Below are 57,671 nucleotides of genomic sequence, written 5' to 3' on the forward strand. Positions count from 1 at the left end.
AAACAGCGTTATGGTGCAACCAAAATACGTCAAATGATGTTAAAAGAAGGTATTTCAGTATCACTTAAACATGTCCAGAAATTAATGAAACAATTAAGTTTAAAATCAATTGTTGTCAAGAAATACAAACCTCAATTGTCTAATAAAAAAATTGTTTCAAAAGAAAATATTTTAAATCAAAACTTTTCTACTAAAAATATCTGTGAAAAGTGGGTAGCTGATATCACTTACATTCCAACAAAGAAAAATGGTTGGTGTTATCTATCTTCGATTATGGATTTACACACGAAGAAAATTATCAGCTATACTTTTTCAGAACATAAGACAGTAGATTGTGTTCTAAAGACTTTAAATCAAGCTAAACAGCGTTATGACATTCCAGAAGGAATGATTCTACATACTGATTTAGGTAGCCAATATACCTCTTTAGAATATGAAGAATGGTTAGCAACAAATAAAATAAGACATTCCTATAGTCGTAAAGGAATGCCTTATGATAATGCAGGGATTGAATCGTTTCATGCGTCATTAAAGAAAGAAGAAGTTTACACAACAAGCTATTTAGATTTTGAAGAAGCCAATCAAGCCTTATTTAGTTATATTGAGGGATTTTATAACCGTAATCGAATCCATAGTTCGATTAACTATTTAACACCACATGAATTTGAAACACAAGAGAAGTTTAGAATGGCTTAACTGTCTCTACAAAAATGTGTCTAAGATATTGACCTAGATCCAAATTTATAATATAGTTACAAGTTAAAGAAAGTGTAGTACGTTCTCTTTATTTTGTTATCAATCTTCGATACACTATCACAGTGAAACGCTTTGAGAAATGATGAAACATACAAAATAATGAAAGAAATAGCTGATATTATAGGTGTTTCCAAAACTATTTTGTTTAGATTTTTTTAAACTAGCTCCTTTCATGAAACGTTTAAGAAATGCAACGCTAATATGTATGATGAAATGACTACAAAAGCTATTTAAAATAAATGAAAAAGTACCTGTTAAACATCGATTTTTATTGATAATTTTGATTCTAAATATACATTTAAAATGGGAAATACTGAAAAAAGATTTCTTTTGATTTAAAATAATTATTTTTGACCAAATATAACTGCCATCATGTCTACCAGTCAGTTAAATAACTATTAGTTCAAGATACATACAGTAATGCTATCTTTTTTAGGAGGGAACTTAATGATTATACAAAATTATGAGGATAAGTACTTAAACGAAATTATTATAATGATAAAAGAATGTATCATGAACATTAATATAAAAGATTATTCAGAAAAACAAGTATTAGCATGGTCTAATATTGACCTAAATGATTTTAAAAATTCTATACCTGAGAATGCACAAATAGTTTTAACAGAAACAAACAAAATAATTGGTTATGGTGATATGACTAACACGGGTTACTTAGATAGACTGTTCGTCAATAAAGATTGGCAAAATAAAGGAATAGCAAAATTAATATTAAAAGAACTAGAATTGAAATGTTCTTCAACAACCTTTTCAACGTACTCATCTATAACTGCAAAACCATTTTTCAAATCTCAGGGCTATAATGTCATCAAAGAGAATCAAGCATTTCTGAGAGGTGAAACTTTTTTAAATTATTTTATGGAAAAATATAACTAGTGATTATACTAAGTTAACCTAATATTTTTTTCTTTCTTTGTAAAATTGAGTTTTATGTTAACTGAATAATTATTAAAGGTTCTCAGAATATTTCTGAGAGCCTCTTTAACTTAATTTAATATCTAATTATGTAAAGCAAGGAGTTAAATAACTATTCTTTGATAAAACTAACTTTTCCTTTAGCATTTTTACCAGTAACAGAAATTACATATTTTCCGTCCTTTGGAACTTCAAAGGTAAACCTATCTTTATCTTTATTGTAGTTCTTTTTAAATAAGATCTCCTCATTTTTATTTAAAAATTCTACAGTTAGCTCTCCAGATTTATTATCAATATCACTTATTATTTTTTCTGATTTTTTAAAAGTTAATTCTTGAGAGTCTTTCGTATTTAAAATATCGTATGACATTATAAATTGGTCGTCATTACCAGTTCTACTACCATTAAATTCTCTCCTTAAAGTGCATGAAGATAAAACTACTAACAAACTAATTATCCCAAGTATCTTAATTATCTTTGCGTTCATTTTTAAAACTCCTTTTTATTCTATTATACCACTATTATCTAACTTAGAATAATTATGTAATTATGTAAACCAAGCCACTAAATAACATTAAATAATATTTTTAATACCTCTTTTTCGTTTGACCAGTGCAGATAATGTGAGCCTTTTAAAGCAAAAATATCTTTCACATTTTTAAATTGTGAATTATTATATTCTTCTTCCCTTGCATCAGTACAAAGCAAGGTAATATTTGCTAATAAACTATCCGATAATATTTTTGCTGATTCATCAATAGTCTCAACAGTATTTTTCGATTCTGATAGTATCGATTCGTTACCAAATCCGTTAAACAAAATTTGACTGTTTAAAGTCCGCTCTTCTAATGTGTTATTGGGGTTAGTACTTTCTAAAAAATCTGTTGGAATGACATCACCCTTCACAATCATTGTTTTAATATTTTTAACTTGTTCTATGAAGTTCTCATCTTCATTAAGAACAGCATCTTTTATATCGATATGAGGAGGTTCTATTAAAAAAATTGATTTGATATCTAGTTTTTTTTGAGATAAGAACAAACTATAGATAGCGCCCATACTGTGACCAAATAAAACTATGTTTTTTAATTTTAAATAATTAATAATATCTAAGTAATTCTGTATGATATTAGATATATTTCTATTCATATCTTGTTCAATACTTTCTCCATATCCAATAGTATCAATAGCTAAATAACCATATTGATGATTCAGTTTATCTATTATATTTTTAAAATTAAAATAGGTAGAATCTCCTCCAAAAGATGGTAGAAATACAATAGTTTTTTGATTTTCTTTAGCTTTTTTATAAAAGTAATGAATAGATCCTAATTCTGTTTTATATACGCTCATAATCTCAACTCCTTTTTGAAATTATATCATTTGATATAGCTGCCAATATTACCATTAGGTTAACATAATGGCAGATTATAATGAGTGAAATAGTAACAGTTGAAAGATTCTATAGAATGAATTATATTAATCATAGAATATAAAATCACATTTCGGTTGGTAGTCCGAAAACATTGTAAGTAACCTTCCCTCCCTGGGTCGTCCTTTATTCTAATTTTTAAATAAAGGGAGGAATAAATATGTCTTTGACTATTTATTTTAACGGACAATATTGGTGTGGCTTAATTGAGTATTCAGATGAAAAAAATAATTGGGTCGTTCGAGAGCATATTTTTGGACCAGAACCAAAAGTAGAGGATATTTTTAATTTTATTAATTATATTCTTCCTAGCATGTTAAATGAAGAGTGGTTGGCTCAAAATAAAACTATGCAAGAGAAACAAGAACGAAAAAAGATTAACCCCAAAAGACTTCAGAGAATGATCAATAAAGAAAAGAAGCAAAAAATTCTATCTTCTAAGTCGCAAGAAGCTATAAGACTTCAACATGAAGAAAAGAAAAAAGTAGCTAAAAAGAAAAGAAAAGAACGTAAAGAATTGTACCTAAAAGAGCAATTTGAAAGAAAACAAGCTAAAAAGCGTGAAAAACACAAAGGTCACTAAGAATATTGTAAAAGCTCTTCAATTTATTTTGAAGGGTTTTTTAGTTTACATAACTGGTGATTATGCCAAGTTGTTTTTTAGTAGTATAATTAGCTAAAAGGAGCGATTATTATGAGTCCAATAACAATTATTGATCTAGGAATAGCTGTTCTATGTTTTATAGGTGCAATAACATTCCACTTGTTAAAAGAAAAGGGAACAATTTTAGTTAGTGGATTTGATAGTATTGCTGAAAAAGATAAAAAAGATTATGACCAAAAAAAGATTAGTTTAGATATGAGAAATTCATTATTAACCTGGGGACTGGTCTTATTATTAGGCTCTATTCTTTCTCAATTCATTCATGAGTATTTTGGAGTAGGAGCTATGTTAATATTTTTTATTTTAGTAATTAATTCAATTGGTTCTTTTGATAAATACAAAAAATAGTTATTTAACGTCTTAGTTAACATAATTACTTATTAATCTAAGTTAGAAAGTTTGACATTAATTATGGATATCTTTAAGATTTGCTTTGTAAGATTAGACAAAAAACAAAGGATTGGTGAAATAAAATGAATACATATTTTAAATGGGATACACACAAAAAATAATCAAATAAGTAATAGGAAGGAGAGGATATAAAGAATTAAGATAAATAAAGGAGAATATTATTATGTTAAATAAAAAAAAAGCAACTAAAAATGATTACAAATTAGTTTTAGATATTTGGGAAAAATCGGCAAAAAAAACTCACCATTTTCTATCGGATGAGGACTTTAATTTTTATAAAAAAATTATTCCAGAACATTTAGATTACGTTAATCTATATCTGTGGGAAGACAATGATGAAATTATCGGATTTAGTGGAATAAGTGAAGATGAATTAGTCATGCTTTTTCTTGATCCCGATTTCATTGGAAAACGATATGGCAGTAAAATATTAATCGAGTTAATGGAAATGGAAAATATAAATAAAATTGATGTTAATACTCAAAACGAATATGCAAAAAACTTTTATTTAAATCATGGTTTTGAAATAGAAAGTGAAGATGAGGTAGACGGATTTGGTAAGCCATATCCTATAACACATCTAATAAAAACAATCAAAACAGATATTTTTTAAAATTAGAGCAATTTAAAAGTCATCAGAATTGATTCTGATGACTTTTACTTATTATCAAGATATATAAATCGATTAAATAGCTGATGTAGCTCTAGGTTCACATAATGGCAGTTATACTAAGTAAATTAACTAAAGTACCAAGTTAGAATTAAAGTAATTAAAATAAAAATACTGATAACCATGCATATGATACCAATATAAGGAGCAACATCTTTAGCTTCTTTAGGATACTTATTAGATGTATTACCAGCAACAAGCCTTAGCCATTTCCCTTGTCTTAATTTAAAACCCATTATAAAAATAAAAACATCAGATATAGCTACTAAAATCAAAGTGAATAACCACATTCTGATTCCTCCTTTTTACTAAGTATTTTAGTTAAATTAATTATACCATGTGAACATCAAATTTAAGTTGGTTAACATATACCATGATTATATTAAGTAACAACATCTATTGGTTTATTTTAGCATGTACATGGATCGCTTCTTCTTGAATCTTCTTGAACTCATTCTCTGTTTTAATTTGTTCCAAGGTTTTCTGGCGTGTATTGTCATTTAAGTAATTTTTAATTAAATCATAGAATGAGATAGATTTTTCTTTTGTATTTTGATTAAGGTGCTCTTTCCATTGTTGTTTATTTAATTTATCTAAAGAATTAGCTAAAACATTTCCAGTGTTATACAAAGAAAAATCAACAAGGAATTCAGTACCAAAGTCACCATTTCCCATAGCTTGAAACACCTCATAAAATGTAGGTTTCCCACCGTTTTCAAATTCTAGTATGTCGTATTTTTTATTAATTCTTTTTCCTGATTCCCGACCAACATAAGAAGCTGTGCTCTCAATGGTTTCTTTTTTTGCCTCCTCTATCAAATAGTCAGGATTCGTTTTTTGTCTTTCTTCATAGACCGTTATATATTCTTGTAATAAAGACAATACCTCTTCATTTTTTAGGTTAGACTGATTTAACTTATCTAATAATTTATAGGATAAGCCAAGGAGCGATAGGTCATCCACTGTTAAATCAATTTGATTAGGCTGGCCATCTTGCCAACAGTTTTGTGCGTAAAAATGAAATGCTTCATGCATAGTAAAGATAATAAATTGATTACCTGGAGGCATAGCTGTAAAATTATCTTGAGTATATTTAATAAAGAAAACTGGTTTATTTTGATCAATATTTTTTCTACTACCCGTTGTAGAAAAATTCCCTATGGCTAAATTAAGTGGGATGACTTGAGGATAGGTACTTGCATATCTACTCACAGGCACAGCAATATTTTGGTTACTTTGAGTTAACTCTTTTGAACCAATGGAGCTAGTTTTCTTAAAGTTAAAAGCATAGAATCGGTTCAACCATTTAGATTGATTAATCGTTATTATAGGGTAGTCTGTGACGTTGAAATTAGGCCATATCTCTCCCTTGTCTATTAGTGACTGGTTAAAAGTTGTCATATCAGTAATCATTTGCCTGTCTGTTTTGTTTAAACTCGACACAGAGGTTTTAATGAATTTGTTGCCAACTATCGGACCAATAAAAATAATAAATATAAGACTTAATATAAAAAAACTTATTTTAGTTTTTTTTTTCAATATCTCCACCCTTTCAAGAATTTTTTAATCACGATTTATTTTTTCTGATGTTGAATCCGGAATATCTGTTAAACTAACTTCGTCAGACCTAATTATTCCTTTATTTTGATTAACTTTTAATTTAAGATAAGCGTCTTTTCTTAATGGTTTATTCCTTGCTTCAATCATTGTGAAGTCCTTTTTTCGCTATTTTTATTATAACCTACTTGTTTATAAGTATACTCTGTTAATCCCGTACCGCCACCTTCAGTTATATGTTGTTCAGATATTGGTTCAGAAGTGATTTTTGTATAATACATAACACCATATAAATTATCATAATAAATCTTTCCTATAAATGCCATTCCAATAATTGATATGATTCCCCAAATAACCCAATTTAAGATTTTCATTTACTAATTTCATCCTTTTTTTATTTAATATTTAACAATTTTAGAGTACTAAAAAAGTAGTCGAGAGTAAAACGGCTGTAGAATGATAAGCAAATAGGGTTGGTGTTGGATTGATAATATAAATTTTTTTAAAGAGAGAATAAAAAGTGATTTAACTCTTTGCTTTACATAATTACTTATTATAAAAAGCTGCAGACTTACCACGGAGCAAACACGCCAGAATTGCGAAAGTAGATTGGTCTACACAAAATGAAAAAGGTTATAGTACCTAGTAAGAAATAATCGAATGTGAATCGATAAAAAAGTGACAAATAAAGCGTAATACGCACTTTTCTCCATACATCAAAAATGTGATGGTAATTGCTTAACATCTTAGGTCAATCCATACTTACATCCCACATCACTAATGTGGGTGTTATCGCTTAAAATATTTTCACAAGAAGTTGCTGTTGCATCATAAAAAAATGCTAGCTTTTTTTTATGAAGTTGATTAATTTTATCTTGAAATTTTTAAATTCTTCAGGCGATAAGTCAGAGTCATAAGGTGTCTTTTCTTCATTTTTTGTGCCGTAAAATCAGTTTGATGTGTGCCAATTTTTACCCCTAATACTTTATCTTTTGCGACCCATTTTTCTTCTTGCGAAAGCTCATTATTGTGTTCAATATTAAATATTTTTCCCTAAATCATCTTGTTCTCATTTTGAAAAATAATTTGCATTTTTTTCCCTACTCTTATAGAAAAAAATTTAACTGTGGCAACGTTTATCGTGTACTTTAAGAGTATTATCTTTATATTAAGATAAAAAAATGAAGGAAGCTACGCTAATATAGCTAAGACTAGACTTTTCACAATAATAAAAAAGCATCTCCTGTCAAATTTATCTATACTTGAATTTGACAACAGACACTTCTTCTTCATTAGGTCTTATGGCTTAAAGATATTGCGATAATCATTCTTTTTATTTTTTTCCTGTAAATTCCGCCTCCAGCCGATAAATTGGTTGACCTTTTTTAGAAAATTTTTCTTCATACTCCGTCAGCACATTACCTTCATATGACGATTCATGTAAGTCCAACCATACTTGTTTTAATACCATGCCGTATTGTGATAGGCTCGCTAAAGAATACTCGAACAGACCGCGATTATCCGTTTTAAAGTGCAGTTCAGCCCCAGGTCTTGCGATTGTTTCATACGTTGCTAAAAAAGTCTTATATGTTAAGCGACGCTTAATATGACGTTTTTTCGGCCATGGGTCCGAGAAATTCAGATAAATCTGATCCACTTCGCCTTCCGCAAAATAATCAGATAAGTCAGCCCCGTTTACTAATAACAGCTGCAAATTAGGTAATTTTTCTTCTATTTGTTTTTCTAATATAGAGATAATCGCGTTTGTCTGCAATTCAATACCAATATAATTAATATCAGGATTCGCTTTTGCCATCCCCACAACAAACTGACCTTTTCCACTACCGACTTCGATGTGAATCGGTTGTTTTTTTGCAAAGCGTTCTTCCCAGCAACCTTTCCAGTCACTGGCATCTGTTAAAATATACTGTGGGTGATCTGCAATTGTCTGCTCTGCTCCCGGTTTGTTTCGTAATCTCATTTATTTTCCTCCTAAAAAAAGTTCCTTGACTAGTTAATCAAAGAACTCTAAACTAATTCTATTTTCCTCAGAAGCTCTAGATACTCTTCCATTGCTTCTAAATCTTCACTTAAATAACTGCGTTTAATCTGCAACAGTAAATTAATTGCTGCGTACCATTTAACTCGCTCTAACAAATTATCATTAGGGTTTTCTCCATAGCGTTCTAGCCATTTCGACCATTCTTCACGTGGCAGATAACAACCCAGAATTGATCCGAAATCAAGCGCCGGGTCAGCCAGAATTGAATAATCCCAGTCCACTAAAAACACAGTACCATCAATAGATTGTACCCAATTCTTATGCATGACATCGCCATGACACGCTACATGAAACTGCGGATCATAAGTTGGTAAATGATCCTCCAAGTAGCGAAATACTTCAAGTAAGAAAGAATCATTTTTTAATTCTATTGGCAAATCATTCACGTAATCACGTAAAAAATCAAAAGCAGATTTTTCGTGACCACCCATTCGTTTCAACATTGAACGTAGCGATTCCGATTGGTGCAAATGATTTAATATTCGAATAACTTCAGTACTTTCAACCATATCAATTGTCGATAATTGCTGACCATCAAGCCATTCTTGTGCGGTCACAATATCTCCATTACCCATACGCTTTGTCCAAAGCAATTTAGGTGTAAGCCCTTCTCTGGATAAAGCCGCCAGAAAAGGTGTCGAATTTCTTTTTAAAAATACTTTTTCTCCATCCTTGATACCCTTATAAGCCTTACCGGTATCCCCTTTTAGCGGTTGGAGATTCCAGTTTTTATCAAATTTAAATATCACAATCTTTTCTCCCCAATAAACTTAATCAAACTTCCGCATAAAAGACAGTTACCAACATTTTTCAAAATCAGACAATCAGTATATCATATAATTCAATTTGTTTCTGTTAAAATGACATTTTCTGTATTTTTTTTAATCTGTGCGGGATATAGGACTTATATAAAAGAAGCCATTCTATTGCCAATGCTGCAATTATCATCAAGGCATCCAGCTTATTTGATAATGTTATCAAACTAATAACGGCAAAAATCAAACTAACAAAACCTAAAATTTTAGCAATCAATTGTTCAACTGCGTTGGTCTTCAGCTTTGCTGATACTGGATAGAGTTGAGCTAACAGCATATAGTCAAACTCTCCAACAATCGGTACCAATTGAAACCCAATCAAATAAAGGAACAGCACGGAAATCAATGCACTAATCCACAACTCTGAACTAAATGCCATAATCAAACCACCCACAACCATCAAACGAATGACCAACCCGCTATACTCTGTTCCTCGAAGGAAAACTCTCGCGTAAAGATATCTATAAACATTCGCTTGTGTTTTCGGAATTCGATTCAACCATTTATCCAAATAAGCACGTCGTTTAACTTCGCTTGTCAAACCAGGTACATCAGTAAATAAGTTAATGAAAGTATACATTTGTTTCATTCGTTTTTTTTCAATTTGACAGCCTTTTTCCCACATTAATGTGCCGCTTTTGATTGCCTGTTTTGTCATATTATCGTTAATTAGCAAATAAATAAGTGCTAATACCAATCCGATAACCGGTTGTACAAATAAACTTAGAAGAATGCAACAAACTGTCACAGCCAACCAAAGCAGTCGTCTCACTGTCCATTGCTGGTCGTCTTGTTGGTACAAAAATTGCAATTTCAATTGTAAATCAATTCGTTTTAAAGTAATCAGCATAACTAGGTACATCAAAAATTGAACACTACCGGCTAATTCTACAACTACAAGCAACGGCATTGTTATTCCAACCAAAACAATTAACACAATGCTTGGAAAGACCATTGAATAATTAATAGCCTTCTTTAAATATTCTTTCATTTGTCTTTCTTTCGGCAGTAAAAACACTTGATCTGCTTCTTGCAGAAGGGTTGCCAGATGGCCTAAAAGCAGAGTCAGCAGCCAGATTAGTGCAACCACGACTTTGATAAACATTGATTGATCAACTGTTAATGTTTTAATCATATCAGAATAATACAATCCACAGCCGCCCACTGCAAACATCAGAATTAAAATAAAATGATCATTAAAAATATACTTCATGTATTTCATCATTTTAGTTTGATGCCGTTTCAAGCGCAATTGATAAAACTCAGTCATTGTTATGCCTCCTCTTCTTTAGTCAATGATATGTAAATATCATCCAACGAAGAATCAGGCAAATGGAACTCTTCACGTAATTCAGGCATCGACCCGTCAGCTCGTACTTCTCCATTATGCAGCACAACAAAACGATCACAATATTTTTCTGCCGTTGCTAATATATGCGTAGACATTAATATGGCTGCACCATCTTTTTTCATTTCTTCCATTAGTTCCAGTAAAGCATTAATAGCCAGTGGATCTAACCCTAAAAAAGGTTCATCTATAATATACAGACTAGGACGTGTGAGAAACGCACATAATACCATCACTTTTTGTTTCATACCTTTAGAAAAATGCACCGGAAACCAGTCCAGTTTATTTTCTAAGCGAAAAGTTTTCAATAGTTTTTCTGCTCGCTTAAAAGCTTCATCTATTGGAATATCATAAGCCATTGCAGTTACTTCGATATGTTCACGCAAAGTTAACTCTTCATACAGTACCGGCGACTCGGGAATATAACCGATTTTTTTGCGATAATTTTCTGGAGCTGCTTTTAGCGTCTCATCGTCAATTGTAATCGTTCCTTTTTGAGCAGTCAGTAAACCGATAATATGTTTAATCGTTGTACTTTTCCCTGCTCCGTTCAAACCGATTAGTCCCACCATTTCCCCCGATGACACATCGAATGAAATATCTTTTAAAACAGGGATATGACCATAGCCCCCTGTCACATGTTTTATTCTTAAACTCATTAACAATTCCTCCATTAATAATACAGTAAGTATACCATATTTTTTATTGAAATCTCCTTAGATAAAGGATGATATTTTCTCCAATTGATGACATATTTATGGTAAGGTATTTATGAAGCATATCTATTTATTATTAGGAGGAAACCCACATGACAGATTGTATTTTTTGTAAAATCATTGATCGTGAAGTTCCAAGCTATACTGTTTATGAAGACGATGCAGTTTATGCCTTTTTAGATATTACTCAGACTACAAAAGGACATACCTTAGTCATTCCGAAAAAACATATCGCAGATATTTTTGAATACGATGAAGATTTGGCTCAAATAGTTTTTTCACGCATTCCAAAAATTGCCCGTGCTCTAGAAAAAAACTTTCCCGATATGGAGGGTTTAAATATTGTCAATAACAATAAAGAAATTGCTTACCAGACAGTCTTTCATTCGCATATTCATCTAATCCCTAGATACGGCGCAGATGATGATTTTAGTATGACGTTTAAAAACAACGGAGAGTTATACTCTGCTGATGATATGGCAGCAATCGCTGAATCTATAAGAAAGAATGTGAGCAACTGATGACTGCATCATTTTCTACTCATAAATTTATTAAAGGATTACTCACAGGTGCAGCAATCGGCGGCGGCATTGGTCTGCTGTGCGCACCCAGAAAAGGGGCTGACCTTCGTGAAGAATTAACGTCATCTGTTGAAAATAGTGTTGATCTCGTTTTAACAACTAAAAATGATGCTCAAGCAGTCAAAGAAGACATTACTAAGGTTAAAGACTCTCTTAACACTCTATTACCACCATTAATTGAAAATACCGAGAAAAGCATTAATCGCTTTAATTTTAAAATAGATCCACGTATTACCGAAATCAAACAACAACTTGGCAAAATCAATCAAGAAATTGACAGCTTTAAACAGAAATTAACATAAAGGTACTATTCGTAGGTTCTAAAACGTGATTATTTTATGAAATTTTATTGAAATTAGCCTTATTAACATTTTTTTTACATTAATAGTATGTTATAGTTGTAAACGTGATTAATAATAAATGAACAATTATCAAAAAATTGAATAGGAGTGTCCGAACTACATGAAAACATCAATTAAATTGACTGCTGCTGCAGTACTAGGTTTAGTAACTTTGGCCGGCTGTTCTAGCGGAAACAAAGAAATCGTCTCAATGAAAGGCGGTAAAATTACTCAAGAAGATTTTTACAACGAATTAATTAAAGGCGATCAGTCTAAGCAAGTCTTAACTGGTATGATTTTCAATAAAATTGCTTTAGAAAATTACGGAAAAGATATCAAACAAGATGAAATCGATAAAGAATATTCTACTGCTGAAAAACAATACGGCGGTAAAAAAGCATTTGAAGATGCATTAAAACAATACGGTATGGATTCTAAACAATTTAAAGAAAATATCAAATCAAACTTAGCACAAAAGAAAATGATGGAATCTCACATCAAAATTACTGATAAAGATTTAGAAGAAGCATGGAAAACATATCATCCAGATGTTGATGCTCAAATCATCATGGTCGATAAAAAAGAAACAGCAGATAGTATTGCTAAAGAATTAAAAGATGGTGGAGACTTCACTAAAATTGCTAAAGAAAAATCTTTAGATACAACAACTAAGGCAAGTGGAGGTAAAGTAACATTTAATTCAACTGCAGTAACAAAACCAGCTAACGTAGCTGTACCTCAAGAAGTAAAAGAAGCCGCATATAAATTAAACGACGGCAACACTTCTGAAGTTATCACAGCTGCTAACCAAATGACAGGGGCTGAAGCATTCTACATTGTTAAAATGGATAAGAATCAGAAAAAAGGTAATGACTACAAACCGTTTGAAAAACAATTAAAAGAAGTTGTTGAGCAAACTAAATTATCTGATCCTGCTTTCCAACAAAAAGTCTTAGGTGATGAACTAAACAAAGCCAATGTTAAAATTAAAGACAATGAATTCAAAGACATCTTAACCCCTTATTTACCAAATAAAGATCAAGATAAAAAAGATAATTCAAAATCTGATTCAAAAGATAAAACTGAAGAATCTAAAACTGATTCTACCGATAAAAAATAAAAACAAGCACACCCTAGCTAGTCTAGAGTGTGCTTATTTTTTATGGTAATTCTGGAAAAAGCAACTTGAGTATCGACTGTGTTAAGCGCCGGCTTTCACCCGCATAAGGATAGATGTGCATATGCATCATCGGATTAAAATTAGCCTCAATAATCCCATAATCTTTTACATTATCAAGTGGTTTAGTAATATCAGGAATAATAACATCTATTCCACTGACAATTGCTCCAAGAGTAGTCACAGCAGCCTCTGCCATTCTTTTATAACTGTCATCTACTTGATTGGTCACATCAATTGAGTCGCCACCAGTACTAACGTTTGAATTGTCACGTAAATAAATAACCTCTGCCATTCTTGGAACACTGTCAAATGTTAATCCTTGCTCTTTAAGAGCCAGCTCTTCCAAATCACCCAACATTATCTTTTCTAAAGGTGATCGATGATTTTCACCACGTAAAGGGTCTTGATTTTTTAACTCAACCAACTCTCTAATAGTTTGTCGACCGTCTCCAACAACATTGGCTGGAACTCTCAGCAAGACAGCTAATGTTTGCCCATCTACTACAAAGAAACGATACTCTGTTCCCTCGATAAATTCTTCGACCAATACATCACTATCTTCAGCAAAAGCCAATTCTAAAGCTTGATAATATCTTTCTTGCGACATACCTTCTTTAAAAATAGAAATACCTAAACCGAAATTTGTTGATTTAGGCTTTACTACAACAGCCTTATCAATAAATTGTTCATACGCTTCGGCGGCTTTTTCGAAAGAACTAAAATTTTGTCCCTGCGGCACACGATAACCCGCCTGATTTAGAATCTTCTTTGTCACTACTTTATTTTCCATCATCAATGGGACAACGTAACTATCTTTACTTGTCATGTTTCCATTTTTAACATATTCGACATGACCTTTAAACGATAATTTTAAAAACTGGTCTTGTTCATCTAATACTTCTAATTTAATTCCTTTTTGTAAAACATCAAAAATCATTATCTGTGTAGATAGTTCCATATGCCGATAACCAGCAAGCTGATATGGTCGACGTGTTGCCTCTTGATAGAAATCTTCAGCTAACGTTGTCGCAAAATCATGCTGCGATAAATGACATTCGTCAAGATAAGCAACCATTCGACCTGCTAAAGTCAATTCAGGTTTTGCTAACTGTTCAGCTGCTGCTGCAATCATGTCTATCGATTCATTGGGCATTTGTAGCTTTTCAGCCATATCAGCCATTTGACTTAATAGCCATTCACCTTCATCTAAAAACCTTGTTTGTTCCAATGGATGCTCTAAGGACACCATATCATTATATTCTGTTCCCAAATCGACCATCTCATCTGACACAGAGTCTTCAGGAAGCCACAGCATCAACATCACAAATAAGTGAATAAAGTCCATTGTCCATGTCGTGATACCATACTCAGCCCATGGATCTAAATCGATATTTCGCAACTCAATGTACCTAATACCAGTCTCTAACATTTTTCCCAACGGTTCAGAACCGCGTAATCTAACAGGTGAATAAAATTCTTTCGCTTCAATCAATTCACCATGATCAACTAATTTTTCAATATCAGCGACATATGATTCCAGTGATTGATAAGACACATGAATTTCTGGACGATTTGTATATCCATATTGACTATTGCGAATGCTTCTCACCGGCTGCTTAGGGGCATCCTCAATAAAATACATATCTTCTGCATAAGGTGATGCTCCAATTAAGTAGGTTAATAACCAGCGATACCGTAAATATTGACGAGCAATTTTTAAATAAATTTGTGTTGAAAATTTTTCAAATGTTTCATGCTCTGTTTGCTGATTATATAAACAATGAATCAACTCTTTCGGTAATTCAAAATTATAATGAATCCCACTGACCATTTGTTTTCTTTTGCCATACACTTTAGCTAAATAACGACGATAATTAACGTCTCCTTGCGATGCTAATTTTGCAATGATAATATCTCTATCTTGCTGAGGCAATGCTGGGGGCATACTTAACGGCCATAGACGTTCTGACTCTACCATCGAACGAATTCCCACATCATGTAAGGCACCTAAAAATTGAATGACTTCCTCAGAACTTTCAAAGACAGGTGTAATCAACTCCATTTGTGTCTCACTAAAATCTGTTTGTATATAAGGATGATAATCTCTGCTACCTAATGATTTAGGATGATCTGTTTTAGCCAAACTACCATCAGGTGTCACTCGTTGGCTTTCTTTTTCCAAACCAATGCGCATCTTTTTGAATAATGGTCTTATTTTTTCTTGAATTAACTGTTCTTGTAAGTCTCTCATTTATCATATATTCCTTTGCATTAAAGTCAAATTCTCATGTGGTCATTATAACATTCACATCTATTATTCTCTATTTATCTGTTTTTAAGTCTTTATTTTATTCAGTCATCAATCGTTTATAAACGTTTATAAATTCACTAACTAAGTCAAGATATGCTGAAGCAGTTACTAAATGATCTTCGCTATGAACAGAAAGTAAGGTATTCATTAGAATATCTTCAGAATTACTCACCATATTATCTGTTGCTAATAAGTCAGCTTGAATTAATTTAGCTGATTGAATTTTTTCTTGTGCTAGAAACATATTATGAGCTGCCGACTTAAACTCTGCTGCTTTAGCGGATTGCAAGGCAGACCCTGCATATTGTTTAGCTTGACTTATTTGTTTAATTAAATCTGTTGTTATCATTAACCATTCTTGTTTCATTAATTTCCAACCTCCGTCATTACTTTTTATAAATTCGTTTATAAAAGAGGATTGCATCGATAATAATAAAAAAATCAAAGCTAATACTGCAAAAAATCCATCATAATATATAGATTAGTCGCATATTTTAAGCATGGGACATAGGAAAAAAAACAGCGAAATTACAACAACCTTACCATCTGCCAGTTTCCATGTCCCATATTGCAATCATTTTTCCTTATGCTCATCCTGTAATTAGCATCATTGTATATTAATAACAGCTTGTTTAGCACTTCATTACTAGAAAAAAAGCAGTATCGAAAAAGCTGTCTTTTCGATACTGCTTATTATTATTCTGCTACTGGTTTACGTAAGAATCCTAACATGACCGCACTGATAACAGCGCCTAATAAGATAAATAGCAAGTACATAAATGGATGACTGACTAAAGCAATAACAAAGATACCACCATGTGGAGCCATTAATTTAATACCCATACCACCGACTAATCCACCTGTTACTATTGCTCCAACAACAAAACTTGGAATCATGCGTAGTGGATCAGAAGCAGCAAATGGAATCGCACCTTCTGTAATAAATGAGAATCCCATAATTAAGTTGGTAACACCTGCTTGTTTTTCTTTTTCTGTAAATTTATTTTTGAAAATAAAACTAGCAATCGCAATTGCTAATGGTGGTACCATACCACCGGCCATAACTGACGCCATAACGACACTACCGCCTGTTGCAACTGTTGCTGCAAGTGTTCCTGTACCAAAGACATAAGCTGCTTTGTTGATTGGTCCGCCTAAATCAATACACATCATAGCTGCTAATAACGCACCTAATAATGCCGCATTTGCACCGGATAATGACATTAAGAAATTATTTAAACCAGTATTGATAGCACCCATCGGAATGTTGACTAACAACATTAAGAATCCAGTAATAACCAACCCAAACACTGGAAAGAATAGAATCGTTTTAATACCGTCGAGAGATTTAGGTAATTTAGCAAATACTTTTTTCAATAGTAAGATGACATAGCCTGCTAAGAAACCACCGACTAAAGCACCTAAAAAACCTGAAGAAACAGGATTTTCTAAGTTACCAATTGACACACCTGAAGCCGCTAACGCACCCGCTGCAAACCCAACAATTAAACCTGGTCGATCAGCAATACTTGATGCAATGTATCCTGCTAACACGGGCAGCATAAAGTTAAAAGCTGTCCCGCCGATTGTTTTAAAGTAAGCTGCTGCCGGATGATATGAACCTAAATTAGCTAATTCAGATTGCGGAACACCCATCGTTTGGTCAATTAAGAAAGCAATGGCAATGGCAATCCCGCCGCCGATAACGAACGGAAGCATGTGGCTGACACCATTCATTAAATGTTTATAAATTTGTGAACCAACACTTCCTTTACTTGACTCGCCGTCTTCAGCTTCTGAATCATCACCTGTACTGTGATAAATCGGTGCTTTTCCACTTGTTGCTAAATTAATTAATTCTTCCGTTTTCTTAATGCCATCACTAACTGGACGGTTAACTAAATGTTTGCCATCAAAACGTGCCATCTCAACATTTTTATCTGCTGCAACAATAACCCCAACAGCTTGAGAGATATCTTCTGGTGTTAAACGATGTTTAACTCCTTCTGATCCGTTTGTTTCAACTTTGATATCTACGCCCATTTCAGCTGCTTTATTCTTCAAGGCATCCTCTGCCATGTAAGTATGTGCAATTCCTGTTGGGCAAGCAGTAACTGCAACTATATAAGGTTTATCAGATACAATAGCGTCATCTGCTTGTTCTTTCGCTTTAGCTTCTTCGGCTGCTTCTTTCGCTTCGTATTCTTTTTCAGCATTATCAAATAATTCCAAAACTTGCTGCGGTTCAGTCACACCTTTTAACGTATCAATTAACTTTGGATTCAACAATAAACGCGATAAACTAGCTAAAGCCTGTAAATGTGTATCGTTGGCACCTTCTGGAGCGGCAATCATAAAGAAAAGATAAGTCGGCTGACCATCAAGTGATTCATAGTCAACACCCTTAGCACTTTTAGCAAATAGAACAGTTGCCTGTTTAACTGCTTTATTTTTTGAGTGAGGCATCGCAATACCATCACCCAAACCAGTTGATGTTTGTGCCTCACGAGCTAAAATACCCTCTTCGAACATTTCTTTATTATCAATACGGCCGGCTTCATATAATTTGCTGACCATTTCATCTATTGCTGCTTTTTTTTCAGTTGCCTGTAAATCAAGAATCATGCAATCTGTTGATAGCAAGTCGATAATTTTCATAACTTTTTTCCTCCCGAGTCTTTAATTTATTTTATTAATAACAACCTTGTCGACTAATTCTAAAATATAATCCCCTGTTGCCAAATCATCACTGAATGCTGTTGCGCTACCCGCTGCGACACCATATTTAAAAGCATCTACACTATTTCTGGTTTTAGCGTATTCATTAACAAATCCCGCTACCATTGAATCTCCGGCACCAACCGAATTTTTTAGCTGTCCTTTTAAAACAGGGGCTTGATACACTGCATCTTGGGTCACTAATAGAGCTCCATCACCACCCATAGAGATTAAAACATTTTTTGAACCCATTTCGATTAATTTTCTGCCATAAGGAATCATATCAGCTACTGAATTAAATGTAACATTAAATAAGTCCGCTAACTCATGATGATTTGGTTTAATAAACTCTGGACCATATGGCAAGATATCAAATAATGAATCACTGCTGATATCAACTACAAAAGGTACATCATTTTTCTTAATTTCTTTGATCAGCTCAACGTACACATCAGCCGGCAAACCTTTTGGAATACTACCTGAAAAAACAACTAAATCATTTTTAGTCACCTTAGCCAATTGTGATTTCAATTGTGTCAATGCTTCAGATGAAATAACTGGACCTTGACCGTTAATCTCTGTTTCAACATCACTTTTCAGTTTAATATTAATTCTTGTATCACCAGGGACATCAATAAAATCTGTCCGTAATTCTTCCTTGGCCAAAGAATCTGAAATAAATTGTCCAGTAAATCCTCCGACATATCCTAGATTAACGGAGTCGGTTTTTAAATTTTTCAAAATACGTGAAACATTTATTCCCTTGCCTCCAGGAAATTTAAATTCCTCTGTCGTTTTGTTTAATTGATCTGTTTTAAACTCAGGTACACGAATCACATAATCAATTGCTGGGTTTAATGTCACTGTATAAATCATTTAATGAACCTCCTTAATGGTTGTTAATTCTAATAGTTTTTGTTTTAATTCTTTTGGTACAGTCGTGGTAATAATACTGGCTGTATCAATATCTGCTATCTTCGAAAAGTTAACTTTATTAAACTTTGTCGAGTCTGCTAACACGTATGCTCGCTGCGCTTGGGAAATAACAACGTTTTTCACCTTCGCTTCATATGTATCGGCCGTCGTATAGCCATAATCAACATGAATACCATTTGTTCCCATGAAGGCCTTATCAAAATAATATAATTTTAACTGTTCTAGGCTAACATGACTAACAACTGATTTAGTCTTTTGTCGTACTTCCCCACCAATAATGACTGTTGCTAAACCAACATCCACACTCAATGTCGCATGATAAACAGAATTTGTTATCACATGACATTTTTTTCCTTGCAAATAAGGCAGCATGTCATAAGTCGTTGTTCCAGCATCTAAATAGATATAATCTCCGTCATTTACTAGTGTCGCCGCATACTCAGCAATTTTTCTTTTCTCATGAGTGTTTTTGACGGCTTTTTCCATCATCGTTAATTCTGGCTCTAACTTGATCACCCGTCTTGCCCCACCATGAATCCGGGATAGAAGATTTTCTTCCTCCATCTCTTGTAAATCTCGACGAATAGTTGATTCGGATACATCAAGTAAACTCATCAAATCTCTATTTTTAACAATATCATTTACTTCTAACAGTTTTAAAATTTCACTTTTTCTTTCTTCTGTCAACATCCGTATCAACTCCATGCCCATAGTATATCGTCAGTTACATTCAAAAGCAACCAAAAACTGTCACAAGTGATAAAAAAACAGTCAACTAACGTCATGTTAGTCGACTGTCTTTTAAGCATATCGCTCAATAACATCTTTAAATAACCCGTAAACAAATTGATTCGGATCAAAATCCTCTAGATCATTAATTCCTTCACCCAATCCGACTAATTTAACTGGTAAACGTAAATCATTACGAATAGCTAAGACAATACCGCCTTTCGCTGTTCCATCTAATTTAGATAAAACTAACCCAGTCACATCAGTTGTTTCTTTAAATTGTTTTGCCTGAATAAGTGCATTCTGCCCTGTTGTAGCATCAACAACTAATAAAACTTCATGCGGTGCTGACGGATATTCTCGCTCAATCACACGCTTCATTTTTTCCAGTTCCTTCATCAGATTCACTTTGTTTTGCAACCGGCCAGCTGTATCAACCAATAAAATGTCAAAATTTTCTTTTTTCGTTTTATCGACTGCATCAAATACCACCGCAGCCGGATCACTTCCGGCTGCATGTCTTACAACTTCGACACCGGCTCGCTCACCCCAAACAACTAGTTGATCAATTGCACCCGCTCGAAAAGTATCCGCCGCAGCTAACAAGACTTTTTTCCCTTCTTCTTTATAGCGATGCGCTAATTTACCGATGCTAGTTGTTTTACCTACGCCATTGACTCCGACAAATAAAATAATTGTGGGGCCGTCAGACTGCATGTTGATAGCATTATTTTCTTTTGTCTTTTCAGTATCGTAAATTTCAACTAATTTTTCGACAATTACCTTTTCAACATCTGACTGTTTTTTAACATTTTTCAATTTCACTTCTTCTTGCAGTTCATCCGAGATTCGCATAGCAACATCAAAACCGACATCAGCTGCTATTAAGGCTTCCTCTAAATCTTCAAAAAATTCATCGTCAACCATTCGAAAATTAGCAAATAGTTGATTCATAAATTGTCCAAACGTTTTACGTGATTTTTCCAGCCCTTTATCATATTTCTCGGTTGTCTCTTGGTTTTCTGACTTAACCTCTTTCTCAACTTCTTCAATCTCTGGTTCAGAAACGATTGTCGGTTCAGTTTCGGTATCTGACGAGTCGTGAACGGACAACTCTTCACTCACGACTTCTTCAATAATTTCCTCTGAAGCTTGTTTTTCTTGGTTTTCTCCCTTTGGTTCCTGTTCTTCTTGCTGCTTTACAGAAGTTTCAACCAAACGTTTTTCTTCATTTTTTTGTTTCGCTGATTCGTTTTCACTTTCCAGCGTACCTTGCTCTTCAACTTCTATTGCCTCTTCAATAGATTCATCTATTAATAAATCAGGTGTGTCGGCTTCTGCTACTTTTGATTCAGATACCTGTTCCTCATTAACTGTTACATCTTTCTCGACATCAGGAGAAACTTTCTTCTCTTGCTCATCTGATTCTTTTTCACCAAAAACGGCTTTTTTTATTTTATCAAAAATCCCCATTTAATTGTCTCCTTTCACAAAAATAAATTTTTCAACTGCTACTGCAACCCCATCAGCTTGATTGCTTGACGTGACGTACTGCGCAATCTTCTTTAACTCATCGTTGCCGTTTTCCATTACCACACCCAAACCAGCATATTCAATCATGGAACGGTCATTTTCTTCATCACCGATTGCCATGACTTCATCTCTTGTAATACCCAAAATATCAGCTAATTTTTGAATACCATTGGCTTTACTGACGTCCTTATGTAATATTTCCAATAAATTAGCACGTGATTTCATGATATTAAAAGTATCATAGTAAGATTCTGGTATTTGTTCAATCTGTTGATCCAAAAATTCCTGATCAGTTGCCACCACCATTTTATTATACATCCGCTCAGAAGACAGATCGGCTAAATCGGAAGAAGCAAACGTCAGTAAGGGATTTAAATCTTGATAGATTGAGGCCCGTTCTGGTAGTGATGTCGGCAAATGAATACATGTATCATTTGATACAACATCTAGCGGCAATTTTAATTTACTCATCAATTGTGTCATTTGCTTGACTTCATCTAATGAGATCGAGTGTGCAAATAGTTCTTCACCCGTATCATTTTTTTGAATCGCACCACCGTTAAAGGTGATACTGTAATCGCCAATATCACGCAACTCTAATCGATCTAGGATTGGACCTATCGCTATTAAAGGACGTCCCGTACAAATAACTACCTTTACACCCTGTTTCTTAGCTTTTATAAGAACTTGTTTATTGTATTCTGAAATAGTCTTGTCATCTCTTAACAAAGTTCCATCTAAATCAATCGCTATAAGTTTTATCACCCTGAAACTCTCCCATCTTTATTTAATCGCTGGATCATCCTTAAAATCTTCCAAATGAACTGAAACAATTTTTGATACGCCGGATTCTTGCATCGTGACACCATACAAATCATCTGCAGCTTCCATCGTTCCTTTACGATGGGTAATTACAATAAATTGACTGCTATCGCCAAAGTGGCGCAGATAATTCCCATAACGTGCAACGTTAGCATCATCTAATGCTGCTTCTACTTCATCCAAAATACAGAAAGGAACTGGACGTGCCTGTATAATCGCAAATAAGAGTGCTATAGCTGTCAATGCTCGTTCACCGCCTGACAACAAACTTAATTGCTGTAATTTCTTACCCGGTGGCTGAGCTACGATATCAACACCAGTATTTAATAAGTCACTTGGATCAGTCAGTGTTAAATCTGCATGTCCTCCGCCAAACATATTAGGAAAAACTGTTTGAAATTCATGACGAATATCACTAAACACGTCATGAAATTTTTCAATGACCAGCTGATCCATCTCGCTCATTGTATCCAATAGAGCGTCTTTTGCCTGCAACAAGTCATCACGTTGGGTAGCTAAAAAATTATAGCGTTCAACCAGCTCGTCATACTGGGTAATTGCTTGACTATTAATAGGTCCTAGATTTTTTAACTCCCGCTTCAATCGCTCTATTTCTAATTCATCTGCTGAAAAATCGATGATTTTTGTCACATTGATTTTAGCCGAGTCATAGTTAGTCCCATATTCTTCAAACAAATACAAACTCAAGCGTTCTAAAGACAGATCGGCTTGTTTTTTAGCCACTTCAACATTCGCCTTTTTATCCAAAGTCATTTGCAGCTCTTTATTACGCGACACCAATGTCTGATCGAAAGAGACTATAGACTGATGGATTACTTCTCGATCGTTGCGTTTTGTTTCCACGTCGGTCATTAATTGTTCGCGTGTCTGTTTTAACTGTTGCATTTCCTCTTTAAGCTGATGATTTAAAGTTTCCTGACTTGTCTGCTCTGTGGATTCCGAGTTTAAACGCTGCTCAAATTGTTCAAGACTTTTTTCAGCATCCAACAACCAGTCTTCTTTTTCATTGGTTCGTTCAGCAATTTGTTTAATTTGTTCCATTAAAACAGCTGCTTCAGATTGTTTCTCAGACAATTGTTGTGCAGTATTATCACGCTTTTGCGTATTGTCAGATATTTCCTGCTCGGTTTGATTCATCAGCTTATCTAATAATTGACGTTTGTTTTCAGTTGCTGCATATACTTCTTCCAGCTGCTCTTTTTCTTCTTGATAAACTTCTAAAAAGCGTTGCAGTTCTTGGGTTTCGTAATCAAACACACGTCGTTCTTTTGCTTGCTGTTTCTGTTTTTGGACTAACTGCTGTAATTCATTGTTAATTGATTGTTCTGTCAGCCTTGCTTGTTCTCCGTCTCGGCGAAGTGTCTCAAGCCTTTCTTCTAATTCGGTAGCTGTCTGCTTTTTAAGTGCGACATCTTGCTCTTTACGCTGATAAAGCATCGTCATGTCGGCAATTTGCTTCTCTAAGACCTGTAATTCATGGTGCTGATTAAATAGATTTGCGCCCTGTCCTCTTTTAGTTGCTCCACCAGTCATTGAACCTCCAGGATTCATGACATCACCTTCAAGTGATACAATTCGATACTTATAATTCAACTCTTTCGATAACTGATTGGCTGATGCTAAATCTCTTGCAATAACAGTCAAGCCTAATAAATTCTGAATAATGCTTTGAATTGTCGGATCACAAGTCACCAATTCACTAGCAATCCCCACAAACCCAGGTAGCTGTTTCGCTGTTTCGCGTACATTTTCGGCAATCACACGTGGCTTAACAGTTGTTAGTGGTAAAAAGGTAGCTCGACCAGCACGTTTTTGTTTCAAGAATGTAATTCCTGATCGAGCGCTCTGCTCGTCAGCTACTACTATATGCTGAGCCGCTGCTCCTAATGCTGTTTCAATGGCTAAGCTGACCTCAGCAGGTACTGTGACTAGTTCAGCAACAGCACCAATAATACCGTTCATCTGCTGTTTTTCTTTAAGTACTGCACGAACACCTTGATAAAATCCGGCGTAATTTTCTTGTAACTCACGAAGACTTTTCTCTTTGGCTTGCGCCTGCTGTAAAATTTTCAACGCATCGTACATTTGACGTTCAGTCATCTGTATTGTTTGTCTTAACTCTTGGAATTCCGTCTGCGTTGTTTGATACCCTTCTGTCAGATGCTGTAAAACATTTTCATGATTAGTTTGTTCCTTTTCCAATTGAGTCTTTCGCTGTTCTATCTCTTTATCTTGTTGAAGCAACTGGTCATAAGCATCCAAATCTTTTTTATTGCGCTGTGTTTCCTGCTGGTATTGTTTTTCCAAATGTTTCAAATCATTTTTGATATTCGTCTGCTGCTGCATAATATCTATATAATCGCTGCGCAAATCATCAGCTTTTTCTTTGGATGACCGATTTAAAAATTCTAATTCCTTCGTCAAAGCATCAATCTCATGAGTTAATTCACGTTTGCTTTTTCTTTTTTGCGATAGATTGGCTTTTAATTCTAACAACTCTTGTTGAATTACTTCAATGTTGGTACGCAAATCAGCTGATTGCTGCTCATATTGATCCGCTGTATGAACCGAATGTTTCTGTCGTTCTTCATTAACTTTTTTCTGCCCCTCTAAACGTTCATATGACTGAGTAACTTTTAGAAGTTCTGTCTGTAATATTTCCAGTGAATGGTCAAGTTCATCACGCTTCCCACGATAATTTACTAAATCTCGTTCGACTGTTGTGATTGTTTGCTGTTCTGCGGCAACGGTCTGATTAATATCAGCTAACTTTGCTTTTTTTTCATCATATTCGACTTTTAATCGTGTCATTTTTTCAATAGTAACACGTAAATCAACTTCTTTTAATTGCTCTTTTAACAACAAGTGCCGTTTAGCACGTTCGCTTTGTTCAAACAAGGGTTCTTTTTGTGTTTCTAACTCAAAAATAATATCTTTCACACGACTTAAGTTATCATCAGTCTCAACTAATTTTCGTTTAGCTTCTTTTTTTCGTGTTTTATATTTTAGTACGCCTGCAGCCTCTTCAAAAATACCTCGACGATCCTCAGGTTTACTATTAAAAATTGCTTCAACTTTCCCTTGCGAGATAATTGAAAAAGATTCTCTTCCTAAGCCGGAATCCATAAATAAATTAACGATATCTTTCAACCGGCATGGCTGTTTATTAATAAAAAAGTCGCTTTCTCCTGATCGTGTTAGTCGTCTCATAACGCTGACCTCACTGTAGTCAATAGGTAAGGTCTTTTCCGTATTATCAAGAATCAACGTCACTTCAGCCACATTTAAAGGGGAACGCGAAGAAGAGCCAGCAAAAATCACATCAGGCATTTTTCCACCGCGTAAATTTTTTGCTGACTGCTCCCCTAATACCCAACGAATGGCTTCAGTAATATTGCTTTTGCCACTGCCGTTTGGTCCGACAACAGCTGTTAATCCTTGATTGAATTCAATAATCGTTCGATCGGCGAAAGACTTAAATCCAGCTATTTCAAGACGCTTTAAATACACCTAATTTAAGTCCCCTTTCCTTTACTTATTTTCCAATGCAGTCAAGGCAACTTCTGCCGCCTTTTGTTCGGCATTTTTCTTTGATTTGCCACTTCCTGTACCTAATACTTGTCCCCCTGCACTGACTTCAACATAGAATGTCCGCTCATGTGCAGGACCTTCTTCGTTCACCAATACATATTCAATAAGAATATCACCATTTTTTTGCAATACTTCTTGCAAAACAGTCTTATAATCCATCTCATGTGAAAAAGCACCAGACTCAACTTTTGGAATAACTACTTGATAAATAAACTCGCTAACTTTATCTGTTCCTTGATCTAAATACAAAGCACCTAAAAATGCTTCAAATAAATCACATAATAAAGAAGATCTTTTTCTGCCATTTGAACTTTCTTCTCCCTTACCTAATCGGATAAAACGATCAAATTGGCAATCTTTTGCAAATTGGGCCAATGAATCCTCTTTAACAATTGTTGCACGTAATTTAGTCAATTTTCCTTCAGGAAGCTCTGTAAAATGTTTAAACAAGTAATCTGAAACGATAACTTCTAATACAGCATCCCCTAAGAATTCTAGTCGTTCGTTATCATTTAATTCCAAATGTCGGTGCTCATTCACATAGGATGAATGAGTAAAAGCTTGGGTTAATAAATCAATATTTTTAAATACGACACCGTATTTATTTTTTAATAATGCTAAAAACTCATCTTGCATATTTAAATCATCCTTTTTCTATTATAGTTGCACATCACTCATTATACTTTGTTTTGAACCGATTTAAAATAAAAACTATCAATTTGATAGAAAATATCAAATTGATAGTTTAATAATTATTTTCTTGAATCAGATGTAACCCCAATTTCAGACCAAGCATGCTGTCCTTTAACTACGTCCCAATTAAAATCTGTAACGCGATTACTTACCGGACGTACTTCATCACGGAACAATGTCGGAATTGCGAATGCTTCATCATGCGCATATTGTTGCCATTCTTTAAATATCTTTGTTCGGTACTCTGAATCGAATGATTTGTCTGAGTCCATTTCATTTAACAAACGCGTATTTTCTTTGCTTGCAAAACGAGAGAAGTTAAAGGCAGCTTTTGGTCCGTACAATGATGTTTGTGATGGATTAAAGCTTACTTGCCAAGCTCCTTGGAAGACATCAATATCTGGATCATCGTTTTGAATTTTATCATAAAACTGATTGAAATCAATTAAGCGTCCTGTCGCTAGCTTCACATCTAAGCCAACTGCTTTCCATTGATCTATATAGTACTCCGCCAGTGGCTGTGCTGTTTCGCCACCTGCCATTGATGCAAATTTAATTTCTAGTTTTTCACCCTTAGGATCACGTCGGAATTCTTCACCATCTTTTTTCTTATAGCCTGCATCGTCTAATAACTTATTAGCCTTATCAACATCTAAAGTATAGCCTTTTAGTTTACTGTCATTAAACTCACCTAATGCTGGTGGAATTAAAGAGTTTGCTCCAGTGCGTAGCCCGTAGTAGAATTTTTCTCCAACTGCTTGGTTATCTACCGCGTAAGCCATAGCTTGACGTAAAGATTTGTTAGCCATTTTAGCATCCGGATTATAATCGACTTCACCTTTTTCTTTATCAAATTTACCCATCTTAAAGCCGATATAACTATAGCTAAATTCAGGTCGTCCTAACATTTCATAGCCTTCAACATCTTTATAAGTCGGATACGTATCTGTAGGCATCGAAACAACCATATCATATTTCTTTGATTTTAATCCTTCAATAACTGAATTTGACGGTGTTTGACGGAAAACAACTTTATCCAGTTTTGGCTTTTCACCATAATAATGCTCATTTGGAGTAAATTCGACACTTTCACCACGCGTAATTTTAGACATTTTATAAGGACCAAACGTTACTGGATGTTTACGAATAGCGTCACTTGATTCAATGTCTTTAACAGCAATGTCTTTAAAAATGTGTGCTGGCATTGCATTTTGCCATGCTCCACCATCACCATCTGCTGTCAAAATACCAGGGTCAACACTTTCATATGTAATATCAACTGTCTTATCATCAACTTTTTCAATACCTGAAATCGAGTCTGCTTTACCCTCATGATAGTCTTTCATACCAACAATTTTTTGCATTTGTTCACCATATCGAGTTCCAGGGTAATCTTTATCACCAATCACTAAGTATGGTTGAATAATATCGTCAGCAACCACTGGTTTCCCATCAGACCATTTTGCATCTTTAATAAGTTTTATTGTTACCTTTTTAGCTTTTTTATCTAATTTCAAAGATGCTACACCACTGTCATCTATTTGGAATTTGTCATCATAGCCGAATAGTGGTTCAAAAGCTGGTTCCATAAACGATACGTCATATGCATCTTTATTAAATGCTGGATCAAATAATCCTTGAAAAGACGTATCCATTGCTACCGCAACATCTAATGTACCACCATTTTGAGCTTTCTCTTTGTTTTTAGTCTCAATAGGAAACTTAGCAATATCTTGAGCTTCCCCATTTCCTTTTTTATCTCCACTATTTTTGTTGCCACTGTCTTTACTTCCGCATGCTGCCAGTCCGAATGTTACAACTGCTCCCAAAGCTACGGTACTCATTAATTTTTTATATTTCATTGTCATCCTCCTTATTGTTTTTGCTGATTTTTTCTCATGCTAATTAAACTAACTTTTCAAATAATTAGATGATTTAGTCTTCTAATCATTAAATTAGAAAATAATAAGATATATTGTAATTATATTAAAAAATAATGGTTTTTGCAAGTTTATTTTTAATTTAAGCAAACTTGCTTACCTATAATTATGTGAGCTAAATTATTTATATTTTATTACCTATCGTTCAGGACACAAAAAAATGAGAGACACCTGTCTCTCATTTTCAATATTACTATTTACGTGAATCACTTGACACACCAATTTCAGACCATGCATGTTGGCCCTTCACAACATCCCAGTTGAAGTCGATTACGCGATCACTAACAGGTCGTACTTCATCACGGAATAATGTCGGAATTGCAAAAGCTTGATCATGTGCATATTCTTGCCATTCTTTAAATACTTTAATACGGTAGTCATTATCAAATGACTTGTCTGAGTCCATTTCATTTAACAGACGCGTATTCTCTTTATCTGCAAAACGAGTATAGTTAAAGGCTGCTTTCGGACCATATAAAGCTGTTTGAGATGGATTAAAGCTTGTACTCCAAGCACCTTGATACACATCAACTTCTGGATCATCATTTTTTAACTTATCATAAAATTGATTAAAGTCGATTAATCGTCCTGTCGATAACTTAACATCTAGACCAACAGCTTTCCATTGATCCATATAGTACTCTGCTAACGGCTGTGCAGTTTCTCCACCCGCCATAGATGCAAATTTAATTTCTAATTTTTCACCTTTAGGGTCACGACGGAATTCTTCACCATCTTTTTTCTTATACCCAGCATCGTCTAATAATTTATTTGCTTTATCAACATCTTGAGTATAGCCCTTTAATGATTTGTCATTATATTCACCTAATGCAGGTGGAATTAATGAATTAGCACCTTTACGTAAGCCATAGTAGAATTTATCACCAACAGCTTGGTTATCAACAGCATAAGCCATTGCTTGTCGTAATGATTTATTAGCCATCTTAGAATCAGGATTATAAGTAACTTCTCCTTTTTCTTTATCCCATTTCCCTAATTTAAAACCAATATAAGTATAACTAAATTGAGGACGACCTAAAATTTCATATCCTTCAACATCTTTATAGGTTGGGTATGTATCGGTTGGCATGGCAATAACCATGTCAAATTTCTTAGCCTTTAATCCTTCAACTACCGATTTTGTCGGTGTTTGACGGAATACTAATTTATCTAATTTTGGTTTTTCACCATAGTAATACTCATTAGGTGTGTACTCCACACTTTCACCACGAGTAATTTTAGACATTTTATAAGGTCCAAATGATACTGGATTTTTACGGATAGCATCGTTTGACTCCATACCTTTAACTGGAATATCTTTAAAGATATGTGCTGGCATAGCATTTTGCCATACACCGCCATCACCATCAGCAGTTAAGATACCAGGGTCAACACTGTCATAAGCGATTTCGACCGTCTTATCATCAATTTTCTTAATACCAGAAATTGAATCGGCTTTGCCTTCATGATAATCTTTCATACCGATAATCTTTTGCATTTGTTCACCATAACGAACACCGTTATAGTCTTTATTACCGATAATCAAGTATGGTTGGATAATGTCATCAGCAACAACCGGTTTACCGTCTGACCATTTGGCATCTTTGATCATTTTAATCGTTACTTTTTTAGCGTCTTTATCTAATTTAAGTGATGCAACACCACTATCATCTATCTGAAACTTATCATTATAACCAAATAAAGTTTCATTTGATGGTTCCATAAAATAAACATCAAATTGATCTGAATTAAATGCGGGATCAAATAAACCTTGGAAAGATGTGTCCATTGCTACACCAACATCTAAAGTTCCACCTTTTTTAGCTTTTTCTTTATTTTTAGTTTCGATTGGAAATTTAGCAATATTTTGTGCTTCTTCACCTTTTTTACTGCTACTCTTTCCGCCTTCCTTGCTGCCACACGCAGACAATCCGACAGTTACAACAGCACCAAGTGCCATTGCACTAACTAGTTTTTTGTACTTCATTTCTTTCTATTCCTCCTTTGTTTATCCTAAACGTTGGCGAGCATCCGCTGAACGTTTTAAGGCTTGACCTACATAATTAATACTTAACATTAAAACTAAAATTAAAAGTGAAGCTGGGACCCAAATCCATGTTTTATTAGATAAAACATCACCACTTGAGGCGTATCCAATTAAAGTTCCCAAACTTGGTGTCGATTGAGGCAAACCAAATCCTAAATAAGATAAAGTAGTCTCAATACCGATATTAGCGGCAAAGTTCATTGTTAAGTTAGTAATAATCAATGAGCTCAAATTTGGCATTAATTCGCCAAACATAATTTTAAAATTACTTGTTCCCAAAGTTTTTGATGCACTGATATAGTCGCGACGGACTTCTGATAGCGTCTTACCTCTAAACAGACGGGCTTTAGCAACCCAGTAGAACAAACTCATAATTAACACGAATGACAGGACATTGTAATTCGGAATAATCGTTACAAATACAATGATAATCATCATAATCGGCAAAATCATAATAAAATCAACAATACGCATGATTAGACCATCAATAAATCCACCATAATAACCGGAAATAATCCCTAGTCCAACACCAATAATCGATGTAATAATCGTAATCATGAAACCAATTAAGATTGAATTTCTCGCACCTATAATTAATTGACCAAACACATCTCGTCCGCCTTCATCAGCGCCTAATATCCAACCATTTCCTGGCGGATTATACTTATCTAAGATACTTACTTTCATTACTGCTGCTTGATCCATAAACATAGATGTAACAAAAATACCTATCAGCAAAACAACTAATAATATCAAGGAACACATTGCCAACTTATCTCGTTTAAATTCACGAGCAATCATTTTTATTCCTGTTGGCGGTACACTTACCGCTTCAGGTTGCTTATTTTCATTTTTACTCATTTACTTTTATCTCCTTTCTTAATGTTTAGGGTCTATTGAATTCGAATACGCGGATCGACTATACTCATGACAATATCTGAGATTAAGTTTCCGACGATTGTAACAATCCCTAAAATTAATACAAGAGCAGTAATAACAGAATAATCACGCCCATTAATTGCATCAATAAATAATTTACCGATACCAGGATAAGCAAACGTCTGCTCAATAACCACGGAACCACTGATCAAAGCAGTAATTTCATAACTCAATTGTGCAGCAATCGGTAATGACGCATTTCTAAAAATATGGCGTGTAAATACTTTGTTTGTTGGAACACCTTTTGCACGTGCTGTTCTGACAAAGTCTAATTGTTTTGCATCAATTACTTCATTACGCAAATACTGAATAGTAACCGCTGTGGCCAAAACAGCTTGCGTAATCGCTGGCAAAATCATGTGATAGAATCGACTGAAATAATAGCCCGCTGTCCCTTCAATAGCACCACTGTCGACGGATCCTGTTGTTGGGAACCATTCTAAACGATAACCAAAGAAAAACAGCATGATTAGTGCAAAAATAAAAATCGGTACAGCAAAACTAACAAAGTTATAAATAACAACTGATTTATCAAAAATTGAATTTTGGTAACGACCCGAGAACAAACCTAGTGGTAAAGCAATCGCATAAGTCAGAATAACTGTCAATAGTGATAACCAAATAGTGTTTGATACACGTTGACCAATAATTTCAGTAACAGGTAATTTATATAAGAAGCTTTGACCAAAATCACCTTGCAAGGCGTGCGTCACCCACCGAACATATTGTTCATACCAAGGGTCATTTAATCCTGCAGCTTCACGCATCCGTTCGATAGTCGCTGGATCAGTATTTGGGTTAATCAAACCAGTAAACGGATCACCCGGCATCGCTTTGGCTAAAATAAAAATAAATAAACTTAACACGATGATTTGAGGAATCATCAAAAGAACTCGACGAAGTATTGTTTTCCACATAATTAGTTCCCCTCACTTTCAATGTTCTGTACTGCGGCTTGATGAGTTGGACTAATACGTTTTAAGTCATACACTCGACCATTTTCGTCGTAGTATTGACTGTATAAATCTTCAAATTCTTGTTCGACACGACGACGTTCTTCCTTGTGCAGATTGCGATTCTTAACATCAATTTTAGGTATTGCTGATAGTAGGCGTTTAGTGTAAATATGTTGTGGATTATTGTAAATATCTTCACGCGTTCCTATTTCAACAAATCGCCCTCTATTCATGATAGCAATATTATCACACATATGTTTTACCACACCTAAATCATGAGATATAAACAAGTAACTTAAATTATATTCTTGCTGAATTAATTTCATGAAGTTTAAAACTTGTGCCTGTACTGACAAGTCCAACGCTGACACCGGCTCATCAGCAATAATCAATTTAGGATTAGTTGCAACTGCTCGAGCAACACCTAAACGCTGTCTTTGCCCACCAGAAAATTCATGCGGGTACTTGTACAATGCATCTGTAGGCATTCCAACAATATCCAGTAAGCCCTGAATTTTTTTCTTTTCTTCTTGATCAGTTAAATTTTCAAAATTTCGAATCGGTTCACCAATGATGTCAATAACGCGTTTTTTTGGATTTAGACTCGACATTGAGTCTTGAAAAATCATCTGAACGTCTTTGTTATAACCGATTTTTTTTCGTATACCTTTATTAATGACATTATTTCCTTCAAAATTAATTTCACCAGCCGTAGCTTTTTCCAAACCAACAATTGTTTTACCAATGGTTGATTTACCGGAGCCTGACTCACCTACTAACCCATAAGTCTTTCCAGCCTCAATTTCAAAATTTACTCCGTCAACAGCATATACATAATCCACTACCTTGTTGAAAAAACCTCCGCGAATAGGATAGTGAACTTTCAAATCATTGATTTCGATTAATCCCATTTACGCTTCCCCCTCTTCTTTAAAGTGAAAATGTTTGTAGCATGTACAACGTACTAAATGACCTGGTTCAACCTCGTGGAGTGTTGGTTGTTCTTCGTGTGCATCTTCTGAAATCCAAGGAATACGCTCAGCAAAACGACACCCAGTTCGTTTCATGTTTTTTAACGAAGGAACGACACCTTCAATTACATGTAATTCCGAATCGTGTGCATCTTCTTGTGGGATTGAATTCAATAGCGAACGAGTATAAGGATGAAGCGGATTGCTAAACAAGACCTCAGCTGAAGCTTCTTCCACGACTTGACCTGCATACATAACTGCTACTCTATCTGCAGTCTCAGCAACTACTCCTAAGTCATGCGTAATCAAAATAATGCCCGCTTCCGTCTCCTTTTGCAAATCATTTAATAAATCTAATATTTGCGCTTGAATAGTGACATCCAGCGCAGTTGTCGGCTCATCCGCAATAATTATCGGTGGTTTACATGCAATCGCAATGGCTATGATGACACGTTGTCTCATTCCACCTGATAATTCATGTGGATACTGTTTAGCCACTCGTTCTGGATAAGGCAAACCAACTTGACTAAGCAACTCGACAGCTCTTGTTTTACGCTGTTCTTCTGTCATATCAGTATGATAATATAGTGACTCAGCAATTTGATCCCCAATACGCATCAATGGGTTCAGTGCTGACAATGGATCTTGGAAAATCATACCGATATCATTTCCTCTAATTCTGTTATAAAGCGTTTCTGACAATCCAACTAAGTTTAAATCATTATAAATGATGTCTCCTGTAATTTTAGTTTTATTCGGGTCTTGCAACCCCATAATTGTCATTGCTAGAGTACTCTTTCCACAGCCTGATTCCCCTACAATTGCTAAAATTTCATTTTTATCCAGCGTCAGCGATACACCATCTACAGCATCATAATAATCGTCTTTAATTCTAAAACCTGTATGAAGATCCCTAACGTCTAATAATTTACTATCCTCGAACAATAAAATCGCTCCTTCCCTCTACTATTCCCTAACTAATCTTTATGTATATCATTTCAATTTTGAGAAAACACATCTTAATATTAAAATTCCTGTAAGATATCTTATAATTATATTAGAATTTATTATTTTTAGCAACTATTGTCAGATAATTTTTTCATAATAAAAAGCATCTTCTTTCACAATTTATCTTTTATTTATTAGAAAAATCATTTAAAAAGTAAGAAGCACCTGTAATTCGACTTAAATTTAATAAACCAACTACTTTCTCATTTAAATTATAAGTATCTCATTTTAATTATAGTTATCTCATAATTATCATAATAAAAAAAAACCGACATAGCAATTTATGTCAGTTAATCTCTCATTATTGTTATTGGTGTGACATGATATAGTCAACCGCTCCACCAATTGTTTCAATTTTTTCTGCATCTTCATCAGATACTTCCTCATTAAAAGCATCTTCTAATTCTAGAACAAATTCCATAATAGCAATAGAATCTGCTTGTAAATCTTCTTTAATTCTGATATCTTCTGTTACTTTATCTGCTTCAATATCAAAGTGCTCAACCACAATGTCTTTTATCTTTTCAAATACATCTTCTCTAGTCATAGTTAAACCTCCAAGTTCTTATTAACCATTTTTACTTATTCTATAATTCATGTTAATTTTACCTATATTGAAATCGTTTGTCTATAATTTTCGTTTAATAACTGACGGGATAGCCTAGTTATTTTTCAAAGAAAGTTGTTAACTCATTAATAACAGCTGTTTCTTGCATATCATTAATTTGTCTGATAGCTGCACTAACAGCTTTAGCATCTGCAGATCCGTGACATTTCACAACTGGACCTTTCAAGCCAAACAAAACTGCTCCACCATGATTTGAATAATCCATCTTCTCTTTCAATTGTAGCAGACTGTCTTTTAATAACAATGCTCCTAATTTGCTTTTAGTACCGCCGCTTTTAATTGAATCTTTTAAAATGGACATCATAGCCAGTCCGGTACCTTCCATTGTTTTCAAAACAGCATTCCCTGTGAAACCATCCGTCACAACAACGTCGGCTACACCGTTAAATAAATCACGAGCTTCAACATTACCAACAAAATTAATATCTTTTGATTCAGACAACAGCTCATGAGCTGTTTTAGTCAATTCACTGCCTTTAGTCGCTTCTGTGCCATTATTCAGAAGTCCCACACGCGGATTGACTACTTTGCGTACATTTTTAGCATAAAACGTACCTAAGACTGCATATGTTAATAGATGCTCTGGTTTATTATCAGCATTAGCTCCCATATCAATAAAGTCAAAACCATCTAAATCACCCTTAAAAACAGGCAATGTCGACATTAATCCCGGTCGCTCTACATTATTGATACGACCTACAACGAACAATCCAGCAGCTAGAAGAGCCCCCGTGTTTCCGGCAGATAATACGGCATCTGCTTCCCCGTTTTTCACTGCTTGTGCAGCTAAAATCATTGACGCTTGCTTTTTACGACGAACAGCTTTAACCGGTTCATCATCACTATTGATTTTTTCTTCAGTGTGTACAATTGTAATATTTGTTAAATCAGAGATATACTTTTTTATCTCCGGTTCTTTTCCATAAAGAATGAATTCAACATTTGGAAAGTCTTGGCGTGCCAACTCGATACCTTCAACAATTACTTGAGGTGCATTGTCGCCGCCCATTGCATCAACTGCAATCTTTACCATAGTGTTCCCTCTTTCATTTTAAAAATTTAATACGTTTCTAGTTTACCTTAATTTTATAAACTAATCAAAATAATCCGATTGTTTAGCAGAATCACACAATGACTGATACAGCTTCTGATTTTCAGGTTGTCTCATCCAGTTTGACTGCTGCCACAATAAAATTGCCTCGACTCTGGCTGTTTCTAATATCTGGGCATCAGCTACCATATCACCTACTTTAAATTCAGGTAATCCAGATTGTTTAGAACCAAAAAAGTCTCCCGGTCCGCGCATTTCTAAATCCCGTTCACTTAAAATAAAACCATCAGTCGTTTCTGTCATAATTTTCATCCGTTCTTTTCCTTGTTCACTCTTTGGATTTGCAACTAATATACAATACGACGATAAATTGCCACGACCGACACGACCACGCAGCTGGTGAAGTTGGGCTAGTCCAAACCGATCTGCATCCATAATCATCATCATTGTTGCGTTAGGAACGTTCACACCGACCTCTATAACTGTTGTCGACACAAGTATTTGCAGCTTATTTTGTTTGAAATCCGACATAATCGCTTCTTTTTCCTGATTCTTCATTTTGCCGTGTAATAAACCTACTTGAAAATTTGGTTCAAAAAATTCGCGCAGATGCTCATAAATATCTTGTGCATTTTTTGCATCCAACATTTCCGACTCCTCAATTAACGGACAAATCACATAAGCTTGCTGCCCTTGTTTTAATTGAACACGCATCCATTCTAGAACAGTGTCGACCTGTTTAGGTAAAATCCACTTTGTTTCAATTGGCTTACGCCCTGCCGGTAATTCATCAATAATCGAGACATCCATCTCTCCATATGCCGTAATAGCCAAAGTTCTAGGAATTGGTGTTGCCGTCATAAACAAAACGTCGGGATTTTTACCCTTTTCGCGTAAAACCTTACGCTGATTAACACCAAAACGATGCTGTTCATCAGTAATAACTAATCCTAAACGATGAAATAAGATGTCTTTTTGAATAAGCGAATGAGTTCCTACAAGAATATTGAGTGTGCCATCTGCTAGATCAGCTAATATCTGTCTTTTTTCCGCTGCCTTCGTCGAACTGGTTAATAATGCTACGTTAACATCGCTCCCTTGAAATAAATCGGATAAACTTTCCATGTGCTGTTCAGCTAAAATCTCTGTTGGCACCATTAATGCACCTTGAAATCTTGCTGTTACTGCAGCATATAACGCAATCGCAGCCACAATTGTCTTACCACTGCCGACATCACCTTGCAACAGCCGATGCATATGCTGCGGTGATTTAAGGTCTGCACAGATTTCATTGACCACTCTCTTTTGAGCCACCGTTAAAACAAATGGCAATTTAGCAATAAATTCTTTTAGCTTTTGATTGTCATAACGAATGATTGTACCCGATGCTTCAGAATTTTCCTGGCGTTTTAATTCAATCATCTGTACTTGAAAAATAAAAAATTCTTCAAAAGCTAAACGTCTGCGAGCCAGCTGATTTTCTCTGGTATCTTTAGGAAAGTGCATAGCATAGGCAGCCTCTTTTTTCGGCATCAAACGATACTTATCCAACAGCCAATCAGGTAAGTTTTCTTCTATATAATGACCATATATTTCCCAAGCCTCTTTAATTAGCCCCACCAATGTTTGCTGTCTAATCTGTTTATTAACATGATAAATTGGTGAATAATCAATTTCCTGATCTTGCGTGGCTATAATCTTCATACCTGACAATGATTTACGTTTAGCATCCCATTTTCCATAAACAGCAATTTCTTCAGCTGTCACAATTTTACTTTTTAAAAAAGGTTGATTGAAAAAAGTTACGTTAATAACAGCTTGATCGACCATCATACGAAAAGTTAATCGGCTCTTTTTGAATCCATAATAATTAACTATGCCATCACCAAGTATAGTTCCTTTTAAGACAACCTTTTCTTGATCCTGAATATCATTTAACGTTTTTTCTTGAATATCATCGTAACGAAACGGATAGTACATTAATAAATCTTCAATCGTCTCGATTCCTAGACCGTTTAAAATTGATGCACGTTTGGGACCTATTCCTTTCATTGCACCAATCGGCTCTTGAATTATACTTTCCAACTTCTTCCACCTTCTCTCGGTAACCATTCTATTAAAAAAGCCAAACACAATGTTTGGCTTTTCAACAACTATTTTATTCAGCAGAGAAAACATAAGGGTAGACAGGCTGTCCGCCTTCATGAATTTCTACTTCTAGATCTCCATCGACTAATAAAATTTCTTTTTCCAACTCATTTGCTGTTTCAACATTTCCGTCAACACCAACAATAATTGTAACAATTTCGGTATCTTCACGAAGCATAGCTTTCAAAGTAGCAAGTGACGCATCCAATATATCTGGCTTGGATACCATAATTTTATTCTCAACCATTCCGATATAATCGTCTTTTTTTATTTGAATACCATCGATTGATGTGTCGCGAACAGCCGTCGTTACTTGACCACTAACAACTTCGTCTAACATACCAACCATAGCCTTCTTATTAGCTTCTAAACTATTTTGTTCGTTAAAACCTAACAACGCTGTCATTCCTTGAGAAATCGTTTTAGAAGGAATCACAATTGCTGGAATATCGCTCACTTCCGCTGCTTGCTCTGCAGCCATAAAGATATTTTTGTTATTTGGTAAGATAATAACCTTATCCGCATGAACTTTTTCAATAGCTTTCACAATATCCTCAGTGCTTGGATTCATTGTTTGACCGCCGCTAATAATATAGTTAGCGCCCATACCCTTAAACAGCTCTTGAACTCCGTCACCTGCGGCAACAGCTATAACACCATATGGTACGCGCTCTTTTTCAACAGGAGCCTCATCATTATCATGATCTAAAATAGTTTCATGCTGTAAACGCATATTATCAACTTTAATTTTTATCAATGCACCAAATTTTTGCCCGTAGTTCATCACTTCTCCAGGTCGTTCTGTATGGACATGAACTTTAATAATTTCTTCATCAGCAACTACTAATAATGAATCACCCAAACCGTCTAGATAATTTCTAAACACGTCATAATCAAATTCACTATCAACAGTCGGACCTTCACCGATGCGCACCATAATTTCAGTACAATAGCCGAACTTAATGTCTTCCGTTGCTAATTGCCCTTGAACACTGCGATGATGTTCAACATTCACCATTTCATCCATTTGTGCAATGCTGATTTCTTGATGATCACTCTCTACTGTTTTGCCAGATAATGATTCTAAAAATCCTTCATATACAAAGACTAAACCTTGCCCGCCACTATCAACAACACCTACTTCTTTTAGTACAGGTAGCATTTCCGGCGTTTTAGCCAAAGCGCGTTTCGCACCACTCAACGCAGCTTCCATTACTTCAACGCAGTTGTCAGTTTCCTTAGCTTTTTTCTCACTAGCAATTGCGGCACCACGAGAAACAGTTAAAATCGTTCCTTCTACAGGTTTCATAACTGCTTTATAAGCTGTTTCTACTCCGTTTTTAAAAGCGTTCGCCAAGTCTTGTGCTGTTAGCGTTTCGCAGTCAGTGATTTGTTTAGAAAAACCTCTAAACAGTTGAGACAAAATAACACCTGAATTTCCTCGAGCACCCATAAGCAGCCCTTTTGACAATATTCCTGCTAATTCACCTGTATGTTGAGTTGCTGCTTCTCTAACTGCTTTTGCTCCACTAGTCATTGACAAATCCATATTTGTCCCAGTATCTCCATCTGGTACTGGAAATACGTTTAAAGAATTAACAAATTCTGCATTTTGGTTTAAACGTGTTGCACCAGCCTGAACCATTGCTTGGAATTGCCCTCCATTAATCGCTTTTACTTCCACAAATCCGTTCCTCCTTGTTAGATATACGCTTGTTTCTTATTTTTTTGTATATTCGTATAATGGCTCAATGACATTTAGTCTGGTTGGACACGAACACCTTGAATAAACACATTCACAGAGTTTGCAACGACACCAAGCATTGTTTCTAAATTGTATTTAACTGTCTCCTGAACATTGCGACTTACTTCAGATATTTTAGTTCCATAGCTTACTACTATGTAAACGTCAACAGCTACGCCATTCTCTTCTTGACGAACGACAACACCACGTGAATAGTTTTCTTTACCTAATATCTCATTTAAATTATCTTTAATTTGATTTTTACTAGCCATACCGATGATACCATAAATATCGGTTGCCGCTCCGCCTACTACAGTAGCGATAACCTCATTTGAAATTTCAATAGTACCAGCTTGCGTTTTTATTGTTACAGCCATAGTATTACCTCCTCAAAGTCAGTATTTTCCCATTGTCACCCATCAGTTTATCACACCCCAGATATTTATAAAAGAAAAATATCATTTTAAAGTATAATTACTAGCTTTTATTTAAGGTTTATTCATATTTTTATTGCATTCACTTACAATCTATGATAAATTATTCTAGTATGATTATAGAAAATCAGATTACATTCAAAGCAAAGGAGGGAATATCATGGCAAAAGAATGTTATATCACTGGGCGTAAGGCTAGAACTGGTAATAACCGCTCACACGCAATGAACTCATCAAAACGTACATGGAAAGCTAACTTACAAAAAGTTCGTATTTTAGTTGACGGTAAGCCTAAAAAAGTTTGGGTTTCTACTCGTGCTTTGAAATCTGGTAAAGTAGAACGCGTTTAATAGATGATATCAATTGTTCAACTGATGAGCCTGTATCATCGGTTGTTTTTTTATAAAAAAAAAAGCGCCTCAGTTTATCAAAAACTGGGGCGCTTTTCTATTTACTCTATCCAAAAAATTAATCCCTTTTTGCTTGTTCATCATCTTTAGACTGGATAACTGCCAAGAACCCGTCATCAAATGAAAAACGACTTGTATCGCCGACAAATTCATTACTTGATAATGAGAAAGGCAAAGGAAAATACGCTTTATCCAGAGTATATTTAGCATCATATAAGGTTAATCCAACTACTTCTGTCAAACATATATATGCTAAGTATGTCTTGTCTGACTCTTTTTGAATTGTGTACTCACCTGAACGATAGTAGGACACACTATTTAATGAATCTTTAATAAAAAGCTGGCCCAGAAATGATTGAAATCTTGTTTGCATCGGTAACCATAGATTAGCAAGTAAATGATCCAAACGCCCACCAGTTGCACCTATCAATATATAGTTTGCTTTAGGATAATCTTCAATTGCTGCCAGCAATCCAAGTTGTGTGTCAGTGTCATCTTTTTCGACATGACACTTTTCAATCTTAGGAATGTATCGCCTTATTTTTTGCCATTCTTCATCCGACAGTGAGTCAAAATCTCCCACTGCCCGTTCAATAGGAAACCCATGCTCCAAGCCGAATAAAGTACCTCGATCAACACCAATCCAAACTGTTTCTTCCAAAGCATAAGGTGATAAATCAGGCCAAAGTTCCGGATCTCCTCCAGCAATAATCACAACTTGTTTTATCATAGGCGTGCAGCCTTTCTTAAATCAGCAATCCGTTCAGCTCGATCTGATGAACCATAAATATACGAGCCCGCCACTAAAATATCAGCTCCGGCTGCTACACAGCTTTGAGCTGTATGTTTATCGACACCACCATCGATTTCAATTTCATAACTATAGTTAAATTGCTCGCGTAATTTGACTAATTCTTCAACTTTTTCTAAACATTCTGGAATAAAGGCTTGTCCTCCAAAACCAGGGTTAACTGTCATGATCAGGACTAGATCTGCTAAAGGCAGTACATTTTTAATTGTGTCAACTGATGTTCCAGGATTAATAACAACTCCTGCCTTTGTGCCCTCTTGTTTAATCATTTGCAAGGCGCGGTGTATATGCGGTGTGCTTTCTGCATGCACAGTAATTATATCAGCTCCTGCTTGTGCAAAATCAGGTATAAAACGTTCCGGATTAACAATCATCAAATGAACATCTAACGTTAAATCCGTCACAGGTCGGATGGCTGAAACAATATTAGGGCCTAAAGTAATATTAGGGACAAACTGACCATCCATAACATCGACATGAATATATTCTACCCCATGAGCTTCCACTTCTTTAATATCTTTTTCTAAATTCGCAAAATCTGCACTTAAAATAGATGGCGCTATTTTTATCATAACCAAACTCCTCACTTGTTTTTATTATACATCGGTTTTCTGTTTGAAATTTCCTCGTAAAATTGCAGATAATTATCATAGCGACTTTGCAAAATATCGCCAGCAGCTACTTCTTCTTTTACTCCACATTTTGGCTCTTTTCGATGTTGGCATTCTCTGAATTTACAATTTTCTGAAGCAGCAACAAATTCTGGAAAACACTTTGACAACTCAGAAAGCGGCATCTCTAAAAATTCAATAGAACTGAATCCAGGTGTATCCGCGACCAAACCTCCTGCCACGTTAATCAATTCAACATGCCGTGTTGTATGTTTGCCGCGTCCCAATGCTGTGGAAATATCGCCAACTGCTAAGTTTAGATCCGGCAACAACTTATTCAGCAACGTTGATTTTCCGGCTCCCGACTGACCCATAAACACTGTTAATCTATCCTTAAAAAAAGGTTCCAAATCGGATAAGTCATGCGAATCACTCAATAAAACCGGATAGCCTACACTTTCATAATATGTCTGCACTGCCGACATACTTTGAAGAATGTTATCTGAGGCAATATCTAATTTTGTAATATAAATAACTGGTGCAATGTGCTTTTCTTCTAACATTACCAAGAATCTATCTAATAGATTGAAAGAAAAATTCGGCTCGATACAACTTGTCACAATCACTCCTTGATCCACGTTAGCGACTTGAGGCCTAATTAATTCGTTTTCTCTCGGTAAAATATCCATCAAGTATCCATCCGTTGAGTTAGAACTCTCAAAATCTGCAAAATCACCTACCAGTGGCGTAATTTTCCGATTGCGAAAATTACCTCTTCCTCTAGTCTGATACACTTTGCCGTCATTTTCTACATAATAAAAGCCACTTAAAGCCTTAATAATTTGGCCTCGCTGCATTCTGTCCCTCCTTAAATAAACTAACTGCTCTCTTTATTTAATTATTGTATCATATTTTAAAGTTGTACCGCGTGATACTCATTATTTTAATAAAAAAAGAGAAATTCATTATGAATTTCTCTCATCTTTATTACCTTGGCCTTCATCTTTAGATGTGTCAGGTTTACTATTGTTTTCTCCATGGCTAGACGACTGCGTACTTTCTTTAGGTTCTGAAGATTGCTCCGTTTCTGATTTAGATGATTCCGGAACAGTTGTTACCGGCTGTACCGTGCTTGGATCTCGACCAGCTGAATAGACAACTGTCACTTGGTCACCTTTTTTCATTTCTGTACCGCTGCTTGGGATAGTATATATTACCTGACCTGAAGGTACTGAACTACTGTATTCGCTTTGTCCTTCAATTAAAGTCAGACCCATGCTATCAATATAACTGTTTACTCGATTGCTAGAATAGCCGTACATATTCTCTAACTTAAATACTTTCCGCCCAGAGCTCTTAACAAGCGTTACCTTAGCTTCTCTAGGCACTACTTTCTCACCGGCTTTAGGGACTTGCTTTATAATTCTTCCTTCTTCAATAGTATCGGATGTTTCCTCTTTTATCGTAATATTTTCTTTTAAAAAGCCTTCATTTAATAATTGATTTTCTGCTGCATCAATATCTAAATTCGACAAATTAGTCATTGCTACGGATTTATCACCAGAACTGACAAACAAAGTGACTGTTGTGTTTTCTTTGACAGGCGTACCAACACCCGGATCAGTTTTTACTACACGATCTTTTTCCACAGAATCATCTGATATTCTTTCAATTTTAGGCTTTACTTTCAGCTTAGCTGTTTTTAAAATTGCTTCAGCTTCTGTTTGTGATTTTCCTTTTACATCAGGAATTATCACTTCACCGCCGCCTCGACCCAACGCGTACAAACCACCGCCGATTAACAAAACTAACGCTAAACCGATTAAGATTAATTTCATCGGCTTTTTCTTTTTCGGTGTTTCACGCTCATCTTCATGTTCATCTTGTTGTACTTGATTAGGTTTTATTTCTCTTTGTTCAACTTTTTCTGGTTCACGTACCGGTGTCAGCATAATTGTATCATCCGTCATTACACTAGGTGTAAATACTGATTCATTTGCTCTAGCGGGATTCAAGACAGTTTTAATATCATTATACATCTCATCAACCGTCTGATATCTATCTGCGGCTTCTTTAGCCGTTGCATGCAATACCACATTTTCTAAGGATTGCGGTATCGATGGATTAAAACGTCTGACAGACGGCATATCATTTTGAAAATGTTTCAAAGCGATAGATACCGCTGATTCTCCCTCAAACGGAACAACACCAGTCAACAATTCATACAAAATAATCCCAAGCGCATAAATATCAGATTGCCTAGTCGCCATACCACCTCTGGCCTGTTCAGGAGATAGATAATGCACAGAACCCAACAGTGTATTCGTCTGAGTAATTGACGTTTCAGATAAGGCAATCGCAATCCCAAAGTCAGTTATTTTGACAGTGCCGTCTCGTGCAATTAAAATATTCTGCGGCTTCAGGTCACGATGGATAATTTGATGTTGATGAGCCACTGAGATGGCTGCTAAAATTTGTTCCATGATATTGACAACTGTTGGTAACGGGATTGGAGAATTGTCTTTGATGTATCGTTTCAAGTCTGTTCCTTCGACATACTCCATAACAATATACTGCATACCATAATCCTCACCGACATCATAAACACCGACAATATTAGGGTGAACCATTTCAGTTGCAGCTAGAGCTTCCCTTTGGAATCGGCGGATAGCATCTTGATCATTTTGGAAATCAAAACGCAAAACTTTGATGGCTACATCCCTGTTTAAAATTAGGTCTCTTGCTAAATAAACATTAGCCATGCCACCACTGCCAATACTACGAATAACTTCATAGCGTTCGCCGATTTTTTGGCCGATATTAATCATTAACTATTCCCTCCTCCCCATCGTCAAACGACATTACTAATGCCGTAATATTATCTGTTCCTCCAGCTTCATTTGCCTCAGTTATTAATTCAGCTATTCGATCATTTAAAGGCTTTTGTGTCGTTAAAATACTTTTGATCAAATTATCTGACAACATGTTCGTTAAGCCATCCGAACACAAAAGAATTTGATCATCGATTTTTAAAGTAATCAGAGATAAATCTACCTCTACTTTACCCGGAACACCTACTGAACGGACTAAGATATTCTTTTTCGGGTGATTCGCAGCCATTTCTTCAGTAATTTCACCAGTCTTTACTAACTCGTTAACTAATGAGTGATCTTCCGTCAGCTGTTTGATAGCTTGATCTCGAATAATGTATGCGCGGCTATCGCCAACGTGAGCTAGCAACAATTTTCCTTCTAAAGGTGTTGCTGCAACAATGGTAGTTCCCATACCGAATTTCTCCGGATCATTATTTCCCTCTGCGTAGATGACATCATTTTCTTGTTGAATGCGACTAATCAGCCACTCAGAGATAGTTTCATGATCAGAAATAGCTGTTTCTTCCCAGACTTTTCCCAATCCTGTAACAGCTAAAAAACTAGCTTGATCACCAGCTTGATGGCCGCCCATCCCATCGGCAACAATCGCTAAGGTAATTCCTTTTTGGTTTACATATGTACCTACTGTATCTTGATTGTTCTTTCGTTTACGGCCAACATTTGTCTGATAATCTATTTGCATGCTTTACACTCCTTTGTTCTCCAAAAATAAGTTTACGACTTTCGTCTCAGACAGCTGATAAAAAAGCCATCAGTACCATAATGATGGGGATATACTTTTAACATCAGCTGCTGATAGCTTTTTGTTAAATGAGCTACTCCCTTTATATCAATTAACTCAAAATCAGGATGAGCTTCTAAAAAACCCTGAATAACTTCTTCATTTTCTTGTGTCGTTACTGTACACGTACTATAAGTTATTATACCGTTTTTCTTAACTTTTTGTGCAACACTTTCTAATATTTCTGTCTGAATTTGTCTTAATTTTATAAAATCGTCGATTGTTTTACTGTATTTGATATCAGGCTTGCGTCGCAATAAACCTAACCCGGAACAAGGCGCATCAATCAGTATCCGATCAAAACTTTCATCTGGAAACTCATCAGCTGCTTGCCTAGCATCAAGTACTCGAGGTTCTATCACCGACGACACATGCAGTCTCTCTGCGTTTTCTTCGATTAATTTAATTTTATGCGGATGGATATCAAGTGCTGTCACTTTACCGCCTTGTTCAGCATCTAAATATTCAGCAATATGAGTTGTTTTTCCACCAGGTGCTGCACATGTATCCAATACGTTATCTGACGGACGCAGTTGCATACTTGGCGCTACAAGCATTGATGTCTCGTCTTGGACAGTCAGCTTCCCTTCCTTAAATAAGTTGCTGCCAGCTAAAAATCCTTTTTTAGCAACGATTCCGACTGGTGACACCACACTTAATTCTGCATTAATCTCATCAGAAGATAAGGCGGATACAGCTTCTTCACGCGTTAATGCACGTGTAGCCACACGGCCGCTGGCTCGACTCGTCTGCAATAGAGACTCGCCTAATTCGCGTGTTTGTTCTAATCCAATATCTGCAATGAGTACTTCCGTCAACCAACGCGGTATACTTATTTCTATTGAGAGACGCTCAATATCATCTGATATTCCAGCTGTATTGGGAACGCCCTGGCGTTGAATTGTACGCAGCACACCGTTAACAAACTTCCCGATTCCCGGATTCCCTTTTGCTTTAGCGATGTCAACAGCATCATTCAAAATACCATAAGCCGGAATTTTATCTAAAAACTCCATCTGATAAATTGACAGTAATAATAATTCTTTAACCCATAAATCAACCTTTTTTGCTTTCTGAATAAAAGGTGCCAAATAATAAGCTAAGGTCAATTGACGACTAGTCGTCCCATAAACAATTTCTGTCATTAACCGCGCGTCCTTTGATGATAGGTGATGTTTCTTGATTCCCTCATTCACTAAAAGATTGGAATACCCTTGATTAGACGCAATCTTAACCAGTAATTCCATCGCTGCATATCTTGGATTTTCATAGATATGTTTGGGTACTTGTTTTTTCTTTTTACTCAACTTTTTCTCCTGCCTCCAGTTGTCGTCCGACACCATTTAGAAATTCTGCAGCAGTCAGCTGACCTTTACCCGCTGGCTGCAATCGATTAATCCGCAATAAGGTCCCGTTACCGCAAGCAATCTGAAATGATTTTTTATCAATTGCCGTAATTGTGCCGGGTTGTGCATTTGTTTTTTCTTCTAGTGGAGTAACATCCCATAACTTCCAACGGATTCCCTGATACGTTGTATAAGATACCGGCCAAGGTCTCATACCTCTAACCTGACAATCAACTTGTTTCGCCGTTTTTTTCCAGTCAACTTGTTCTTGTTCCCGCGAAATATTTGGCGAGAAGGTCACTTCTGCTTCATCTTGCGAAATTGGTGTAATCTCACCAGCAATCAGCTTGGGCAATGTTTCCATTAATAAACTTTCTCCAACAGCACTTAACTTATCAAACATCGTACCAACATCATCTGTTTCCTCAATTGGAATAGCTCGCTGAGCCAGTATATCGCCAGCATCCATTTTCTTAACCATTTCCATAATAGTTACACCCGTTTCTTTTTCTCCATTAATAATCGAATAGTGAACGGGGGCTCCGCCGCGATATTTCGGCAATAATGATGCGTGGACATTAATTGCGCCTAATTTAGGTGCTTTAAGTATTTTTTCTGGCAAAAATTGTCCGAATGCGGCCGTGACAATTAAATCGGGCTGCATCTCGATGACAGCTTCCATTTCTTCAGAACCGGATATTTTTTCCGGCTGCAATACTTTTATACCGTGAGAAACTGCTGCTTCCTTAACTGGAGGTGGTGTTAATATCTTTTTCCTCCCTACAGGACGGTCTGGTTGCGTAACCACTGCTAATACTTGATATTCATCGCTTTTTATTATACTTTCTAAAATCGGCACTGAAAAACTTGGCGTCCCCATAAAAATAATTTTAGTCATACCCATGTTCCTCCATATATTTCTCTAAATCCTCTGGTGCTATTTTTTCTATAATTTTATCCGTAAACAATTTGCCTTCTAAATGTTCCACTTCATGCTGAAAAGCACGCGCCAAATAGCCGGAAGCATCTACTTCCATCTCATAACCCTCACGGTCGATATAACGGACTGTAACTTCCTTATGTCTTTCAACTGTTCCAAAAACATTTGGAAAACTCAGACAGCCCTCAACATCGATAGAAGTAGCCGAACTTTTAGCAATAATTTCTGGATTAATCATCTCAAACAACCCAGTATCCTCATCTAGTTCAACTAAAACAACTTGCTGCGACACACCTATTTGATTCGCTGCTAAGCCGATTGCATCACGAGCTACCATTGTATCATACATCTCGTCTAACAGCTTCAGCAAACGTGGTGTCAAACGTTTTACCGGTTGGCATGGTGTAATTAATCCCTTATTTGGGTAAGTAACTATCTTTTTCAAATATTCTCATCCTTTAAATAAAGTGTTGCGGTTCCATATCGATAACCACACGTAGACCTTGCCTGATATCTTGTTGTGATTCTAGCAAAATATGATGCAGTGCTACTGTAAGATTCGGCTCTTGACGATATTTTATCACGACTTGATAATAATAGCGTTTGTTTACTCTAGCAATTGAACGCGGTGTTGGCCCCAAAACGATTGCTTGAGGTGTTAAAAATGTCTTTAGATACTGTACAATTTGATAAATTCGTTTTGCTGCGATATATTCGTCTTCATGGCTAACAACCAACTGACTGGTAAAAAAATATGGCGGATAAGCGCCCTGATGCCTGATTTTCATCTCATGTTGATAAAAAGATTCATAATCTTGTTCTTTTGCAAGTTGAATAGCATAATGGTCTGGATTATAGGTTTGGATTAAGACCTCTCCCGATTTTTCACCTCGACCAGCTCGACCACTGACTTGAGTCAATAATTGAAAGGTGCGTTCACTCGAACGGAAATCGGGTAAATTCAATGCTGTATCAGCATTCAACACACCAACTAATGTCACATTAGGAAAATCTAACCCTTTCGCTATCATTTGTGTTCCCAATAAAATATCTGCTTCGCCAGCAGCTACCTTGTCTAACAACTTTTGATGACTACCTTTTTTTCTAGTCGTATCGACATCCATGCGAATTATTCTGGCAGTCGGCAATAATTCTTGCAACTCAGATTCCACTTTTTGTGTTCCTGTCCCATAATATCTGATTTTATCTCCATCACAAATCGGACAGCGATAAGGGATTCCCTCCTCATGTCCGCAATAATGGCACTTCATCGTCTTAGTATCCATATGCAACGTTAATGAAATATCACAGTTCGGACAAGGCAAAACATAGCCGCAATCACGGCACATGATGAACGAAGAAAAGCCCCGACGATTCAACATTAAGACAGACTGTTCTTTCTTGGCTAAGCAATCTGTCAGTTTCGTTAACAGTTCAGCTGAAAATGTGTGTCCACCCTGTTGAACTTCATGACGCATATCAATAATTTTAACATCGGGTAATGTTGAATTCATAACAGCACGTTGTGAAAGATGCAAAAGACGATAAACATTCTTTTGTGCTCGTGCTCGAGATTCTAAAGAAGGTGTTGCGCTGCCTAAAACTATAGGACACTGATGATACCGACTGCGCCAAATTGCTAAATCCCTCGCATGATAACGCGGTGACTCATCTTGTTTGTAAGACCCTTCATGTTCCTCGTCAATAATAATCAACCCAATATTTTCTAATGGCGCAAAAATTGCTGATCTGGCACCGACCACCACTTGTGCTTCACCACGCTCGATTTTTCGCCATTCGTCGTATTTTTCCCCTTGAGACAAGCCACTATGCAGTACAGCAACATCTTTACCAAATCTCTTTTTAAATCGCGTAACTGTTTGAGGTGTTAATGATATTTCAGGCACTAACATAATTGCTGTTTTCGATTGCTTTAAAACATCAGCAATACTTTGTAAATAAACCTCTGTCTTACCACTTCCAGTGACACCTTCAATTAAAAAAACTTCGGACCGATTCTTTCTAACACTATCCGTAATCAACCCCACAGCCGTCTGCTGCTCTCGATTTAATAATAAGGCAGTATCCGATTTAAACGTTTGATATGCATAAGGATCCCGGTAGACTTCACGGTCTTCTATAATTAACCAGCCAGCTTGCTGTCCGTTATTTACAACTGCTCGAGAAATATCGTGTTCATCTATCAGCTCTTTTAAACCTATTTCCATGTCCAACGGCATTGTCAGCAATAATTTCAACAATTTTATTTTTTGATGCGCATTTGCGCGCTGCTCATTTAATTGCTGCTCCAGTTCTTCATGAGGTAACCGCCTTTTAATAACTTTGGCCGTCTTCACACGGTTTTTAGTTGTCACTTCATAACGAATATCAACAAGACCTTCTTGTCGCAGCTTCAAGATATCCGATAAATGCCCACTATCAATCAAGTCTTCCCATGACAGTTCCGATAATCCGCAAAAAATATCATTCTTAATGTAATCTGAGACAGTCTGATCATTTAGTACAACCCATTTTTTATAAGAAGAGCGCATAACGCTCGGCAGCATAGTCTGCAAACATGTAATCTTGAAGGCAAACGTCGATTCTGCCATATAATCGGCTAACTTCAACATTTCATGATTTAACACCGGGGTCAGATCAAGGATATTGACAATATCTTTTAATTCAACTGTTTCTGATGGTGTATCAGTTTGCTCTAAATTGACAATAAACCCCTGGATATGACGATTTCCTTTACCAAAAGGAACCTCTACTCTCATACCAATCTGAATGAATTTTTCCAACTCGATGGGAACATGATAACTGAATGGTTGATTTGTCTGCATCGTTGGAACATCAACAATTATATGCGCAATCACCATAGATTCCACATCCTTTCTATTTCTCTTATTGTATCAAAATTTCATATATTATGTTTAAAAAAATAAAGCAGAACAAGATAACCTGTTCTACTTTATTTTTTTAAACATAATATAATACTAATTAGATTTTATTATCTAACTGGATACGTGCTTCCAATTCTTGATGTTCCCGACGTTTAAGTGCTTTTTGTTCCTCTTCTTGTCGTTTGATTAGTTCACGCTTTAATTCTGGATGAGGGTCAATTACAACGTCTCCAGCTGCAATTTCTTCTAAAGCACGACCAACATTTTTCACTGAAACAAATTGCTCTTGATCAATCATCGGCTGCGCACCTAAATCTAATTCATGAGCACGCTTGCTCGACAAAATAACTAATGAATATTTTGAATCTACTTGTTCTAATAATAAATCAATCGATGGGTATAACATAATTACATCTCCTCTAACATTTTTTCGTAATAATCGATAACGTGTGATACTTTATAATGTTCACTTTCAATAATCTTCTTAATACGATCTACTGCTAATTCTACTTTATCATTAACCACAGCATAATCATAGTGACGCATCATTTCAACTTCAGACTTTGCCACTACCATACGTTCATTTATCACTGCCATATCATCCGTTCCACGACCGATAATACGTGCTTTCAGTTCCGAAAAATCAGGAGGGGTTAGAAAAATAAAAATACCATCAGGCATCTTCTCTTTCACTTTCATTGCGCCTTGAACTTCAATTTCTAAAAACACATCTTTTCCTTCGTCTAATGTTTTGTTAACATAATCCAAAGGCGTGCCATAGTAGTTACCAACATATTCTGCGTGTTCCAACATTTTACCAGCAGTAATCAACGCTTCAAATTCTTTACGTGAACGAAAAAAATAATCGACGCCATCAACTTCTCCCTCTCTCATTTGACGTGTCGTCATTGAGATAGAATATTCATACGCCGTATCTTTATTTTCAAATAAAGCTTTGCGAACAGTTCCTTTCCCTACACCAGATGGACCAGATAGTACAATTAACAACCCTCTTTGTGACATAGTGTCTTCCTTCCCCTTTGCTAACTTTTATTATTTTATCTACTATAATGCACCGTTTACCAGCAGAATGCAAGTTAGAATTTGTTAAAAAAGTACACCGTCTCAAGTTTACTCAACATTTTGAACCTGCTCGCGCATTTTTTCAATCAATGTTTTTAAAATAATGACTTGTTCTTTGATTTTTATAACAGATGTTTTGGAACCGATAGTGTTTACCTCTCGGTTGAATTCTTGCGTTAAAAAATCGGCTTCTTTACCTATCGAACTCTGCCGTGTCAGCAACTGTTTATATGCTGCTATGTGAATCATCAAACGATCCAGTTCTTCACTAATATCAGCCTTTTCAATAAGAAGTGCTGTCTCTGTCAGCAAACGGTCTTGGTCCACATGATTACCGATTAATTCAGTAATTTTCTGTGTTAGCCTTTGCTGATAATCTGCTTCATAAAGATCCTGCAATGAATAAATTATCTGAACAGCTTGTTCCGCCTGAGATAGTTTATTTCTCAGTACCTGCTCAACTCCGCTACCTTCTTTGCGTCTGCTATCACACAGATTTTTCAGTGCTTGCTGAAATACAGTCTCTAAATCGGCTGACAATTGAGCATTTTTTACTGGTGTTTCCAATACTTCAAAAAGGGCCGGATGCATAATCGCTCCTTGCATTAAGCTGTCCGCAGTTATTGTTGTACCATGCTCTTTCTGAAGAGTTCGTGTGACATCTTCTGCTAGCCGTTTGATTAGGTCTGTGTTCATGCGAATTGTCTGGCGACTCTGTTCTAGTGATTGAAATGTAATAAAACACTCCACGCGCCCTCGCGATATTACTTGTTTAACGAGTTGTTTCAACCCTAATTCAAATTCCAATAATTCTCGTGGTAACCGGCATTGAATATCCAAAAAGCGATGGTTTACCGATTTTATTTCCACCATCAAATCATACGCCGATGTTTGCAGCTCTGCTTTGCCGAACCCTGTCATACTCTGCACTTTTTTTCCGCCTTTCTTATTTCTAAAAAGTTCTTGTCACTCACATTCATTTCCATCGAATCGTATCGAAAGAAATTCTAAAAATAATGATTGTAAAATTAAATCAAATTGCTTAGACACATCTTTATCCGTCACTAGCCTTGTTAACGGCGTTTTGTTAAACAGCAGTTGTCGCATACCAACTAATTTTTGTTGCGGTGATAAATAATCGATTTGCTCTATATATTTAACGAGCCATTCTTTAAATGTCAATAACATCGGAGAAGCAGCTACCGCATTCACTTCCCGTGTAGCTTTGATGATAGTTTGACTAAGCGTATCAAATGAATAAATCGTTGTCGGATCAACCATCATCGTACGTGCAGTATTTTCAATCAAGTCACCAAATAAAACACTTGGATTATATTGTCGTTTAATCAATTGTTCCACTAAATCATGTGTCGTCCAAGGGTTTACAAATAAATGATTCGACTGTTCCTTGGCATAACGAATAAATGCACGACTCAACTCAAAATTTTCTCGCTTGTATGATTTTTTGTAAAAAGTATAATTTTTACCACTTAATCGGTTAAATGCTTTAAGACCCTCTAAATAACCTAGACGTAAATTCCATCCTGACCGATGATTGTCAAATAACAAGACATTTCCCAATCCCCAGTGGCTTTCAATTTTAGTAACAGGAATTTCTTGTGGTACTTTAATCAATTTTATAAGTCCTGGACCTTTTACATTAACTTCAATCAGTTCTGTCGCACCAGCTTTTAATGCAACATCAATCGGTATATTATTTCGATAACCGCCATCAACGTAGTACCTTTCATCAATTTGACACGCCGACATCGCCGGAAAGAATGACGATGATGCCAATAACCATTTTGGGAAAGTTTCTTTAGTCATGTCAGCCATCGAGACAATAGTCTCAATCATTTTAGGTGCTTGCGTCGTAACAATAAAAAACTGTTTGTCTGTAGCGAAAATCCGGTCTTCGTCCATTAATTTGATAATCAATTGCTGCAGTGGAGTTGTATCGGTCCCCACGTTTTTAATGGCAGATAACGTAAATGTCTGAATAAACGATACCAACTGCTGCAGCGTAAAATCTGTTTCTTCTTTAGCCTCAATGGGTACAGACAAGATATCCTGTGTATCAATCGTTTCCCACATTTTTTCTGCAGCTGGTAAGTCATCTTGAATAATCAAACCTCCGTTCAAGGCACCAACAGATGTTCCAGTGACGATATCAAATGACACGTGACATTCTCTTAGCGCTTTCCAAACTCCGATTTGATATGCACCTTTAGCTCCACCACCACCTAAAACCAAACCAGTATGATAGGTTAATTCTTTTTCTATATCAAATCTATTCGCTTTTTTTTCATATCCATAACCTTGCTCAATTAATTTCTGTAATTGAAACGAGTCTAGGAACGAACCAAGAACACTAAATTCTATTACTGAAGCACGATGACTTTTAGCTGTTTTATCGATTTCTTTTAAAATCTGCTGCCAAGAAAATTTTCTGTTGGACACTAATACAAGATGTAGATTCAATTTATTTTCTTTCAATGAATAGTCTAAAACTAGTTCAACACGCCCTCTAACGGTCACTCCGATAACAGAATGGCAATCATCAAATTGACTTACTCTTTTTTTTAATTCCTCATATGCTTGTGATGTTGATTCAGCAAAAGGTAACCACTGTCTTAAATCATGGAGTCGACTCTTTAGTTGAATCACATCAGAAATAAATAATTCTTGTTGCATATCATCAACCTGCTTTCAAATAAAATTTATTATATTTTTTAATTTAATTCGTTTGACTAGAGGGGGCTTCATTCGTATAATAAAGTATGATGGCTAAGGAGGGGTTTGCCAATGGTTGATAACAATGACTTTTCTACTAATCAAAATGATTCAAATTCTAACCGCCTTGCAAAGTTTATTTCACAGTCTTCACAAAAGTTATTTTCAACGTTTATTGACGATAGCTATAAAAAAAGTGAGTTAAAACGGACTATCTTCAAAAAAATTAATCAAGCAATCGCACAAAAAAGTACTGTAGTTATCCAGTATCAAGTGAGTTCTGACGAACAGTCATTTGCCAAATACGAAACATTGGTTGGCAGGATCTATCAACACCCAAACAATCCTGATGCACTAATGATTAAACAGCAAAAGAATAATCAAGTTAAAATGATTTCCGCTGATTATATAAAAAAAGTATCGATTATCAGTCCTAACTATAATCGACCATCATACAAAAACAAGTAAGTTAACTTTTTGGTTTGGCTTACTTGTTTTTTTCTAATATGACTTGTGCCATCGCTACTTGATCTGTATGTGTAATAGATACGAAAACATTCCCAACAAAAGGGGATTTCGTCACAATTGGCTGACCATTTGATTCTGATAAAATTTCAATATCTTGAAAAGTCACTTTACCAATTCCCGTACCGTATGCTTTAGCAAAAGCTTCTTTACAAGCAAATCGACCTCCGAGATACTCTTTCTGCCGTTTTATTTTTAACGTATCAAATTTTTCCAATTCTTTTGGAGTAAGTACTCGCACAATAAAAGAACGATTTGTCTCAATTATTTTTTCGATACGTTCTAACTCAACAACATCAATACCTATTCCTGAAATCATTTTAGAAACACCTCATTTTTATTATACAGTTTTTATAAATAAATAACATAAAAAGTCTCCATTTTCAGGAGACTTTTTTTATTTATCGTTATTACGGATAACAAATCCGCGACCTTTATCTTTACCGCCCGATTTATTGTCTTTTCCTTTGTAATTACGTTTAGAGTTGTTTTTGTTGCCTTGTCCTTGCTCTTTGTTTTTCCAGTTATCTCGTTTGCCGCCATTGCGGTGATCACGATTATCTCCGCGACTATTATTGCCACCGCGTCCGCCACGATTACCACCACGATTATTATTACTGCGATTACCACCACGATTATTGCTACGACGCTTGCCTGAAGGTAGTGGGCGTTCTGGCGTAATTTTAACAGGAACTTCAGCCGCATCGTCTTTGGAAATTTGTTTGATTAATAATGCTGCAATATTTTCTGCACTATAATCTTCTAATAAATCACTTGCTGCTTCTTGATATTTTTCTAATCCATTAGCTGCTAGTTGATTTTCAATTTCTTTTAATGCAATACCTAACTGACCTTTAAAAGCTTCTGCTTTTGACGGTGGACGTAATGTTGACATACGTTTTTTCGTTAAATCTTCAATAACATGCAAGTAGCTCATTTCATTTGGCGTTACAAATGTGACTGACATACCCTCTTTACCAGCACGACCAGTACGACCAATACGGTGAACATAGCTTTCTGGATCTTGTGGAATGTCATAATTATAAACATGACTAACACCAGAAATATCTAAACCGCGAGCTGCTACGTCTGTTGCTACTAAAATGTCTAATTCACCATTTTTAAATGCACGTAAGATGCTCATACGTTTATGTTGAGGTAAATCACCATGGATTCCTTCTGCTTTATAACCACGCATTTCTAAGCCACGAGCTAATTCATCAACACGTCGTTTAGTACGACCAAAAACAATCGTTAACTCAGGATTTTGAATATCAAACAAACGAGTCATGACATCAAATTTTTCATATTCTTTACAACGAACATAATATTGATCAATTAAGTTAGCCGTCATCTCTTTAGCTTTAATTTTAATATGATCCGGATTTTTCATGAATTTCACACCGATACGTTTAATACTATCAGGCATTGTTGCTGAGAATAGTAACGTTTGACGGTTTTCTGGAACTTTAGCGATAATTGTTTCAATATCTTCTAAGAATCCCATATTTAACATTTCATCAGCCTCATCCAAGACTAATGTTTCAACAGTTCCTAATTTTAGCGTACGACGATTGATGTGATCGATTAAACGACCAGGAGTTCCCACTACGATATGTGGTTTGTTTTTTAAAGATCTAATTTGGCGACCGATATCTGCCCCACCGTACACTGCCTGTACTTTAATTTTTTTATCTTTACCTAAACGGTATAACTCTTCTTGAGTTTGAATGGCAAGTTCACGCGTCGGTGCGATAACCAGCCCTTGTAATACGGGATTAGAGGTATCGATTTTTTGTAGCATTGGAATACCAAATGCTGCTGTTTTACCTGTTCCCGTTTGTGCTTGACCAATCACGTCTTTACCTTCTAATGCTAAAGGGATTGTCTCGCTTTGAATTGGTGTTGCTTCCTCGAAACCAATTGTTTCAATTGCTTTCATTATG

At 35.5% G+C, this 57,671-nt stretch carries 55 protein-coding genes (1 of these 55 running past the window's edge); 10 read left to right on the top strand and 45 right to left on the bottom strand.

The window, feature by feature from the left end; translation table 11 throughout:
* On the top strand, positions 1 to 696 hold a 696-nt coding region (locus CBF37_RS07055), incomplete at its 5' end, for an IS3 family transposase (protein ID WP_125984060.1).
* 507 nt (positions 697 to 1,203) lie between these two features.
* Positions 1,204 to 1,650, top strand: coding sequence for a GNAT family N-acetyltransferase (locus CBF37_RS07060; RefSeq protein ID WP_125984061.1), 447 nt, complete (start codon positions 1,204 to 1,206; stop codon positions 1,648 to 1,650).
* A 151-nt stretch (positions 1,651 to 1,801) separates the two neighbouring features.
* Here CBF37_RS07060 and CBF37_RS07065 read toward each other — a convergent pair whose 3' ends face one another.
* Complete coding sequence (locus CBF37_RS07065; RefSeq protein ID WP_125984062.1) at positions 1,802 to 2,176, bottom strand: hypothetical protein; 375 nt, start codon at positions 2,174 to 2,176, stop codon at positions 1,802 to 1,804.
* A 77-nt stretch (positions 2,177 to 2,253) separates the two neighbouring features.
* Entirely contained in the window at positions 2,254 to 3,042 is a 789-nt protein-coding gene (locus CBF37_RS07070; protein ID WP_125984063.1) for an alpha/beta hydrolase, read from the bottom strand.
* Between the two features lie 239 nt (positions 3,043 to 3,281).
* On the opposite strand from CBF37_RS07070, the gene CBF37_RS07075 reads away from it, so the two are divergent.
* The 3 genes from CBF37_RS07075 (at position 3,282) to CBF37_RS07085 (ending at position 4,809) form a co-directional block, all read left to right on the top strand.
* Positions 3,282 to 3,704 carry a YjdF family protein gene (locus tag CBF37_RS07075; protein ID WP_125984064.1) on the top strand — a complete coding sequence of 141 codons (423 nt, stop codon included), beginning with the start codon at positions 3,282 to 3,284 and terminating at the stop codon, positions 3,702 to 3,704.
* Positions 3,705 to 3,815: 111 nt separating this feature from the next.
* Entirely contained in the window at positions 3,816 to 4,133 is a 318-nt protein-coding gene (locus tag CBF37_RS07080; RefSeq protein WP_125984065.1) for a DUF3784 domain-containing protein, read from the top strand.
* Positions 4,134 to 4,359: 226 nt separating this feature from the next.
* The gene (locus CBF37_RS07085) at positions 4,360 to 4,809 is read left to right on the top strand and encodes a GNAT family N-acetyltransferase (protein ID WP_125984066.1); all 450 of its coding nucleotides are present in this window, start codon (positions 4,360 to 4,362) and stop codon (positions 4,807 to 4,809) included.
* Positions 4,810 to 4,934: 125 nt separating this feature from the next.
* Here CBF37_RS07085 and CBF37_RS07090 read toward each other — a convergent pair whose 3' ends face one another.
* The 8 genes from CBF37_RS07090 to CBF37_RS07125 all read right to left on the bottom strand — a co-directional run bounded on the left by CBF37_RS07090 (position 4,935) and on the right by CBF37_RS07125 (position 11,307).
* Positions 4,935 to 5,156 carry a hypothetical protein gene (locus tag CBF37_RS07090; protein ID WP_125984067.1) on the bottom strand — a complete coding sequence of 74 codons (222 nt, stop codon included), beginning with the start codon at positions 5,154 to 5,156 and terminating at the stop codon, positions 4,935 to 4,937.
* A gap of 106 nt (positions 5,157 to 5,262) precedes the next feature.
* Entirely contained in the window at positions 5,263 to 6,405 is a 1,143-nt protein-coding gene (locus tag CBF37_RS07095) for a hypothetical protein (RefSeq protein WP_125984068.1), read from the bottom strand.
* A 24-nt stretch (positions 6,406 to 6,429) separates the two neighbouring features.
* Complete coding sequence (locus CBF37_RS07100) at positions 6,430 to 6,573, bottom strand: YxeA family protein (RefSeq protein ID WP_125984069.1); 144 nt, start codon at positions 6,571 to 6,573, stop codon at positions 6,430 to 6,432.
* A complete protein-coding gene (locus CBF37_RS07105; RefSeq protein ID WP_125984070.1) occupies positions 6,570 to 6,797 on the bottom strand; it encodes a YxeA family protein in 228 nt (75 codons plus the stop codon). Before CBF37_RS07105 ends, CBF37_RS07100 begins: the two co-directional genes overlap by 4 nt.
* Before the next feature lie 959 nt (positions 6,798 to 7,756).
* Positions 7,757 to 8,404, bottom strand: a complete 648-nt coding sequence (gene trmB, locus CBF37_RS07110) for a tRNA (guanosine(46)-N7)-methyltransferase TrmB (RefSeq protein WP_125984071.1) — start codon at positions 8,402 to 8,404, stop codon at positions 7,757 to 7,759.
* Positions 8,405 to 8,451: 47 nt separating this feature from the next.
* Positions 8,452 to 9,234: a phosphotransferase family protein gene (locus CBF37_RS07115; protein ID WP_276309140.1), complete on the bottom strand. Its 783-nt coding sequence runs from the start codon at positions 9,232 to 9,234 to the stop codon at positions 8,452 to 8,454.
* 106 nt (positions 9,235 to 9,340) lie between these two features.
* Positions 9,341 to 10,570 carry an ABC transporter permease gene (locus CBF37_RS07120; RefSeq protein ID WP_125984073.1) on the bottom strand — a complete coding sequence of 410 codons (1,230 nt, stop codon included), beginning with the start codon at positions 10,568 to 10,570 and terminating at the stop codon, positions 9,341 to 9,343.
* A 2-nt stretch (positions 10,571 to 10,572) separates the two neighbouring features.
* On the bottom strand, positions 10,573 to 11,307 hold the full coding sequence (locus tag CBF37_RS07125; protein ID WP_125984074.1) for an ABC transporter ATP-binding protein: 735 nt from the start codon (positions 11,305 to 11,307) through the stop codon (positions 10,573 to 10,575).
* Positions 11,308 to 11,456: 149 nt separating this feature from the next.
* On the opposite strand from CBF37_RS07125, the gene CBF37_RS07130 reads away from it, so the two are divergent.
* The 3 genes from CBF37_RS07130 to CBF37_RS07140 all read left to right on the top strand — a co-directional run bounded on the left by CBF37_RS07130 (position 11,457) and on the right by CBF37_RS07140 (position 13,406).
* A complete protein-coding gene (locus CBF37_RS07130; protein ID WP_125984075.1) occupies positions 11,457 to 11,885 on the top strand; it encodes an HIT family protein in 429 nt (142 codons plus the stop codon).
* Positions 11,885 to 12,247 (top strand): YtxH domain-containing protein, encoded by a 363-nt coding sequence (locus CBF37_RS07135; RefSeq protein WP_125984076.1) that lies wholly within the window; start codon positions 11,885 to 11,887, stop codon positions 12,245 to 12,247. The genes CBF37_RS07130 and CBF37_RS07135 overlap by 1 nt, the downstream gene beginning before the upstream one ends.
* Positions 12,248 to 12,407: 160 nt before the next feature.
* Positions 12,408 to 13,406, top strand: a complete 999-nt coding sequence (locus tag CBF37_RS07140; RefSeq protein ID WP_125984077.1) for a peptidylprolyl isomerase — start codon at positions 12,408 to 12,410, stop codon at positions 13,404 to 13,406.
* 40 nt (positions 13,407 to 13,446) lie between these two features.
* Here CBF37_RS07140 and gshAB read toward each other — a convergent pair whose 3' ends face one another.
* From gshAB to CBF37_RS07240, 20 genes are all read right to left on the bottom strand, one after another.
* Positions 13,447 to 15,717, bottom strand: coding sequence for a bifunctional glutamate--cysteine ligase GshA/glutathione synthetase GshB (gshAB, locus tag CBF37_RS07145; RefSeq protein WP_125984078.1), 2,271 nt, complete (start codon positions 15,715 to 15,717; stop codon positions 13,447 to 13,449).
* Positions 15,718 to 15,814: 97 nt separating this feature from the next.
* A complete protein-coding gene (locus CBF37_RS07150; RefSeq protein WP_165866663.1) occupies positions 15,815 to 16,144 on the bottom strand; it encodes a PTS lactose/cellobiose transporter subunit IIA in 330 nt (109 codons plus the stop codon).
* A gap of 329 nt (positions 16,145 to 16,473) precedes the next feature.
* Complete coding sequence (locus tag CBF37_RS07155) at positions 16,474 to 18,435, bottom strand: PTS fructose transporter subunit IIABC (protein WP_125984080.1); 1,962 nt, start codon at positions 18,433 to 18,435, stop codon at positions 16,474 to 16,476.
* Positions 18,436 to 18,456: 21 nt separating this feature from the next.
* Entirely contained in the window at positions 18,457 to 19,371 is a 915-nt protein-coding gene (pfkB, locus tag CBF37_RS07160) for a 1-phosphofructokinase (protein ID WP_125984081.1), read from the bottom strand.
* A complete protein-coding gene (locus tag CBF37_RS07165) occupies positions 19,372 to 20,121 on the bottom strand; it encodes a DeoR/GlpR family DNA-binding transcription regulator (RefSeq protein ID WP_125984082.1) in 750 nt (249 codons plus the stop codon).
* Between the two features lie 111 nt (positions 20,122 to 20,232).
* Positions 20,233 to 21,633 (bottom strand): signal recognition particle-docking protein FtsY, encoded by a 1,401-nt coding sequence (gene ftsY, locus CBF37_RS07170; protein WP_125984083.1) that lies wholly within the window; start codon positions 21,631 to 21,633, stop codon positions 20,233 to 20,235.
* On the bottom strand, positions 21,634 to 22,458 hold the full coding sequence (locus CBF37_RS07175) for a Cof-type HAD-IIB family hydrolase (protein WP_125984084.1): 825 nt from the start codon (positions 22,456 to 22,458) through the stop codon (positions 21,634 to 21,636).
* A gap of 18 nt (positions 22,459 to 22,476) precedes the next feature.
* Entirely contained in the window at positions 22,477 to 26,046 is a 3,570-nt protein-coding gene (smc, locus tag CBF37_RS07180; protein ID WP_125984085.1) for a chromosome segregation protein SMC, read from the bottom strand.
* 21 nt (positions 26,047 to 26,067) lie between these two features.
* Positions 26,068 to 26,763, bottom strand: coding sequence for a ribonuclease III (gene rnc / locus CBF37_RS07185; protein ID WP_125984086.1), 696 nt, complete (start codon positions 26,761 to 26,763; stop codon positions 26,068 to 26,070).
* A gap of 116 nt (positions 26,764 to 26,879) precedes the next feature.
* Complete coding sequence (locus CBF37_RS07190; protein ID WP_125984087.1) at positions 26,880 to 28,682, bottom strand: oligopeptide ABC transporter substrate-binding protein; 1,803 nt, start codon at positions 28,680 to 28,682, stop codon at positions 26,880 to 26,882.
* A 271-nt stretch (positions 28,683 to 28,953) separates the two neighbouring features.
* A complete protein-coding gene (locus tag CBF37_RS07195; RefSeq protein WP_125984088.1) occupies positions 28,954 to 30,747 on the bottom strand; it encodes an oligopeptide ABC transporter substrate-binding protein in 1,794 nt (597 codons plus the stop codon).
* Between the two features lie 21 nt (positions 30,748 to 30,768).
* The gene (locus CBF37_RS07200; protein ID WP_125984089.1) at positions 30,769 to 31,668 is read right to left on the bottom strand and encodes an ABC transporter permease; all 900 of its coding nucleotides are present in this window, start codon (positions 31,666 to 31,668) and stop codon (positions 30,769 to 30,771) included.
* Positions 31,669 to 31,700: 32 nt separating this feature from the next.
* Positions 31,701 to 32,663, bottom strand: coding sequence for an oligopeptide ABC transporter permease (gene opp4B / locus CBF37_RS07205; protein WP_125984090.1), 963 nt, complete (start codon positions 32,661 to 32,663; stop codon positions 31,701 to 31,703).
* A gap of 2 nt (positions 32,664 to 32,665) precedes the next feature.
* Positions 32,666 to 33,613: an ATP-binding cassette domain-containing protein gene (locus CBF37_RS07210; RefSeq protein ID WP_125984091.1), complete on the bottom strand. Its 948-nt coding sequence runs from the start codon at positions 33,611 to 33,613 to the stop codon at positions 32,666 to 32,668.
* The gene (locus CBF37_RS07215) at positions 33,614 to 34,618 is read right to left on the bottom strand and encodes an ABC transporter ATP-binding protein (RefSeq protein WP_125984092.1); all 1,005 of its coding nucleotides are present in this window, start codon (positions 34,616 to 34,618) and stop codon (positions 33,614 to 33,616) included.
* A 370-nt stretch (positions 34,619 to 34,988) separates the two neighbouring features.
* Positions 34,989 to 35,228, bottom strand: a complete 240-nt coding sequence (acpP, locus tag CBF37_RS07220) for an acyl carrier protein (RefSeq protein WP_125984093.1) — start codon at positions 35,226 to 35,228, stop codon at positions 34,989 to 34,991.
* Between the two features lie 118 nt (positions 35,229 to 35,346).
* A complete protein-coding gene (gene plsX / locus CBF37_RS07225) occupies positions 35,347 to 36,342 on the bottom strand; it encodes a phosphate acyltransferase PlsX (protein ID WP_125984094.1) in 996 nt (331 codons plus the stop codon).
* Between the two features lie 60 nt (positions 36,343 to 36,402).
* Complete coding sequence (recG, locus tag CBF37_RS07230; protein WP_338067348.1) at positions 36,403 to 38,436, bottom strand: ATP-dependent DNA helicase RecG; 2,034 nt, start codon at positions 38,434 to 38,436, stop codon at positions 36,403 to 36,405.
* 82 nt (positions 38,437 to 38,518) lie between these two features.
* Positions 38,519 to 40,192, bottom strand: a complete 1,674-nt coding sequence (locus CBF37_RS07235; protein ID WP_420824169.1) for a DAK2 domain-containing protein — start codon at positions 40,190 to 40,192, stop codon at positions 38,519 to 38,521.
* A 74-nt stretch (positions 40,193 to 40,266) separates the two neighbouring features.
* Complete coding sequence (locus CBF37_RS07240) at positions 40,267 to 40,629, bottom strand: Asp23/Gls24 family envelope stress response protein (protein WP_125984095.1); 363 nt, start codon at positions 40,627 to 40,629, stop codon at positions 40,267 to 40,269.
* 217 nt (positions 40,630 to 40,846) lie between these two features.
* Between CBF37_RS07240 and rpmB the strand changes: the two genes are divergently transcribed.
* A complete protein-coding gene (gene rpmB / locus CBF37_RS07245) occupies positions 40,847 to 41,035 on the top strand; it encodes a 50S ribosomal protein L28 (protein ID WP_125984096.1) in 189 nt (62 codons plus the stop codon).
* Between the two features lie 118 nt (positions 41,036 to 41,153).
* Here rpmB and CBF37_RS07250 read toward each other — a convergent pair whose 3' ends face one another.
* The 13 genes from CBF37_RS07250 to CBF37_RS07310 form a co-directional block, all read right to left on the bottom strand.
* Positions 41,154 to 41,825, bottom strand: a complete 672-nt coding sequence (locus tag CBF37_RS07250) for a thiamine diphosphokinase (RefSeq protein ID WP_125984097.1) — start codon at positions 41,823 to 41,825, stop codon at positions 41,154 to 41,156.
* The gene (rpe, locus tag CBF37_RS07255) at positions 41,822 to 42,475 is read right to left on the bottom strand and encodes a ribulose-phosphate 3-epimerase (protein ID WP_125984158.1); all 654 of its coding nucleotides are present in this window, start codon (positions 42,473 to 42,475) and stop codon (positions 41,822 to 41,824) included. Before rpe ends, CBF37_RS07250 begins: the two co-directional genes overlap by 4 nt.
* Before the next feature lie 14 nt (positions 42,476 to 42,489).
* Positions 42,490 to 43,374: a ribosome small subunit-dependent GTPase A gene (rsgA, locus tag CBF37_RS07260; RefSeq protein WP_125984098.1), complete on the bottom strand. Its 885-nt coding sequence runs from the start codon at positions 43,372 to 43,374 to the stop codon at positions 42,490 to 42,492.
* Between the two features lie 108 nt (positions 43,375 to 43,482).
* Positions 43,483 to 45,345 (bottom strand): Stk1 family PASTA domain-containing Ser/Thr kinase, encoded by a 1,863-nt coding sequence (gene pknB, locus CBF37_RS07265; RefSeq protein ID WP_125984099.1) that lies wholly within the window; start codon positions 45,343 to 45,345, stop codon positions 43,483 to 43,485.
* The gene (locus CBF37_RS07270) at positions 45,338 to 46,093 is read right to left on the bottom strand and encodes a Stp1/IreP family PP2C-type Ser/Thr phosphatase (RefSeq protein ID WP_125984100.1); all 756 of its coding nucleotides are present in this window, start codon (positions 46,091 to 46,093) and stop codon (positions 45,338 to 45,340) included. The genes pknB and CBF37_RS07270 overlap by 8 nt, the downstream gene beginning before the upstream one ends.
* 32 nt (positions 46,094 to 46,125) lie before the next feature.
* Positions 46,126 to 47,535: a 16S rRNA (cytosine(967)-C(5))-methyltransferase RsmB gene (rsmB, locus tag CBF37_RS07275; protein WP_125984101.1), complete on the bottom strand. Its 1,410-nt coding sequence runs from the start codon at positions 47,533 to 47,535 to the stop codon at positions 46,126 to 46,128.
* A complete protein-coding gene (gene fmt / locus CBF37_RS07280; protein WP_125984102.1) occupies positions 47,492 to 48,436 on the bottom strand; it encodes a methionyl-tRNA formyltransferase in 945 nt (314 codons plus the stop codon). The genes rsmB and fmt overlap by 44 nt, the downstream gene beginning before the upstream one ends.
* Positions 48,429 to 48,923, bottom strand: a complete 495-nt coding sequence (gene def, locus CBF37_RS07285) for a peptide deformylase (protein WP_125984103.1) — start codon at positions 48,921 to 48,923, stop codon at positions 48,429 to 48,431. Before def ends, fmt begins: the two co-directional genes overlap by 8 nt.
* 13 nt (positions 48,924 to 48,936) lie before the next feature.
* Entirely contained in the window at positions 48,937 to 51,360 is a 2,424-nt protein-coding gene (priA, locus tag CBF37_RS07290; RefSeq protein ID WP_125984104.1) for a primosomal protein N', read from the bottom strand.
* A gap of 121 nt (positions 51,361 to 51,481) precedes the next feature.
* Entirely contained in the window at positions 51,482 to 51,793 is a 312-nt protein-coding gene (gene rpoZ, locus CBF37_RS07295) for a DNA-directed RNA polymerase subunit omega (RefSeq protein WP_125984105.1), read from the bottom strand.
* Positions 51,793 to 52,407 (bottom strand): guanylate kinase, encoded by a 615-nt coding sequence (gmk, locus tag CBF37_RS07300; protein WP_125984106.1) that lies wholly within the window; start codon positions 52,405 to 52,407, stop codon positions 51,793 to 51,795. The genes rpoZ and gmk overlap by 1 nt, the downstream gene beginning before the upstream one ends.
* A gap of 108 nt (positions 52,408 to 52,515) precedes the next feature.
* Complete coding sequence (locus CBF37_RS07305; RefSeq protein ID WP_240626686.1) at positions 52,516 to 53,388, bottom strand: YicC/YloC family endoribonuclease; 873 nt, start codon at positions 53,386 to 53,388, stop codon at positions 52,516 to 52,518.
* A gap of 45 nt (positions 53,389 to 53,433) precedes the next feature.
* The gene (locus CBF37_RS07310) at positions 53,434 to 55,161 is read right to left on the bottom strand and encodes a patatin-like phospholipase family protein (protein WP_125984108.1); all 1,728 of its coding nucleotides are present in this window, start codon (positions 55,159 to 55,161) and stop codon (positions 53,434 to 53,436) included.
* A gap of 111 nt (positions 55,162 to 55,272) precedes the next feature.
* Between CBF37_RS07310 and CBF37_RS07315 the strand changes: the two genes are divergently transcribed.
* A complete protein-coding gene (locus CBF37_RS07315) occupies positions 55,273 to 55,668 on the top strand; it encodes a hypothetical protein (protein WP_125984109.1) in 396 nt (131 codons plus the stop codon).
* A gap of 19 nt (positions 55,669 to 55,687) precedes the next feature.
* On the opposite strand, the gene acpS is transcribed toward CBF37_RS07315, so the two are convergent.
* Both acpS and cshA read right to left on the bottom strand, forming a co-directional pair.
* On the bottom strand, positions 55,688 to 56,044 hold the full coding sequence (gene acpS, locus CBF37_RS07320; RefSeq protein ID WP_125984110.1) for a holo-ACP synthase: 357 nt from the start codon (positions 56,042 to 56,044) through the stop codon (positions 55,688 to 55,690).
* 78 nt (positions 56,045 to 56,122) lie between these two features.
* A protein-coding gene (gene cshA, locus CBF37_RS07325; protein ID WP_125984111.1) for a degradosome RNA helicase CshA crosses the window boundary here: on the bottom strand, positions 56,123 to 57,671 show its 3' portion. The gene runs 32 nt beyond the window's last position; the window shows 1,549 of its 1,581 coding nt (coding positions 33–1,581); its start codon lies beyond the right edge, outside the window — the gene reads right to left on this strand; its stop codon occupies positions 56,123 to 56,125.

This window comes from Vagococcus vulneris, assembly GCF_003950515.1.
Taxonomy (GTDB): Bacteria; Bacillota; Bacilli; order Lactobacillales; family Vagococcaceae; genus Vagococcus; species Vagococcus vulneris.

Excerpts from the sequence above, each read along its gene's own strand:
- CBF37_RS07060 (WP_125984061.1), top strand. The coding sequence starts at position 1,204 with ATGATTATACAAAATTATGAGGATAAGTACTTAAACGAAATTATTATA.
- CBF37_RS07065 (WP_125984062.1), bottom strand. The coding sequence starts at position 2,176 with ATGAACGCAAAGATAATTAAGATACTTGGGATAATTAGTTTGTTAGTA.
- CBF37_RS07070 (WP_125984063.1), bottom strand. The coding sequence starts at position 3,042 with ATGAGCGTATATAAAACAGAATTAGGATCTATTCATTACTTTTATAAA.
- CBF37_RS07075 (WP_125984064.1), top strand. The coding sequence starts at position 3,282 with ATGTCTTTGACTATTTATTTTAACGGACAATATTGGTGTGGCTTAATT.
- CBF37_RS07080 (WP_125984065.1), top strand. The coding sequence starts at position 3,816 with ATGAGTCCAATAACAATTATTGATCTAGGAATAGCTGTTCTATGTTTT.
- CBF37_RS07085 (WP_125984066.1), top strand. The coding sequence starts at position 4,360 with ATGTTAAATAAAAAAAAAGCAACTAAAAATGATTACAAATTAGTTTTA.
- CBF37_RS07090 (WP_125984067.1), bottom strand. The coding sequence starts at position 5,156 with ATGTGGTTATTCACTTTGATTTTAGTAGCTATATCTGATGTTTTTATT.
- CBF37_RS07100 (WP_125984069.1), bottom strand. The coding sequence starts at position 6,573 with ATGATTGAAGCAAGGAATAAACCATTAAGAAAAGACGCTTATCTTAAA.
- CBF37_RS07105 (WP_125984070.1), bottom strand. The coding sequence starts at position 6,797 with ATGAAAATCTTAAATTGGGTTATTTGGGGAATCATATCAATTATTGGA.
- trmB (WP_125984071.1), bottom strand. The coding sequence starts at position 8,404 with ATGAGATTACGAAACAAACCGGGAGCAGAGCAGACAATTGCAGATCAC.
- CBF37_RS07120 (WP_125984073.1), bottom strand. The coding sequence starts at position 10,570 with ATGACTGAGTTTTATCAATTGCGCTTGAAACGGCATCAAACTAAAATG.
- CBF37_RS07125 (WP_125984074.1), bottom strand. The coding sequence starts at position 11,307 with ATGAGTTTAAGAATAAAACATGTGACAGGGGGCTATGGTCATATCCCT.
- CBF37_RS07130 (WP_125984075.1), top strand. The coding sequence starts at position 11,457 with ATGACAGATTGTATTTTTTGTAAAATCATTGATCGTGAAGTTCCAAGC.
- CBF37_RS07135 (WP_125984076.1), top strand. The coding sequence starts at position 11,885 with ATGACTGCATCATTTTCTACTCATAAATTTATTAAAGGATTACTCACA.
- CBF37_RS07140 (WP_125984077.1), top strand. The coding sequence starts at position 12,408 with ATGAAAACATCAATTAAATTGACTGCTGCTGCAGTACTAGGTTTAGTA.
- gshAB (WP_125984078.1), bottom strand. The coding sequence starts at position 15,717 with ATGAGAGACTTACAAGAACAGTTAATTCAAGAAAAAATAAGACCATTA.
- CBF37_RS07150 (WP_165866663.1), bottom strand. The coding sequence starts at position 16,144 with ATGAAACAAGAATGGTTAATGATAACAACAGATTTAATTAAACAAATA.
- CBF37_RS07155 (WP_125984080.1), bottom strand. The coding sequence starts at position 18,435 with ATGAAAATTATCGACTTGCTATCAACAGATTGCATGATTCTTGATTTA.
- pfkB (WP_125984081.1), bottom strand. The coding sequence starts at position 19,371 with ATGATTTATACAGTGACATTAAACCCAGCAATTGATTATGTGATTCGT.
- CBF37_RS07165 (WP_125984082.1), bottom strand. The coding sequence starts at position 20,121 with ATGTTGACAGAAGAAAGAAAAAGTGAAATTTTAAAACTGTTAGAAGTA.
- ftsY (WP_125984083.1), bottom strand. The coding sequence starts at position 21,633 with ATGGGGATTTTTGATAAAATAAAAAAAGCCGTTTTTGGTGAAAAAGAA.
- rnc (WP_125984086.1), bottom strand. The coding sequence starts at position 26,763 with ATGCAAGATGAGTTTTTAGCATTATTAAAAAATAAATACGGTGTCGTA.
- CBF37_RS07190 (WP_125984087.1), bottom strand. The coding sequence starts at position 28,682 with ATGAAATATAAAAAATTAATGAGTACCGTAGCTTTGGGAGCAGTTGTA.
- CBF37_RS07195 (WP_125984088.1), bottom strand. The coding sequence starts at position 30,747 with ATGAAGTACAAAAAACTAGTTAGTGCAATGGCACTTGGTGCTGTTGTA.
- CBF37_RS07200 (WP_125984089.1), bottom strand. The coding sequence starts at position 31,668 with ATGAGTAAAAATGAAAATAAGCAACCTGAAGCGGTAAGTGTACCGCCA.
- opp4B (WP_125984090.1), bottom strand. The coding sequence starts at position 32,663 with ATGTGGAAAACAATACTTCGTCGAGTTCTTTTGATGATTCCTCAAATC.
- CBF37_RS07210 (WP_125984091.1), bottom strand. The coding sequence starts at position 33,613 with ATGGGATTAATCGAAATCAATGATTTGAAAGTTCACTATCCTATTCGC.
- acpP (WP_125984093.1), bottom strand. The coding sequence starts at position 35,228 with ATGACTAGAGAAGATGTATTTGAAAAGATAAAAGACATTGTGGTTGAG.
- plsX (WP_125984094.1), bottom strand. The coding sequence starts at position 36,342 with ATGGTAAAGATTGCAGTTGATGCAATGGGCGGCGACAATGCACCTCAA.
- CBF37_RS07240 (WP_125984095.1), bottom strand. The coding sequence starts at position 40,629 with ATGGCTGTAACAATAAAAACGCAAGCTGGTACTATTGAAATTTCAAAT.
- rpmB (WP_125984096.1), top strand. The coding sequence starts at position 40,847 with ATGGCAAAAGAATGTTATATCACTGGGCGTAAGGCTAGAACTGGTAAT.
- CBF37_RS07250 (WP_125984097.1), bottom strand. The coding sequence starts at position 41,825 with ATGATAAAACAAGTTGTGATTATTGCTGGAGGAGATCCGGAACTTTGG.
- rsgA (WP_125984098.1), bottom strand. The coding sequence starts at position 43,374 with ATGCAGCGAGGCCAAATTATTAAGGCTTTAAGTGGCTTTTATTATGTA.
- pknB (WP_125984099.1), bottom strand. The coding sequence starts at position 45,345 with ATGATTAATATCGGCCAAAAAATCGGCGAACGCTATGAAGTTATTCGT.
- CBF37_RS07270 (WP_125984100.1), bottom strand. The coding sequence starts at position 46,093 with ATGCAAATAGATTATCAGACAAATGTTGGCCGTAAACGAAAGAACAAT.
- rsmB (WP_125984101.1), bottom strand. The coding sequence starts at position 47,535 with ATGGTGTCGGACGACAACTGGAGGCAGGAGAAAAAGTTGAGTAAAAAG.
- fmt (WP_125984102.1), bottom strand. The coding sequence starts at position 48,436 with ATGACTAAAATTATTTTTATGGGGACGCCAAGTTTTTCAGTGCCGATT.
- priA (WP_125984104.1), bottom strand. The coding sequence starts at position 51,360 with ATGGTGATTGCGCATATAATTGTTGATGTTCCAACGATGCAGACAAAT.
- gmk (WP_125984106.1), bottom strand. The coding sequence starts at position 52,407 with ATGTCACAAAGAGGGTTGTTAATTGTACTATCTGGTCCATCTGGTGTA.
- CBF37_RS07305 (WP_240626686.1), bottom strand. The coding sequence starts at position 53,388 with ATGACAGGGTTCGGCAAAGCAGAGCTGCAAACATCGGCGTATGATTTG.
- CBF37_RS07310 (WP_125984108.1), bottom strand. The coding sequence starts at position 55,161 with ATGCAACAAGAATTATTTATTTCTGATGTGATTCAACTAAAGAGTCGA.
- CBF37_RS07315 (WP_125984109.1), top strand. The coding sequence starts at position 55,273 with ATGGTTGATAACAATGACTTTTCTACTAATCAAAATGATTCAAATTCT.
- acpS (WP_125984110.1), bottom strand. The coding sequence starts at position 56,044 with ATGATTTCAGGAATAGGTATTGATGTTGTTGAGTTAGAACGTATCGAA.